At 64.1% G+C, this 52,734-nt stretch carries 72 protein-coding genes and 3 tRNA genes (1 of these 75 only partly in view); 50 read left to right on the top strand and 25 right to left on the bottom strand.

The window, feature by feature from the left end; genetic code table 11:
• Positions 1-19: 19 nt before the first annotated feature.
• The 3 genes from EX20_RS31740 to EX20_RS06695 all read right to left on the bottom strand — a co-directional run bounded on the left by EX20_RS31740 (position 20) and on the right by EX20_RS06695 (position 2,662).
• Positions 20-777 (bottom strand): IS5 family transposase gene (locus EX20_RS31740; protein WP_139164717.1). Its coding sequence is split into 2 segments (ribosomal slippage): positions 20-462 and positions 462-777, totalling 759 coding nucleotides; the frame shifts between segments, so codons are not numbered across the junction.
• Positions 778-1,124: 347 nt separating this feature from the next.
• Positions 1,125-2,411 (bottom strand): tyrosine-type recombinase/integrase, encoded by a 1,287-nt coding sequence (locus EX20_RS06690; protein ID WP_034193039.1) that lies wholly within the window; start codon positions 2,409-2,411, stop codon positions 1,125-1,127.
• Positions 2,412-2,575: 164 nt separating this feature from the next.
• Positions 2,576-2,662: transfer RNA gene (locus EX20_RS06695), tRNA-Leu, on the bottom strand.
• Positions 2,663-2,911: 249 nt separating this feature from the next.
• Between EX20_RS06695 and rnr the strand changes: the two genes are divergently transcribed.
• The 6 genes from rnr (at position 2,912) to EX20_RS06725 (ending at position 10,115) form a co-directional block, all read left to right on the top strand.
• Positions 2,912-5,395 (top strand): ribonuclease R, encoded by a 2,484-nt coding sequence (rnr, locus tag EX20_RS06700; RefSeq protein ID WP_011884656.1) that lies wholly within the window; start codon positions 2,912-2,914, stop codon positions 5,393-5,395.
• 149 nt (positions 5,396-5,544) lie between these two features.
• Complete coding sequence (rlmB, locus tag EX20_RS06705; RefSeq protein WP_011884657.1) at positions 5,545-6,288, top strand: 23S rRNA (guanosine(2251)-2'-O)-methyltransferase RlmB; 744 nt, start codon at positions 5,545-5,547, stop codon at positions 6,286-6,288.
• Between the two features lie 131 nt (positions 6,289-6,419).
• Positions 6,420-7,250, top strand: coding sequence for an N-acetylmuramoyl-L-alanine amidase (locus EX20_RS06710; RefSeq protein ID WP_046427142.1), 831 nt, complete (start codon positions 6,420-6,422; stop codon positions 7,248-7,250).
• An 89-nt stretch (positions 7,251-7,339) separates the two neighbouring features.
• Complete coding sequence (rpiA, locus tag EX20_RS06715; protein WP_011884660.1) at positions 7,340-8,032, top strand: ribose-5-phosphate isomerase RpiA; 693 nt, start codon at positions 7,340-7,342, stop codon at positions 8,030-8,032.
• A 282-nt stretch (positions 8,033-8,314) separates the two neighbouring features.
• A complete protein-coding gene (locus tag EX20_RS06720; RefSeq protein WP_011884662.1) occupies positions 8,315-9,031 on the top strand; it encodes a FadR/GntR family transcriptional regulator in 717 nt (238 codons plus the stop codon).
• Positions 9,032-9,128: 97 nt separating this feature from the next.
• Entirely contained in the window at positions 9,129-10,115 is a 987-nt protein-coding gene (locus EX20_RS06725) for a Gfo/Idh/MocA family protein (RefSeq protein ID WP_034193173.1), read from the top strand.
• A gap of 46 nt (positions 10,116-10,161) precedes the next feature.
• Here EX20_RS06725 and EX20_RS06730 read toward each other — a convergent pair whose 3' ends face one another.
• The 7 genes from EX20_RS06730 to EX20_RS06760 all read right to left on the bottom strand — a co-directional run bounded on the left by EX20_RS06730 (position 10,162) and on the right by EX20_RS06760 (position 15,470).
• Positions 10,162-10,854: an amino acid ABC transporter permease gene (locus EX20_RS06730; RefSeq protein WP_034193040.1), complete on the bottom strand. Its 693-nt coding sequence runs from the start codon at positions 10,852-10,854 to the stop codon at positions 10,162-10,164.
• 122 nt (positions 10,855-10,976) lie between these two features.
• The gene (locus EX20_RS06735; protein WP_011884668.1) at positions 10,977-11,771 is read right to left on the bottom strand and encodes a cystine ABC transporter substrate-binding protein; all 795 of its coding nucleotides are present in this window, start codon (positions 11,769-11,771) and stop codon (positions 10,977-10,979) included.
• A 99-nt stretch (positions 11,772-11,870) separates the two neighbouring features.
• Entirely contained in the window at positions 11,871-12,908 is a 1,038-nt protein-coding gene (locus EX20_RS06740) for a quinone-dependent dihydroorotate dehydrogenase (protein ID WP_034193041.1), read from the bottom strand.
• Positions 12,909-13,047: 139 nt separating this feature from the next.
• Positions 13,048-13,878 carry an arginyltransferase gene (locus EX20_RS06745; protein WP_011884672.1) on the bottom strand — a complete coding sequence of 277 codons (831 nt, stop codon included), beginning with the start codon at positions 13,876-13,878 and terminating at the stop codon, positions 13,048-13,050.
• A gap of 33 nt (positions 13,879-13,911) precedes the next feature.
• Positions 13,912-14,676 (bottom strand): leucyl/phenylalanyl-tRNA--protein transferase, encoded by a 765-nt coding sequence (aat, locus tag EX20_RS06750; RefSeq protein WP_034193042.1) that lies wholly within the window; start codon positions 14,674-14,676, stop codon positions 13,912-13,914.
• A gap of 11 nt (positions 14,677-14,687) precedes the next feature.
• Positions 14,688-15,233 carry an NUDIX hydrolase gene (locus tag EX20_RS06755; RefSeq protein WP_011884676.1) on the bottom strand — a complete coding sequence of 182 codons (546 nt, stop codon included), beginning with the start codon at positions 15,231-15,233 and terminating at the stop codon, positions 14,688-14,690.
• 160 nt (positions 15,234-15,393) lie between these two features.
• A tRNA-Met gene (locus EX20_RS06760) sits at positions 15,394-15,470 on the bottom strand.
• 213 nt (positions 15,471-15,683) lie between these two features.
• On the opposite strand from EX20_RS06760, the gene EX20_RS06765 reads away from it, so the two are divergent.
• The 3 genes from EX20_RS06765 to EX20_RS06775 are packed head-to-tail and all read left to right on the top strand — an operon-like array spanning position 15,684 to position 17,715.
• Positions 15,684-16,181 carry a heme-degrading domain-containing protein gene (locus EX20_RS06765; RefSeq protein ID WP_011884678.1) on the top strand — a complete coding sequence of 166 codons (498 nt, stop codon included), beginning with the start codon at positions 15,684-15,686 and terminating at the stop codon, positions 16,179-16,181.
• Positions 16,182-16,190: 9 nt separating this feature from the next.
• Entirely contained in the window at positions 16,191-16,523 is a 333-nt protein-coding gene (locus EX20_RS06770) for a DMT family transporter (RefSeq protein ID WP_371464602.1), read from the top strand.
• A gap of 31 nt (positions 16,524-16,554) precedes the next feature.
• Positions 16,555-17,715, top strand: coding sequence for an enoyl-CoA hydratase/isomerase family protein (locus tag EX20_RS06775; protein ID WP_034193043.1), 1,161 nt, complete (start codon positions 16,555-16,557; stop codon positions 17,713-17,715).
• 119 nt (positions 17,716-17,834) lie between these two features.
• Here the strand turns inward: EX20_RS06775 and EX20_RS06780 are convergent, their stop codons facing one another.
• Positions 17,835-18,263: a hypothetical protein gene (locus EX20_RS06780; protein ID WP_014722967.1), complete on the bottom strand. Its 429-nt coding sequence runs from the start codon at positions 18,261-18,263 to the stop codon at positions 17,835-17,837.
• 341 nt (positions 18,264-18,604) lie between these two features.
• Here EX20_RS06780 and ssuD point away from each other — a divergent pair, with 341 nt between their 5' ends.
• The 8 genes from ssuD to EX20_RS06820 all read left to right on the top strand — a co-directional run bounded on the left by ssuD (position 18,605) and on the right by EX20_RS06820 (position 23,730).
• The gene (ssuD, locus tag EX20_RS06785) at positions 18,605-19,762 is read left to right on the top strand and encodes an FMNH2-dependent alkanesulfonate monooxygenase (protein ID WP_034193044.1); all 1,158 of its coding nucleotides are present in this window, start codon (positions 18,605-18,607) and stop codon (positions 19,760-19,762) included.
• A 16-nt stretch (positions 19,763-19,778) separates the two neighbouring features.
• On the top strand, positions 19,779-20,588 hold the full coding sequence (ssuC, locus tag EX20_RS06790; protein WP_034193045.1) for an aliphatic sulfonate ABC transporter permease SsuC: 810 nt from the start codon (positions 19,779-19,781) through the stop codon (positions 20,586-20,588).
• Positions 20,585-21,550 carry an ATP-binding cassette domain-containing protein gene (locus tag EX20_RS06795; protein WP_034193046.1) on the top strand — a complete coding sequence of 322 codons (966 nt, stop codon included), beginning with the start codon at positions 20,585-20,587 and terminating at the stop codon, positions 21,548-21,550. The genes ssuC and EX20_RS06795 overlap by 4 nt, the downstream gene beginning before the upstream one ends.
• A gap of 55 nt (positions 21,551-21,605) precedes the next feature.
• Entirely contained in the window at positions 21,606-21,821 is a 216-nt protein-coding gene (locus tag EX20_RS06800) for a TOBE domain-containing protein (protein WP_006400187.1), read from the top strand.
• Positions 21,822-21,964: 143 nt separating this feature from the next.
• Positions 21,965-22,162: a hypothetical protein gene (locus tag EX20_RS06805; RefSeq protein WP_011884695.1), complete on the top strand. Its 198-nt coding sequence runs from the start codon at positions 21,965-21,967 to the stop codon at positions 22,160-22,162.
• Positions 22,163-22,217: 55 nt separating this feature from the next.
• Positions 22,218-22,472 (top strand): hypothetical protein, encoded by a 255-nt coding sequence (locus EX20_RS06810; RefSeq protein WP_034193047.1) that lies wholly within the window; start codon positions 22,218-22,220, stop codon positions 22,470-22,472.
• 136 nt (positions 22,473-22,608) lie between these two features.
• Positions 22,609-23,595, top strand: a complete 987-nt coding sequence (gene dusA / locus EX20_RS06815; protein WP_034193048.1) for a tRNA dihydrouridine(20/20a) synthase DusA — start codon at positions 22,609-22,611, stop codon at positions 23,593-23,595.
• 59 nt (positions 23,596-23,654) lie between these two features.
• Positions 23,655-23,730 (top strand) — tRNA-His (locus EX20_RS06820).
• Positions 23,731-23,856: 126 nt separating this feature from the next.
• On the opposite strand, the gene EX20_RS06825 is transcribed toward EX20_RS06820, so the two are convergent.
• The 14 genes from EX20_RS06825 to EX20_RS31745 all read right to left on the bottom strand — a co-directional run bounded on the left by EX20_RS06825 (position 23,857) and on the right by EX20_RS31745 (position 33,327).
• Positions 23,857-24,978, bottom strand: a complete 1,122-nt coding sequence (locus EX20_RS06825) for a site-specific integrase (protein ID WP_034193049.1) — start codon at positions 24,976-24,978, stop codon at positions 23,857-23,859.
• A complete protein-coding gene (locus EX20_RS06830; RefSeq protein ID WP_051974399.1) occupies positions 24,975-25,223 on the bottom strand; it encodes a DUF4224 domain-containing protein in 249 nt (82 codons plus the stop codon). Before EX20_RS06830 ends, EX20_RS06825 begins: the two co-directional genes overlap by 4 nt.
• Positions 25,220-25,855 (bottom strand): hypothetical protein, encoded by a 636-nt coding sequence (locus EX20_RS06835; protein ID WP_034193050.1) that lies wholly within the window; start codon positions 25,853-25,855, stop codon positions 25,220-25,222. Before EX20_RS06835 ends, EX20_RS06830 begins: the two co-directional genes overlap by 4 nt.
• The gene (locus EX20_RS06840; RefSeq protein ID WP_034193051.1) at positions 25,852-26,184 is read right to left on the bottom strand and encodes a hypothetical protein; all 333 of its coding nucleotides are present in this window, start codon (positions 26,182-26,184) and stop codon (positions 25,852-25,854) included. Before EX20_RS06840 ends, EX20_RS06835 begins: the two co-directional genes overlap by 4 nt.
• Positions 26,181-26,432, bottom strand: a complete 252-nt coding sequence (locus EX20_RS06845; RefSeq protein WP_034193052.1) for a hypothetical protein — start codon at positions 26,430-26,432, stop codon at positions 26,181-26,183. The genes EX20_RS06840 and EX20_RS06845 overlap by 4 nt, the downstream gene beginning before the upstream one ends.
• Positions 26,433-26,643: 211 nt before the next feature.
• Positions 26,644-26,880 (bottom strand): hypothetical protein, encoded by a 237-nt coding sequence (locus EX20_RS30385; protein WP_197063145.1) that lies wholly within the window; start codon positions 26,878-26,880, stop codon positions 26,644-26,646.
• The gene (locus EX20_RS29850) at positions 26,877-27,296 is read right to left on the bottom strand and encodes a hypothetical protein (protein WP_051974400.1); all 420 of its coding nucleotides are present in this window, start codon (positions 27,294-27,296) and stop codon (positions 26,877-26,879) included. Before EX20_RS29850 ends, EX20_RS30385 begins: the two co-directional genes overlap by 4 nt.
• Positions 27,286-28,698 carry a LysM peptidoglycan-binding domain-containing protein gene (locus tag EX20_RS32770; protein WP_231572245.1) on the bottom strand — a complete coding sequence of 471 codons (1,413 nt, stop codon included), beginning with the start codon at positions 28,696-28,698 and terminating at the stop codon, positions 27,286-27,288. The genes EX20_RS29850 and EX20_RS32770 overlap by 11 nt, the downstream gene beginning before the upstream one ends.
• Positions 28,699-28,708: 10 nt before the next feature.
• On the bottom strand, positions 28,709-29,464 hold the full coding sequence (locus EX20_RS06860; protein WP_034193054.1) for a hypothetical protein: 756 nt from the start codon (positions 29,462-29,464) through the stop codon (positions 28,709-28,711).
• Positions 29,461-29,808, bottom strand: a complete 348-nt coding sequence (locus EX20_RS06865; RefSeq protein ID WP_072465447.1) for a hypothetical protein — start codon at positions 29,806-29,808, stop codon at positions 29,461-29,463. The genes EX20_RS06860 and EX20_RS06865 overlap by 4 nt, the downstream gene beginning before the upstream one ends.
• A gap of 51 nt (positions 29,809-29,859) precedes the next feature.
• Entirely contained in the window at positions 29,860-30,657 is a 798-nt protein-coding gene (locus EX20_RS32470; RefSeq protein WP_072465448.1) for a hypothetical protein, read from the bottom strand.
• Between the two features lie 803 nt (positions 30,658-31,460).
• On the bottom strand, positions 31,461-31,721 hold the full coding sequence (acpP, locus tag EX20_RS06885) for an acyl carrier protein (RefSeq protein ID WP_034193056.1): 261 nt from the start codon (positions 31,719-31,721) through the stop codon (positions 31,461-31,463).
• Between the two features lie 209 nt (positions 31,722-31,930).
• Complete coding sequence (locus tag EX20_RS06890) at positions 31,931-32,617, bottom strand: hypothetical protein (RefSeq protein WP_131929088.1); 687 nt, start codon at positions 32,615-32,617, stop codon at positions 31,931-31,933.
• Positions 32,618-32,652: 35 nt separating this feature from the next.
• Positions 32,653-33,327: a LexA family protein gene (locus tag EX20_RS31745; protein ID WP_165927446.1), complete on the bottom strand. Its 675-nt coding sequence runs from the start codon at positions 33,325-33,327 to the stop codon at positions 32,653-32,655.
• Positions 33,328-33,434: 107 nt separating this feature from the next.
• On the opposite strand from EX20_RS31745, the gene EX20_RS30415 reads away from it, so the two are divergent.
• From EX20_RS30415 to EX20_RS29860, 33 genes are all read left to right on the top strand, one after another.
• On the top strand, positions 33,435-33,731 hold the full coding sequence (locus EX20_RS30415; protein WP_072465449.1) for a transcriptional regulator: 297 nt from the start codon (positions 33,435-33,437) through the stop codon (positions 33,729-33,731).
• Between the two features lie 180 nt (positions 33,732-33,911).
• Complete coding sequence (locus tag EX20_RS31750) at positions 33,912-34,181, top strand: hypothetical protein (protein ID WP_131929090.1); 270 nt, start codon at positions 33,912-33,914, stop codon at positions 34,179-34,181.
• Positions 34,182-34,407: 226 nt separating this feature from the next.
• On the top strand, positions 34,408-34,638 hold the full coding sequence (locus EX20_RS06910; protein ID WP_034193060.1) for a hypothetical protein: 231 nt from the start codon (positions 34,408-34,410) through the stop codon (positions 34,636-34,638).
• A 1-nt stretch (position 34,639) separates the two neighbouring features.
• Positions 34,640-34,807, top strand: a complete 168-nt coding sequence (locus tag EX20_RS31755) for a hypothetical protein (protein WP_156126942.1) — start codon at positions 34,640-34,642, stop codon at positions 34,805-34,807.
• A 131-nt stretch (positions 34,808-34,938) separates the two neighbouring features.
• Positions 34,939-35,385 (top strand): phage regulatory CII family protein, encoded by a 447-nt coding sequence (locus tag EX20_RS06915; RefSeq protein WP_034193061.1) that lies wholly within the window; start codon positions 34,939-34,941, stop codon positions 35,383-35,385.
• Positions 35,386-36,081, top strand: a complete 696-nt coding sequence (locus tag EX20_RS06920) for a phage antirepressor KilAC domain-containing protein (protein ID WP_034193062.1) — start codon at positions 35,386-35,388, stop codon at positions 36,079-36,081.
• Entirely contained in the window at positions 36,078-36,254 is a 177-nt protein-coding gene (locus EX20_RS31760) for a hypothetical protein (protein ID WP_155623503.1), read from the top strand. The genes EX20_RS06920 and EX20_RS31760 overlap by 4 nt, the downstream gene beginning before the upstream one ends.
• A gap of 10 nt (positions 36,255-36,264) precedes the next feature.
• The gene (locus tag EX20_RS06925; protein WP_034193063.1) at positions 36,265-37,086 is read left to right on the top strand and encodes a ParB/RepB/Spo0J family partition protein; all 822 of its coding nucleotides are present in this window, start codon (positions 36,265-36,267) and stop codon (positions 37,084-37,086) included.
• Between the two features lie 11 nt (positions 37,087-37,097).
• Positions 37,098-38,090: a helix-turn-helix domain-containing protein gene (locus EX20_RS06930; RefSeq protein WP_034193180.1), complete on the top strand. Its 993-nt coding sequence runs from the start codon at positions 37,098-37,100 to the stop codon at positions 38,088-38,090.
• Positions 38,087-38,662 carry a PDDEXK family nuclease gene (locus EX20_RS06935; protein ID WP_034193064.1) on the top strand — a complete coding sequence of 192 codons (576 nt, stop codon included), beginning with the start codon at positions 38,087-38,089 and terminating at the stop codon, positions 38,660-38,662. The genes EX20_RS06930 and EX20_RS06935 overlap by 4 nt, the downstream gene beginning before the upstream one ends.
• Positions 38,662-39,009 (top strand): winged helix-turn-helix domain-containing protein, encoded by a 348-nt coding sequence (locus EX20_RS06940; RefSeq protein ID WP_034193065.1) that lies wholly within the window; start codon positions 38,662-38,664, stop codon positions 39,007-39,009. The genes EX20_RS06935 and EX20_RS06940 overlap by 1 nt, the downstream gene beginning before the upstream one ends.
• A complete protein-coding gene (locus EX20_RS06945) occupies positions 39,006-39,362 on the top strand; it encodes a DUF4406 domain-containing protein (RefSeq protein WP_034193066.1) in 357 nt (118 codons plus the stop codon). Before EX20_RS06940 ends, EX20_RS06945 begins: the two co-directional genes overlap by 4 nt.
• A complete protein-coding gene (locus EX20_RS06950; protein ID WP_034193067.1) occupies positions 39,359-39,613 on the top strand; it encodes a hypothetical protein in 255 nt (84 codons plus the stop codon). The genes EX20_RS06945 and EX20_RS06950 overlap by 4 nt, the downstream gene beginning before the upstream one ends.
• Positions 39,610-40,083 carry a nuclease domain-containing protein gene (locus tag EX20_RS06955; RefSeq protein WP_034193068.1) on the top strand — a complete coding sequence of 158 codons (474 nt, stop codon included), beginning with the start codon at positions 39,610-39,612 and terminating at the stop codon, positions 40,081-40,083. Before EX20_RS06950 ends, EX20_RS06955 begins: the two co-directional genes overlap by 4 nt.
• A complete protein-coding gene (locus EX20_RS31765) occupies positions 40,068-40,382 on the top strand; it encodes a hypothetical protein (protein ID WP_131929091.1) in 315 nt (104 codons plus the stop codon). The genes EX20_RS06955 and EX20_RS31765 overlap by 16 nt, the downstream gene beginning before the upstream one ends.
• On the top strand, positions 40,379-40,624 hold the full coding sequence (locus tag EX20_RS06965) for a hypothetical protein (RefSeq protein WP_034193070.1): 246 nt from the start codon (positions 40,379-40,381) through the stop codon (positions 40,622-40,624). Before EX20_RS31765 ends, EX20_RS06965 begins: the two co-directional genes overlap by 4 nt.
• A gap of 54 nt (positions 40,625-40,678) precedes the next feature.
• Positions 40,679-41,257 (top strand): hypothetical protein, encoded by a 579-nt coding sequence (locus EX20_RS29855; RefSeq protein ID WP_051974401.1) that lies wholly within the window; start codon positions 40,679-40,681, stop codon positions 41,255-41,257.
• 106 nt (positions 41,258-41,363) lie between these two features.
• Positions 41,364-41,711, top strand: a complete 348-nt coding sequence (locus EX20_RS06975) for an Acb2/Tad1 domain-containing protein (protein ID WP_034193071.1) — start codon at positions 41,364-41,366, stop codon at positions 41,709-41,711.
• A gap of 18 nt (positions 41,712-41,729) precedes the next feature.
• Complete coding sequence (locus EX20_RS06980) at positions 41,730-42,053, top strand: HNH endonuclease (protein WP_034193072.1); 324 nt, start codon at positions 41,730-41,732, stop codon at positions 42,051-42,053.
• A 113-nt stretch (positions 42,054-42,166) separates the two neighbouring features.
• Complete coding sequence (locus EX20_RS06985) at positions 42,167-42,649, top strand: terminase small subunit (protein ID WP_034193073.1); 483 nt, start codon at positions 42,167-42,169, stop codon at positions 42,647-42,649.
• 3 nt (positions 42,650-42,652) lie between these two features.
• The gene (locus tag EX20_RS06990; RefSeq protein ID WP_034193074.1) at positions 42,653-44,308 is read left to right on the top strand and encodes a terminase large subunit; all 1,656 of its coding nucleotides are present in this window, start codon (positions 42,653-42,655) and stop codon (positions 44,306-44,308) included.
• A complete protein-coding gene (locus tag EX20_RS06995) occupies positions 44,305-45,663 on the top strand; it encodes a phage portal protein (protein ID WP_051974402.1) in 1,359 nt (452 codons plus the stop codon). Before EX20_RS06990 ends, EX20_RS06995 begins: the two co-directional genes overlap by 4 nt.
• On the top strand, positions 45,660-46,403 hold the full coding sequence (locus EX20_RS07000) for a head maturation protease, ClpP-related (protein WP_034193075.1): 744 nt from the start codon (positions 45,660-45,662) through the stop codon (positions 46,401-46,403). Before EX20_RS06995 ends, EX20_RS07000 begins: the two co-directional genes overlap by 4 nt.
• Before the next feature lie 94 nt (positions 46,404-46,497).
• A complete protein-coding gene (locus tag EX20_RS07005) occupies positions 46,498-47,754 on the top strand; it encodes a phage major capsid protein (protein ID WP_034193076.1) in 1,257 nt (418 codons plus the stop codon).
• Between the two features lie 63 nt (positions 47,755-47,817).
• Positions 47,818-48,096 (top strand): hypothetical protein, encoded by a 279-nt coding sequence (locus EX20_RS07010; RefSeq protein ID WP_034193077.1) that lies wholly within the window; start codon positions 47,818-47,820, stop codon positions 48,094-48,096.
• Between the two features lie 3 nt (positions 48,097-48,099).
• Positions 48,100-48,774, top strand: coding sequence for a head-tail connector protein (locus EX20_RS07015; RefSeq protein ID WP_034193078.1), 675 nt, complete (start codon positions 48,100-48,102; stop codon positions 48,772-48,774).
• Complete coding sequence (locus tag EX20_RS07020; protein WP_034193079.1) at positions 48,774-49,103, top strand: phage head closure protein; 330 nt, start codon at positions 48,774-48,776, stop codon at positions 49,101-49,103. The genes EX20_RS07015 and EX20_RS07020 overlap by 1 nt, the downstream gene beginning before the upstream one ends.
• Positions 49,096-49,497: a DUF3168 domain-containing protein gene (locus EX20_RS07025; RefSeq protein ID WP_051974404.1), complete on the top strand. Its 402-nt coding sequence runs from the start codon at positions 49,096-49,098 to the stop codon at positions 49,495-49,497. The genes EX20_RS07020 and EX20_RS07025 overlap by 8 nt, the downstream gene beginning before the upstream one ends.
• A 45-nt stretch (positions 49,498-49,542) precedes the next feature.
• Positions 49,543-50,181 (top strand): phage tail tube protein, encoded by a 639-nt coding sequence (locus EX20_RS07030; RefSeq protein WP_034193184.1) that lies wholly within the window; start codon positions 49,543-49,545, stop codon positions 50,179-50,181.
• A 39-nt stretch (positions 50,182-50,220) separates the two neighbouring features.
• Positions 50,221-50,643, top strand: coding sequence for a hypothetical protein (locus tag EX20_RS07035; RefSeq protein ID WP_034193080.1), 423 nt, complete (start codon positions 50,221-50,223; stop codon positions 50,641-50,643).
• A 17-nt stretch (positions 50,644-50,660) separates the two neighbouring features.
• The gene (locus EX20_RS07040; protein WP_422646242.1) at positions 50,661-50,936 is read left to right on the top strand and encodes a phage tail assembly protein T; all 276 of its coding nucleotides are present in this window, start codon (positions 50,661-50,663) and stop codon (positions 50,934-50,936) included.
• Entirely contained in the window at positions 50,929-51,369 is a 441-nt protein-coding gene (locus EX20_RS07045) for an HK97-gp10 family putative phage morphogenesis protein (RefSeq protein WP_081059535.1), read from the top strand. Before EX20_RS07040 ends, EX20_RS07045 begins: the two co-directional genes overlap by 8 nt.
• Positions 51,362-52,734, top strand: the start of a protein-coding gene (locus tag EX20_RS29860; RefSeq protein WP_072465451.1) for a phage tail tape measure protein. It continues 1,468 nt past the right edge of the window; the window shows 1,373 of its 2,841 coding nt (coding positions 1-1,373); it begins with the start codon at positions 51,362-51,364; its stop codon lies off the right edge, out of view. The genes EX20_RS07045 and EX20_RS29860 overlap by 8 nt, the downstream gene beginning before the upstream one ends.

Genomic DNA, 52,734 nt, shown 5'->3' on the forward strand with positions numbered 1-52,734 from the left:
ACGCTAGGGCCTGTTCACACTATCTGAGCCCATCTACGATGAGCGCGAAATTGATGAAGGCGAGGAACATCGTGTCCAGTTTTTCGAACCGGGAAAAGATGCGACGGAAGCCTTTGAGGCGGCGAAACAGGCGCTCAACTTCATTCCTGCGTTTATACATTTCCCGATCATATTCCCATGGCTCAAGGCGATTGCTTTTGGGCGGTACGACGGGAATGAAACCCAGGTCGAGCGCGAGTTGCCTTGTTTCGTCACCCTCATACGCCTTATCCATTATGAGGTGCAGTGGCCGATTGGTCGGTCCCAAGCTTTGCAGCAGGGCGCGCCCTTCCGGCGCGTCGCCTGCCTGGCCGGGCGACAGCGCGAACGTTATGGCTGTTCGAGCATCCGCGGCAACCATATGAATCTTGGTAGTCCATCCGCCACGGGATTTTCCAATCGACTGTGGTCCGTTTTTTTTAATGCGCCGGTACCATCAGGATGAACCTTTACCACCGTACTATCCAGCGAGACCGCTTCAACCCTGACGCGAACGATCTGCTCACGCTGCAATTCCGTAAAGACCCGATCCAGCACGCCACTTCTGGACCAGCGGTTCATTCGGGTGTAGATCGTGTGCCAGCGACCGAATCGCTTGGGCAGTCCGCGCCATTTGCAGCCGTGCTCGGCGACGTAGAGGATTGCATTCAGTACCTGCAGATTCGTCAGGCTGACATTACCGCGCTGTCGTGGCAGGCAATGCTCGATACGCTGATATTGGGCTTCGGTGATTTCCATCACCGAAGTATACGGTCAAACAAAATTAGTGTGAACAGGCCCTAGGTAAGGCCGACCCGGATTATCCTTTTTTGCTCGACGGACGTTCGGACGGCGAGTTTTTGGTACTGACTAGACGGCATCCGACATTGCGCCACGTTGTCGACCAAGCTCGCTACGGCGTATTTCAACTGGCCGTAGAACATGCACTTCTGTATGGCGACTTCGACACGCCAGACTGATGCATCGGACAACGAGAACGTCAGGGGAGGCAACGATTCGTTTCCGCGTGTTTCCCTTGTAATCGACAGTAGCGGCGGGCTCAGCAAGGTTGAGCGACACCAATCGGGTACGCGGCGACCGATGCTTCAGGCGGTTATTTCGTCAGTTTCGTTGCGTTGCTGCGGAGCCGGTGCCAAGTGAGGATGCCGTGCATTGACCCGGCGGGCGAAGCTTGCCTGCTGGACAGGAGACATCCCGATTCCCAACGCGTCGAGATAATCCGCATACCACTGCATCATCGCGCGACGTTGCCGAAGATATTTTGCGTGGTTATAGTCGCCTGCGATGCCGGCCTCAAGATGCGACAACTGCGTCTCGACGTGGTCTTTTTGCCAGCCGTGATCGCGAAGGAGGGTACTCGCCGTATGGCGGGTGCCGTGGCCGACCATACGGCCCTTGTAGCCGATTTTCGAGAATACGAGATTGATCGTGTTTTCGCTGATGACCTCGTTTTTCGTTCCGATGCCAGGAAAAAGATAACGGTGGCGCCCGGTCAGCTTCCTGAGTTCGCGCAGCGCGCTGACGAGTTGTGACGGCAGCGGCGCGACATACAGACGCCGCATCTTCATCTTTTGGGCCGATATCGTCCACAGGGCGCTGTCCAGGTCTACCTCGGTCCATTCGGCGTAGCGCACCATGCCGGGCCGGCTGGCCGTCCAGATCGTCATCCGTGCAGCGGTATAGGCGATAAGCCGACTCGTTGATTTATCTAGCGCTCGGAGGAAGTCGGGCAGTTCGGGTTCGAGAAGGTGAGGGTACGGTTTGGACTTTGGGGCCGCTTTGGCGATGGTCCTGAGTTCGGAGGCCGGATTGAATTCACAGCGTCCTTCTGCGATGGCCTGGCTGAAGATCTCGCGTAGCCAACCGCGGGCTTTCTTCGACACGTTCAGGGCATCCCGTTTCTCGAAGCGCTCCTGGACGCGGGCGCAGTCTGCGCGGGTGATGTCCTGGAGCATCATCGACCCGATCTCGGGCAGGATGTCCTTGTCAAGGTACGTGCGCATCTTGTCAAGCGTTGAGCTGGCCCGACCAGCAACCTCTTTGCGCTTGTACCATCGCTCGGCGGCCGAACGGAAAAGCTTCTCCTCAGTTTCTTTCGAGAGTTTTCTGGCGGTGCGCCGATGGTGGCCGGGGTCCGTGCCGTGAGCGAGTTGCGTCCGGGCTGTAGACGTAAGTTCACGGGCGTCCTGAAGGGAAAGCGCGGGGTAGGTGCCGAACGAGATGCGCCGCTGTTTCCCGGCGAAGCTATACCGGAAGTGCCAGCATTTGGGGCCGTCGGTGGGCACAAAGAGGAACAGGCCGCGGCCGTCCTTCATGGTGTAGTCACGGCTGGCGGGCTTAGCCAGTTGGACCTGTCGGGCAGTCAGAAGCATGGTAGTACATCCAGTCAGCTCGAACTTTCGATGTACTGTCCAGTGTACTACTTCGACACACGCTTCAGCTAAACAACGATGGACCCTAAAAAACACAAAACCCCGCTGCGATAAGGCTTTGCGGGGTTCTGCTGGACTGCTTTGTACGACTCTAAACAGCTTTATGGTGCCCAGGAGAGGACTCGAACCTCCACGATGTTGCCACCGCTAGGACCTGAACCTAGTGCGTCTACCAATTCCGCCACCTGGGCACGTTTTGCAGTAGCTGCTTGCTGCAAAGAAGCGAAATTATAGCGCCCCAATTATTCGTGTCAACACTTTTTTGCGATGCACCGTGAACGGCGCGCGGCGGCGCATGCATGCGGCATTCGGGTCATTTCGCGACACGGGCGGGTGATAGAATGACTCGCCGCCGTCACTATAGAACTGTCTGACGGACACTTCTATGTTGATGCCGTGCACCATCAGTCAACGCAACGAGAACAACCATCGACAAGCCCTTGAGCAAATACCCGTACCCCATTCCGAGCCGTGAAGAAATTCTGGGCGTGCTGCGCACGAGCGACGCGCCGCTGGCCGCCAACGACATCGCCGAGGCGCTGTCGATCAAGCGCCAGGAGCGCGAGGGGTTCTTCCGGCGTGTCGCCGCGATGGAACGCGACGGCCAGATCCGCCTCGACAAGCGCGGGCACTATCAGCTCACCCACCCATCGAACTTCGTCGCCGGCCGCGTGCAGGGGCATCGCGACGGCTACGGCTTCGTGATCCGCGACGACGGTCAGGACGACCTGTTCCTGCCCAACGGCGAAATGCAGAAGGTGATGCACAACGATCGCGTGCTCGCGCGCATCGTCGGCTACGATCGCCGTGGCCGCCCGGAAGGTCACGTCGTCGAAGTGACCGAGCGCGCGAACAAGCGCGTGATCGGCCGGCTGCTCAACGAGAACGGCGCGCTGATCGTCGCACCGGAAGACAAGCGCATCGGTCACGACATCCTGATCACGCAGAACGTGAAGAAGGCGAAGGTCGGGCAGGTGGTCGTCGTCGAGCTGACCGACTTCCCGAGCCGCCATTCGCAGCCGCTCGGCCGCGTCGTCGAAGTGCTCGGCGACATCGACGATCCGGGGATGGAAATCGAGATCGCGGTGCGCAAGTACGGCGTGCCGCACGAATTCAGCCAGCCGGCGCTCGACGAAGCCGCCGCGCTGCCCGACAAGGTACGGCCGGCCGATCTGCGCTTCCGCGTCGATTTGCGCGACGTGCCGCTCGTGACGATCGACGGCGAGGACGCGCGCGACTTCGACGATGCCGTCTACTGCGAGCCCACCAAGGTCGGCCGCGGCGACGGCTTCCGGCTGATCGTCGCGATTGCCGACGTTTCGCACTACGTGCAGCCCGGCAACGGCCTCGACGCCGACGCGCTGGAGCGCAGCACGTCGGTGTACTTCCCGCGCCGCGTGATTCCGATGCTGCCGGAGAAGCTGTCGAACGGCCTGTGCTCGCTGAATCCGCAGGTCGACCGCTGCGTGCTCGCGTGCGACATGGTGATCACCGCGCGCGGCGAGATCAAGGCGTACCAGTTCTATCCGGCCGTCATCCACTCGGCCGCGCGGCTCACGTACACCGAAGTCGCTGCCGTGCTGTCGAACACGAAGGGGCCGGAAGCCGCGCGCCGCGCGGATCTCCTGCCGCACCTGCAGGATCTGTACGGCGTGTACAAGGCGCTGTTCGCCGCGCGTCAGAAGCGCGGCGCGATCGACTTCGACACGACCGAGACGTACATCGTCTGCAATTCGCAGGGCAAGATCGAGCAGATCGTGCCGCGCCAGCGCAACGACGCGCACAAACTGATCGAGGAATGCATGCTGGCCGCGAACGTCTGCGCGGCCGATTTCCTGAAGCGCAACAAGCATGCGGGCCTGTACCGCGTCCATGCGGGCCCGACGCCCGAGAAGCTCGAGAACCTGCGCGCGTTCCTGCGCGGCATGGGCCTGACGCTCGGCGGCGGCGAGAAGCCGCACGCGAGCGACTATGCGGCGCTGATGGCGCAGATCCGCGACCGGCCCGACGCGCAGATGCTGCAGCCGATGCTGCTGCGCTCGATGCAGCAGGCCGTGTACAGCCCGGACAACATCGGCCACTTCGGTCTCGCCTATGAGGCGTACGCGCACTTCACGAGCCCGATTCGCCGCTATCCCGATCTGCTCACGCACCGCGCGATCTACGCGATCCTGTCGGGCAAGAAGTACACGCCGAAGGCGCCGGAAGGCTTCGAGCTAAACACCGCGCTGTCGCCCCGCGCGCGCGCGATGCAGCAGGCCGACGACGAAACGCGCGGCCGCTCGCGCCCGAACACGGCGATCTGGGAAGAGCTCGGTCTGCACTGCTCGGCGAACGAGCGGCGCGCCGACGAAGCGTCGCGCGACGTCGAAGCGTGGCTCAAGTGCTACTTCATGCGCGACAAGCTCGGCGAGGAGTACGGCGGGATGGTGAACGGCGTCACGTCGTTCGGCATCTTCGTGCAGCTCGACACGCTGTTCATCGAAGGGCTCGTGCACGTCACGGAGCTCGGCTCGGACTATTTCCAGTACGACGAGATCAAGAACGAACTGCGCGGCGAGCGCACGGGCATCCGCTATCGCTTGTCGGATCGCGTGCGCGTGCAGGTGAGCCGCGTCGATCTCGACGCGCGCAAGATCGACTTCCGCCTCGTGCGCGACACGCCGGTGAAGGCGCCGCGTCCGGCGCCGCAGGCGCCCGCTGCGGGCGGCAATGGCAACGCCAATGCCAACGGCAGCGATCGCGGCGGCCCGCGCTTGCGCATGCTGCCGGCCGCGGACGAAGCCGCGCCGCGCCGCAAGCAGGCGGCGAGCGCGCCGACTGCCGCGGTGAAGGAGGCACGTGCCGCGCGCGCCGCGAAGAAGAAGGGCGGTGCGGCGGCGAAGACGCCCGCCAAGAAGGCGCACCCGCGCAAGAAGTATTGAGCGTACGGGGCGGCGCCGGCGCCGCCCTCGCCGTATCGACAGACGCCGCGTTGCACCGGCCGCCGGCCGGCCACGCGGCGCTTTCCTTTTCCATGGTTGCGGCCGCGCGCGTTGCGCGGCCGCACGTTTGATCGAAGGTTGTTCCAGTCATGTCACGTCTGAAGGTTCTTTACGGTTTCCATGCGGTGACCGCACGTATGCGGCACGATGCGTCGACGGTTGCGGAGGTGTTGTACGACCAGACGCGCCGCGATCGCCGCATGCAGGAGTTCCTGCACGCCGCGAAGGAAGCGGGCGTGCGGCTGATCGCGGCCGACGAAACGCGTCTGTGGGGGCTCGCGCATACCGAGCGCCATCAAGGCGTCGTCGCGCGCGTCGAGGACGTTCCGCTCGCGCAGAACCTGTCCGAGCTGCTCGACGGCATCCAGGGCCCGGCGCTGCTGCTGGTGCTCGACGGCGTCACCGATCCGCACAACCTCGGCGCGTGCCTGCGCGTCGCCGACGCGGCGGGCGCCCATGCGGTGATCGCGCCGCGTGACCGCGCCGTCGGCCTGAACGCGACGGCCGCGAAGGTCGCGAGCGGCGCGGCCGACACCGTGCCGTACATCACCGTCACCAACCTCGCCCGCGCGCTGCGCGAGCTGAAGGACGCGGGCGTGTGGATCATCGGCACCGCCGACGAAGCGTCGGGCACGCTGTACGACACGAAGCTCGACGGCCCCGTGGCGATCGTGATGGGCGCGGAAGGCGAAGGCATGCGCCGGCTCACGCGCGACACGTGCGACGACGTGATGAGCATCCCGATGGCCGGCAGCGTCGAAAGCCTGAACGTGTCGGTCGCGAGCGGCGTATGCCTGTACGAAGCGGTACGGCAGCGGCGCGTGAAGGGCTGACGCGCCCGGCGTTGCGTATGGGCAAGCCGCTTCACCCGAACCACGCGTGCCGCGATCGCGCGCGGCGCGTGCTCGACGCACTGCGAACCAGGTTCCTGTTGCGCATCGGTGCGTCGTGCGCGATCGCCGGCATGCTGGCCGGCTGCGCGTCGCCTTCGTTGGTCGAGCGCGGCAGCTACTACGCGGACACGAGCCTGCACGCGCGCGGCGCCGATTCGCGCATCCGCTTCCTCGTGATGCATTACACCGAAAGCGACGAAGTGCGAGCGTTGCGCACGCTGACGGGCGACTCGGTCAGCGTGCACTATGTGGTGCCGCCGCAACCGCGCATCGAACGCGGTGAGCCCGTCGTGTACCAGCTCGTTCCGGAATCGAAACGCGCGTGGCATGCGGGCGTCAGCGCATGGCAGGGCACGACCGAGCTCAATGCGGTGTCGATCGGCATCGAGAACGTGAACCGCGGGCCGCTCGATCCGCAGCACCGCAGCTGGCAACCGTACACGCCGGAGCAGGTCGATGCGCTGATCCGGCTCTCGAAGGACATCGTCGCGCGCTACGGCATCCCGCCGACGCGCGTGGTCGGCCACAGCGACATCGCGCCGCAGCGCAAGATCGATCCGGGCCCGCTCTTTCCGTGGCATGCGCTCGCGCAGGCCGGCGTCGGCGCGTGGCCCGACGATGCGACCGTCGCCGCGCGGCTCGGTACGCGCGATCCGCATGCGCTCGTCGACGTGCGCGAGCTGCAGTTGAAGCTCGCGCGCTACGGTTACGACGTCCCGACCGATGGCGTGCTCGATGAGCGCTCGCGGCGCGTGTTCGCGGCGTTTCAGATGCACTTCCGGCCGTCCGACTACGACGGCAATCCGGATGCGGGCACCGACGCGATCGCGCAGGCGCTGCTCGACAAGTATTTCCCCGGCACGCCGGCTGGCGGCGACGCGACGGCACCCGGCGCACCTTGATCGCCGGCACCTCCCGCGCCGAAAAAGCGTGGGCCGTGGTCCGAGTCCGGTAAACTGGCGCCTTTTCGCCATCCCGCAGCATTTCCACCATGACTCAAGACGAACTCAAACGCCTGGTCGGCCAGGCGGCCGCCGATTATGTGATCCAGAACGTGCCCGAAGGCGCGGTGATCGGCGTCGGCACCGGCTCGACCGCCAACTGCTTCATCGATGCGCTCGCGGCCGTCAAGTCGCGCTATCGCGGCGCCGTATCGAGCTCCGTCGCGACGACCGAGCGGCTCAAATCGCACGGCATCAAGGTGTTCGATCTGAACGAGATCGACGCGCTGCAGGTGTACGTCGACGGCGCCGACGAGATCGACGCGAGCGGCGCGATGATCAAGGGCGGCGGCGGTGCGCTGACGCGCGAGAAGATCGTCGCGTCGGTGGCCGATACGTTCGTCTGCATCGCCGACGGCAGCAAGCGCGTGCCGGTGCTCGGCGCCTTCCCGCTGCCGATCGAAGTCGTGCCGATGGCGCGCACGGCGATCGGCCGGCGCGTCGCCGCGCTCGGCGGGGTGCCGGTGCTGCGCGTGACGAAGGACGGCGCGCCGTACATCACCGACAACGGCAACGAGATCATCGACGTCAAAGGGCTGCAGATCGCGGAGCCGCGCGCATTCGAGGCGAAGGTCAACGCGTGGCCGGGCGTCGTGACGGTCGGCCTGTTTGCCGAGCGCGGCGCGAATCTGTGCCTGCTCGGCACGGAAAACGGCGTTGAAACGATTATTTACCCCGCTTAATCGTTTCTGAATGAGAAGCAGTCCGTAGTTGCATCACGAGTCGTAACGGACTGCATGTTTAAATATTGTTCAATGGCCCGCCCGGCAAGCGCAGAGCGCTTCCCGGGCTTTTTTTGAGGCCTTATAAATCACTCCATATAAAAGAGGGATAACCCTGTCAGGTGTTTACCAGATAGCGAAATATCTCCGAACTCATCAACTTATAGATCATAAGAACAGTCGTAACCAGGGCCGGCGGAACTGCGGAGCAGTTATTCGCAAATAGACGCACGGGGAGGTGTCATGGAGCAGGGCAAAGACCGGTCACTGGTCGCTAAAGTGATGGATGGACTTGTCGCGGGTATCGTCGAGGACAAGTACGGCGGCATTTTGCCGCCGCAGGATGTGTTGTCGAAAGAGTTCGACGTCAGCCGCACGGTCATGCGCGAAGCATTGTCGATGTTGCTGGCGCGCGACATGCTCGACGTGCGTCCCAAAGTCGGCACGCGGGTTCGGCCGATGCGCGATTGGCGGATGATCGATGAAGACGTCGTGAGCTGGCGGTTTCGTGCGAAGCCCGACCCGCAGTTCATGCGCGACGTGATCGAATTCCGCATGCTGATCGAGCCGCGCGCCACCGCCCAGGCGGCCGTGCGCGCGACGGCGGTCGACATCGCCGGGATTCGCGAGGCATTCGAGGCGTTCAAGGTGCTGCAGCCGGGCGACCCGAACTACGACACCGCGGACGAGCTGCTGCATACGCGCATCGTCCAGGCGAGCGGCAACCAGTTCTTCCAGCAGATGGCGGCGATCGTGCGAGGCGCGGTGCGGCTCGTGAATCCGCGCGTCGTGCAGAAGGAAGGTGCGCACGACATCGCGGTGAAGGCCCATGCGCGCGTCGTCGACGCGATCGAACGACGCGATCCGCGCGAGGCCGAGGCCGCCTCGCTCGCGCTGATCGACTTCAGCGCCGACGAGATCTCGCGCGACTTCTCCGTCGACGTGCCGGTGCGGGCGTGACGCTGCACGGGTCGTTCATCGGCGAGCCGGTGCGCGTATCATGACGGCCGGCCGGCTGTGCGCCGGCCACCGTCATACGACCGCCACGGAAGATCCGATGAACGACTTGAACGACCGCCCGGTGCGCTTCGGCATCGTCGGCGCAGGCAGCATCGCCCACCGTTTCGCGCAAAGCCTCTCGCACGTGCCCGGCGCCGTACTCAGCGGTGTGTGGGCGCGCCGCGCCGACGCCGCCATCGCGTTCTGCAACAGCTGCGGCGGCACGCCGGCCGCGAGCCTCGATGCACTGCTGGCAAGCGATATCGACGCCGTCTACATCGCGACACTCCACGACAGCCATGCGCAGTACGCGCAGGCCGCGCTCGCGGCCGGCAAGGCCGTGCTGTGCGAAAAACCCGCGACGCTGAACGCAGCGCAGCTCGATGCCGTGCTCGACGCGGCACGCGTGGCGGGGCGGCTTTTCATGGAGGCGATGAAGCCGCCGTTCTTTCCGTTGTACCGACGATTGCGCGCGCATCTCGATGACGACCCGATCGGCGAGATCCGGCTCGTGCGCGCGGGCTGCGCGTCATCGACGGTGCCGGCCGAGCATTCCGTCTATCGGCTCGACCGCGCAGGCGGCGCGTTGCTGGACATCGGCATCTACGAAGCGTTTCTCGCGGTCGACTGGCTCGGCGCGGTGCACGACGTGCAGACGCTCGGCCGCGTCGGTGCGACCGGTGTCGACGTATTCGCGAGCCTGAACAGCCGCCACGCGAACGGTGGCATCGCGCAGCTCTTTTGCGGGCTGGACGTGATGGGGCGCGGCGACGCGTTGCTGGCGGCGGCCGGCGGGCACGTGACGATTCACGAGAAGTGGTGGAACCCGGCGCGCGCGACGATCCGCTACGCGGACGGCCGTACCGTCGAACTCGATGCGCCGGTCGAAGGCGGCGGCCTCAATTACGAAACCGCGCATTTCTGCGAATTGCTGCGCGCGGGCGCGCTCGAGAGCCCGATCATGACGCACGACCATTCGCGGCAGATGATCGCGATGACCGATGCGGCACGCGCGGCGCTCGGCGTGCGCTATTCGGGCGAGTAGGGAGAGAGCAGGCTGGCCGCGCCGGCCGCGAAGCGCAGCGCGGCGTTCAGTGCCGGCCGGGCAGCGACAGGCGCTTCTCGTACCAGCGCTGGACCCATTCGAGGATCTGGCACAGCACCCAGTACACGGCCGCGGCGGCCAGATACAACGGCAGCGGCTGATAGGTCGCCGCGATCACTTCCTGCGCGCTGCGCAGGAGTTCGGTGACGGTGATCACCGACACGAGCGACGTGTCCTTGATCAGGCTGATCAGGCTGTTCGACAGGCTCGGCACCGCGATGCGCAGCGCCTGCGGACCGATCACGTAGCGCAGCGTCTGCGACCACGACAGCCCGAGGCTGTAGGCGGCCAGCCACTGGCCGCGCGCGATCCCGTTGATGGCGCCGCGCATGCTTTCCGACATGTACGCCGCGACGTTCGCCGACAGCGCGATGACGCCGGCCGGCGTCGGATCGAGCGAGATGCCGAGGCTCGGCAGCCCGTAATAGATGACGAAGATCTGCACGAGCAGCGGCGTGCCGCGCATCAGGCTCACGTAGCCGCGAGCGAGCCATGCGAGCGCGTTGACCCAGATCCGTTCGAAGCCTTCGAGCGCTTCGCTTTGCCGGATGCCCATCATCGCGAGCACGACCGCGCCGAACAGGCCGAACACCATCGACAGCACGGCGAACTTGACGGTCAGCACGGCGCCCTGGGCGAGCACCGGCAGCGATTGGACGAGCAGGGACGTTGTCGACATGGATGGCGAATCGAGTGCGTGCGCGAAAGCGCAATCATAAACCGGACGAATAAAACAAAGGGCGGCATCGTTTCGGATGCCGCCCATTCCAGCCCGCCGTCAGGCGGGAAACAGAGGCGTGCTTACTTGACGGGCTTCGTCACGTCGATGCCGAACCACTTGTCCGAGATCTTCGTGAACGTGCCGTCGGCTTCGAGTTGCGTCATCGCGTCGTCGATCGCCTTCTGGAACTTCGGGTTGCCCTTCTTGAACGGGATGCCCGACGGGTTCGCCGAGCCGACGTTCGCGCCCGGGCGCAGCGGCAGCTGCGAGTTCTTCGTCAGATACGCGAGCATCAGACGGTCGTTCAGCGCCGCGTCGAGACGGCCGGCCGCCAGGTCGCGCAGATACTCGGGCGCGCCCGGGTACGTCTTCACGTCGATGCCGGGCACCGACTTCGCCATGTCCATGTAGTTCGTGCCGAGCGCGACGCCGAGCTTCTTGCCCTTCAGATCCTCGAGCGACTTGAACTGGCGCGTGTCGTCCTTGCGCTGGATCAGCTGCGCGGACGAGTACGTATATGCCGGCGAGAAGTCGAGCGTTTCCTTGCGCTTGTCGGTGATGCCGACCTGGTTGGCGATCACGTCGAACTTGCCGGCCTGCAGGCCCGCGATGATCCCGCTCCATTCGGTCGTCACGAACTCGGCCTTCACGCCGAGCTTCGCGGCGACGGCCTTCGCGATGTCGACGTCGAAGCCGACGAGCTCGCCCTGCGGGCTCTTCGAGTTGAACGGGGGGAACGTGCCTTCGAGGCCGACGCGCAGCGTGCCGCGTTGCTTGACCTCGTCGAGGAGGTCGGCCGCGTGCGCGGTGGCAGCAGCGAACGACGTGCCGACCAGGCCGGCGACCAGCAGCTTCTTCAGCAGCGAAATTTTCATCGTGTGAGCTTCCTTGCCCCAGCGGGCGTGATTCGGACAGTGACGCCGATCATAGCAAGAATGCAATCGGCTACTAAATATCGTTTGATTATGGCTATATTACGCGGCGCGCTCGGCGGCGATTGCCTTCACGCATTCGGCGACGAGCGCCGGGCCGCGATAGATGAAGCCGGTATACAGCTGGACCAGCGACGCGCCGGCGGCGAGCTTCGTGCGGGCGTCGTCGCCGGAGAAGATGCCGCCGACGCCGATGATCGGCACCGCGCTGCCGAGTTCGGCGTGCAGCTTGCGGATCACTTCGTTCGAGGCGTCGAAGACCGGCCGGCCCGACAGCCCGCCGGCTTCGTCCGCGTGCGGCAGCCCTTGCACGGCTGCGCGCGACAGCGTCGTGTTGGTGGCGATGACCGCTTCGATCTTGTGGCGCAGCAGCGTGTCGGCGATTTCCTTGACCTGCTCGTCGTCGAGATCGGGGGCGATCTTCAGCGCGAGCGGCACCAGCTTGCCGTGCAGGTCGGCCAGCCGCTGCTGCTTGTCCTTCAGTGCGGCGAGCAGCGCGTCGAGCTCGCCGGCGCCTTGCAGCTGGCGCAGGTTCTTCGTGTTTGGCGACGAGATGTTGATCGTCACGTAGCTCGCGAACGGATACACGCGTTCGAGGCAGTACAGGTAGTCGTCGGCCGCGCGCTCGATCGGCGTGTCGGCGTTCTTGCCGATGTTCAGACCCAGCACGCCGCGATAGCGGGCCGCCTGGACGTTCTTCACGAACTGGTCGACGCCGTGGTTGTTGAAGCCCATCCGGTTGATCAGCGCGTCGGCCTGCGGCAGCCGGAACATGCGCGGGCGCGGATTGCCCGGCTGCGGCCGCGGCGTGACCGTGCCGACCTCGATGAAGCCGAAGCCGAGCGCGGCGAGGCCGTCGATGGCCGCGCCGTCCTTGTCGAGGCCCGCCGCGAGGCCGACCGGGTTGCGGAACGTGAGCCCCATCACGGTGCGCGGCGCATCGGGCACACGGGCCGACAGCGCGCACGCGAGGCCCGTGCGGCCAGCCGCGCCGAGCGCGCGCAGCGTGAGGTGATGAGCGTCTTCCGCATCCATCTTGAACAGGGATGCGCGGGCCAGCGGGTAGAGGGAACTGAACACGGGAATTGGGCGGACGGCCGAAATGGATGACAACCCGCTATTTTACCGGGAGTTGCGCGGCAAGGGCGCGCTTCGCTTCGTAGGCGTCTCCGTTGCGCGGGCGAAGGGGAGAGTGAAGGCGCGCGAGCGCGCGCCGTCCTCAGCCCGCGCCGGAATGCCCGCCCGGCAGCGGCGCGCGGGCGAGCGCGGCGTCGACCGGCGGCAGGTCGACGCGGGCCGGATCGAGCGTCTTCCAGCGTCCGTCGAGCAAGCCTTCGAGCGGATGGAAGTTCGCCTTGTACGCCATCTTCGGGCTTTCGCGGATCCAGTAGCCGAGATACACGTACGGCAGCCCGAGGCTTCGCGCCTGCTCGATCTGCCACAGGATGTTGTAGGTGCCGTAGCTCGTGTGCGCGTCGTCCGGCTCGAAGAACGTGTAGACCGACGACAGCCCGTCGCCGAGGATGTCGATCATGCTGACCATGCGCAGCTTGCCGGGCTCGCCGCCCGACGCGTCGAGGTCGCGGAATTCGACGAGCCGCGAGTTGATCCGGCTTTGCAGCAGGAACTGCTCGTACTGGTCGCGGCTGTCGCGGTCCATGCCGCCGCCCGCATGACGCGCCGACTGGTAGCGCATGTAGAGCGCGTAGTGCTCTTCGTCGTAGTGCAGCGGCGAGACCGTCGCCACCAGCGCGCGATGCCGCTTCCACATCCGGCGCTGCGTGCGCGACGGCGTGAACGCGCGCACCGGTACGCGCACCGGCACGCACGCGCGACAGCCGTCGCAGTACGGCCGATAGGTGAACACGCCCGAGCGGCGAAAGCCGGCCTTCACGAGTTCGGTATAGATGTCGGAGTTGATCAGGTGGCTCGGCGTCGCGACTTGCGAGCGCGCGATGCGACCGTCCAGATAGCTGCACGGATAAGGCGCCGTTGCATAGAATTGCAACGCCGAAAGCGGTGAAAGCGGCAGCTCAGTCGGGTGAGTCATGGGCAGCTCTCGATGCAGGGAAGGAGTGCCGCGCTAGCGCTCGATCCCACGAGGGGCCGCCGCTCCGGCGGGGCCCGTCAGCGCGGCGAGCGCGCGCTTGTCGAACTGCCACGGAATCGGCGGTTCGGCCGCCGCGCGGCGCACGTGAGCGACAAAGGCCTTGCGTGCGATCTCGCGGCCGCCGAGCGACGCTAGATGCGACGTATTCTGCTGGCAGTCTATCATTTCCAGCCCCTGGTCGCGAAGGTGCGCGACCAGCGTCGCCAGCGCGATTTTCGATGCGTCGGTGGCATCCGCGTACATCGATTCGCCGAAGAACATCCGTCCGAACGCGACGCCGTAGAGGCCGCCCACCCGCCGGCCGTCGTGCCACGTCTCGATGCTGTGCGCGTTGCCCGAGCGGTGGAGCGACGTGTACGCGTCGATGATCTCCGCGGTGATCCACGTGCCGCGTTGGCCGCGGCGCGGCGCCTGCGCGCAGGCGCGCATCACGCCGGCAAAATCGTGATCGACGCGCACTTCCCATGCGGCGTCGCGCAGCACGCGCTTGAGCGTCTTGCGCAGCGACGGCGACACCTTGAATTCCGCCGGCGCGAGAATCATCCGCGGATCGGGGCTCCACCACAGCACCGGCTGGCCGTCCGAGTACCACGGGAAGATGCCGCGCAGGTAAGCGTCGATCAGCCGCGACGGCAGCAGGTCGGCGCTCGCGGCGAGCAGCCCCGGCGCGCCGGTCGCGGGCCCGAGCGCGCGTTCGACGGGCGGAAACGGATCGTCCGGGTCGAGCCAGGGGACCATGGGGCGCGGGCTCAGCCGGTGCGCAGCGAGCGGAAGATATCGCCGGTATGCACACCGTAGTCGCCGGCGGCGCGATCGGCGAAGAAGAAGCGCAGCGTCTGGCTGACGGTCGGGAACGCGATCTCGTCCCACGGGATGTCGGCTTCGTCGAACAGCTTCACTTCGAGGCTTTCCTCGCCGGCCTCGTAGTCGGGATCGATGAGCCGCGCCAGATAGAACAGGTGGACCTGATGCACGTGCGGCACGTTGAGCAGCGTGAACAGGTTCTGTATCTCGACGCGCGCGCCGGCTTCCTCGAGCGTTTCGCGTGCGGCGGCCTCGGCCGTCGTCTCGCCCATTTCCATGAAGCCCGCGGGCAGCGTCCAGAACCCGTAGCGCGGTTCGATCGCGCGGCGGCACAGCAGCACCTGATCGCCCCAGACCGGCACCGTGCCGACCACGTTGCGCGGATTCTGGTAATGGATCGTGCCGCAGTGATCGCAAACGAAGCGCTCGCGGTTGTCACCCTGAGGAATGCGCGCGATGACTTCGTGGCCGCAGACGGAGCAGAATTTCATGTCGAGTGGAAGGGACGAGGTGATGCGAGTGTATCACCGGGGCCGCGCATTCTCGAACGCCGGCGCGTGCGCGCGGCGCGCGACGAACGATGCAAGCAACCGGACGCGGAAAAACAAAAAGCCCGGCGCAGAGCCGGGCTTTTTTCATGAATCGGGACGTTGGTTGCGGGGGTAGGATTTGAACCTACGACCTTCGGGTTATGAGCCCGACGAGCTGCCAGACTGCTCCACCCCGCGTCCGTCGAAGAATTGAATTATATGGACTTCCACAAATGCATGCAAGCACTTTCTGACAATCGTGCCGCACGTCGCGTCGCCGGCCATGCAGGGCCGAGGTTCGGGCGCGTGCGCTAGAATCGCTCGGTTTGCTCGTGTCATTCATGCCGCAGCGCGGCCGTGCGCATCTCGCATCGTCGCCGTTGCAACCCTCACTACTGCCTCGACGGATTCATGGACATCGCTCACGATCTGCAATCGATCGGCGCGCAGGAACAGGCGCTCGTGTTTCCCCAATTCGACCCCGCGCGCGCATGGGCGCTCGGCAACCGCATGCATGCGCTCGCGACGGCACGCGGCCATGCGATCGCGATCGACATCGCGACGTTCGGCCAGCCGCTGTTCTTTGCGGCGCTTGCGGGCGCGACGCCCGACAACGCGGACTGGGTGCGCCGCAAGCGCAACGTGGTCGCGCATTTTCGCCGCAGCTCGTATGCGATCGGCCTGCGCATGCAGCAGGCCGGCGCAACGCTCGCGGACAAGCACGGGCTGCCGATCTCCGAATATTCGCCGCACGGCGGCTCGTTTCCGCTGACCGTCGCCGGGGCCGGCGTGATCGGCTCGATCACCGCATCGGGGTTGCCGCAGCGCGCGGATCACGAGTTCGTCGTCGAAGCGCTGTGCGCCGAACTCGGACACGACTATGCGGTGCTGGCACTCGAAAGGAGCTGACCGATGCAACTGCCCGGTTACGCATGGCTCGCGATCGCGATCGTCGCGGAAGTGGTCGGCACATCCGCGCTGCGCGCGGCCGACGGCTTCACGCGCTTCTGGCCGTCGGCGCTGGTCGTCGCCGGCTACGGGATCGCGTTCTACTGCCTGTCGCTCACGTTGCGCACGATGCCCGTCGGCATCATCTACGCGGTGTGGTCCGGCGCCGGCATCGTGCTGATCACGCTCGTCGCGATGCTGCTGTATCGCCAGGTGCCCGACGTACCGGCGGTGATCGGCCTCGGGCTGATCGTCTCGGGCGTCGTGGTACTGAACCTGTTCTCGAAGATGCAGGCGCACTGAGCGTGCGCCCGCGATACGCCGGATGACTCACATGACCGATTCCACTTCCCGTTCCGGGCCCGCTGGCGCGGACACGCCTCAGCCCGATGTGCGCGCGTACGTCGCGAACCGCATCGGCTATCTCGAACTGAACCGCCCGAAGGCGCTCAATGCGCTGTCGGTCGGGATGATCCGCCTGATGCAGCAGGCGCTCGACGCGTGGCGCGCCGATCCCGACGTGGTCGCCGTCGTCGTGCACAGCCCGCATCCGCGCGCATTTTGCGCGGGCGGCGACGTGCGCTTCTTCCACGACGCATGGCAACGCGGCGAGCGCGATGCGATCGACACGTTCTTCATCGACGAATACACGCTCAACCATACGATCTTCACGTATCCGAAACCGTATATCGCGCTGATGCACGGCGTCGTGATGGGCGGCGGCATGGGCATCTCGCAGGCCGCGCGCCATACCGGCGGCCTGCGGGTCGTGACCGATTCGACCAAGATGGCGATGCCCGAGACGCGCATCGGCCTGTTCCCGGACGTCGGCATGAGCTGGTTTCTCGCGCGCACGCCCGGCGCGATCGGCCGCTACCTCGCGGTGACGGGCGCGACGCTCGATGCGGCCGGCGCGTTGTACGCGCAGCTCGCCGACGTCTATCTGCCCGATGCGGCGCTGCCTGCGCTGCTCGATACGCTGCGCAGCGCGCGCCTCGACAGCGGCGCGCACGCAGTGCAATGCGTGATCGACGCGGCCGCGGCGCACCGCGTCGTGCCGACGCCCGATACGTCGGCGCTCGCCGCCGCGCGCGCCGGCATCGACCGCCATTTCGCGCAGCCCGACCTCGGCGCGATCCTCGCGTCGCTCGACGCGGCGCGCGACGGCGCGGCCGTCGACGGATGGGTCGCGCAGGCCGCCGATGCGATGCGCAGCCAGTTGTCGCCGCTGTCGATGGCCGTGTCGCTCGAGGTCGTCGAGCGCGCGCGCGATGCGACGATGGCCGATTGCCTGCGGCGCGACCTCGACCTCACGCGCTCGACGTTCGCGCACGGCGACGTGATCGAAGGCGTCAGGGCCTTGATCGTCGACAAGGACCACCAGCCGGCGTGGCGCTTCAAGTCGATCGACGCGCTCGATCGCGGGGACGTCGTCGCGATGTTCGACAGCCCGTGGCCGCCCGACACCCATCCGCTGCGCGACCTCGAGGACTGATCGCGAGCGTCACGCGATCGCTTCAAAAACAAAAGAGGCCGCGTGCAGATGCACGCGGCCTCTTTGCTTTGCGGATAGCGGTTCGGCCGCAACGCCGTCCGCGCTGCGGACGGGCGCGCTTACTCGTCGCCGGCGTCGTCCGACATGAACGCGCGCATGAACACGAGCGCGCCGAATCCCCACACCGCGTTGGTCGCGAAACCGGCTGCGAGCACGGGCATCATGTTGCCCGACGGCCAGATGCCGCGCAGCGGATCGATCGCGAACACGCGCGCCGCGGTCAACACGATGCCGCCGAATACCAGTGCGCCGATCCACGGTGCTTCGCGATCCGGCGACACGCGCAGCAGCCACGCCATCGGCACCGCACAGCACGCGCTGATCAGCGCGTTCGCGACGAATTCAGGAATACCGAGCGGCGCGAACGGTTGCGTCGAGAAGCCGGCGGCGGCGATCAGATCGGCCGTATGCAGCAGCGCGAGCGTCGCTTCGCGGAAGAACAGGGCGGCCAGGAAGCCGGACAGGAACGGCAGGATCAGTTTCTGCATCGATGAGTGCATTGCAGGCGTGCACGACGCAAGCCGGGCGCGCGAAGTTGTTCGGAGAGATCCGTCATTATAGGGGCCGGTCGACGCGATATTCGCTGCAGCGTCGTGCTAATCACGAAAGCGGAAAACCTAAGCTCAAAAAAATCGTTCCTAAGCCCTGTAGCGATCCATAGACTGATTTCCCGGAATCAGCCGGGCAGTGGCGCTCTCGCGAGCGGCACGATCAGGCCGGCGAGCCATCCCGATTTGAATGCACACCATGCATGCGCCGCGTAATCGCGATGCATGCAGGGGCGCGTTTTGTCCGAATTCCGGCACGAACAGTCAAGCAGGAGCAGCAGATGAACGTTTTCTGGTTTATTCCCACGCACGGCGACAGCCGATACCTCGGCACGACCGAAGGCGCGCGCGCAGCGGACTACGACTATTTCAAGCAGATCGCCGTCGCCGCCGATACGCTCGGCTACGAAGGCGTGCTGCTGCCCACGGGCCGTTCCTGCGAGGATGCGTGGGTCGTCGCGTCGAGCCTGATCCCCGCGACGCAGCGTCTGAAGTTCCTCGTCGCGATCCGTCCCGGCATCGCGTCGCCGGGGCTGTCGGCGCGGATGGCCGCGACGTTCGACCGGCTGTCGGGCGGCCGGCTGCTGATCAACGTCGTGACGGGCGGCGACTCCGCCGAGCTCGAAGGCGACGGCCTGTTCGCCGATCACGACACGCGCTACGAAATCACCGACGACTTCCTGAACATCTGGCGTGGGCTGCTCACCGCGTCCCACGACAACGGCGGCTTCGACTATATCGGCAAGCATCTGCAGTCGAAGGGCGGCAAGGCGCTGTATCCGCCCGTGCAACGGCCGCATCCGCCGCTGTGGTTCGGTGGCTCGTCGCCGGCCGCGCATGCGATCGCAGCCGACCACATCGACACCTATCTCACCTGGGGCGAACCACCCGAGGCCGTCGCGAAGAAGATCGCCGACATCCGCGCCCGCGCCGACGCGCGCGGCCGCAAGATCAAGTTCGGCATCCGCCTGCACGTGATCGTGCGCGAGACCGAGGACGAAGCGTGGCGCGACGCGGAGCGCCTGATCAGCCGTCTCGACGACGAGACGATCGCCCGCGCGCAGCAGGCGTTCGCGAACATGGATTCGGAAGGGCAACGCCGGATGGCTGCGCTGCACGGCGGCAAGCGCGGCGGCCGCGACACGCTCGAGGTGTATCCGAACCTGTGGGCCGGCGTCGGCCTCGTGCGCGGCGGCGCGGGAACGGCGCTCGTCGGCAATCCGCAGCAGGTCGCGGAACGCATGCGCGAATACGCGGATCTCGGCATCGAGACGTTCATCCTGTCCGGCTATCCGCATCTCGAGGAGTCGTACCGTTTCGCGGAACTCGTGTTCCCGCTGATCAAGAGCGGCGGCGCGCAGCGGGCGTCCGGTCCGCTGTCCGGGCCGTTCGGCGAGATCGTCGGCAACAACTATCTGCCGAAGGCGAGCCAGAGCTGAACGAAGGAGGCTGGCGATGACAACGAAAATCTCCGTGACCGCCGCCGTCGCCGCCCGCGCGTGGCGCGGCGTCGCGCCGTGGCTCGTGCCGCTCGCGCTGTTGGCCGGGTGGGAGATCGGCGCGCGCGCCGGCTGGCTGTCGACCCGCGTGCTGCCCGAACCGGTGGCGGTGGTGCGCGCCGCATGGTCGCTCGTGACGTCGGGCGAAATGTGGGCGAACGTCAAGGTCAGCACGTGGCGCGCGCTGTTCGGCTTCGCGATCGGCGGCGGCGTCGGCCTGGCGCTCGGCCTCGCGACCGGTCTGTCGAAGGCGGCGGAGGTCGCGCTCGATTCGACGATCCAGATGATCCGCAACATCCCGGCGCTCGCGATGATTCCGCTCGTGATCCTGTGGTTCGGCATTGACGAGAAGGCGAAGCTGTTCCTCGTCGCGCTCGGCGTGTTCTTCCCGATCTACATCAACACGTATCACGGGATCCGCTCGGTCGACGCGAACCTGATCGAGATGGCGAAGAGCTACGGCGTGCGCGGCTTCGCGCTGTATCGCGACGTGATCCTGCCCGGCGCATTGCCGTCGATCCTCGTGGGCGTGCGCTTCGCGCTCGGGCTGATGTGGGTGATGCTGATCGTCGCGGAAACGATCTCCGCGCAATCGGGCATCGGCTACATGACGATGAACGCGCGCGAATTCCTGCAAACCGATGTGGTGGTGGTCGGCATCCTGCTGTACGCGGTGCTCGGCAAGCTGGCCGACGTGCTCGCGAAATGGATCGAGCGCGTGACGCTGCGCTGGCACCCCGCTTATCAACCCGGAGCAAAGGCATGAATGCGACGACTTCGGCGGCGGCCTACGGCGCGCTCGCCGGCGCAGACCTCGAGGCCGAGCTGGCACACGCGCGCGTGACCGACGATGACGCGCGCGACGCGGCGCTCGCCGAGCGGGACGGCCGCGCATCGGTGGTCCCGCTCGCGCCGCGCCGCGCGGGCAATCCGTCACGGGACGATGCGGTGACGCTGTCGGGCGTCAGCAAGCGGTTCGGTGCGCGCACCGTGCTCGATGACGTCGAACTCGGCATCGCGCGCGGCAGCTTCGTGGCGATCGTCGGTCGCAGCGGCTGCGGGAAATCGACGCTGCTGCGTCTCGTCGCGGGGCTCGACGCGCCGAGCAGCGGCACGCTCGCGACGCACGGCGACGGCGGCGGCGCGCTCGACACGCGGATCATGTACCAGGACGCGCGCCTGCTGCCGTGGAAGACCGTGCTGCAGAACGTGATGCTTGGCCTCGGCCGCGGCCGAGAGGCGCGCGAGCGGGCGCGTGCGGTGCTCGACGAAGTCGGACTGCTGGAGCGCGCGAACGACTGGCCGGCCCAGCTGTCGGGCGGCCAGCGGCAACGCGTCGCGCTGGCCCGTGCGCTCGTGCACCGGCCGCAGTTGCTGCTGCTCGACGAGCCGCTCGGCGCGCTCGACGCGCTCACCCGCATCGAAATGCATGCGCTGATCGAGCGCTTGTGGCGCGAGCACCGGTTCACCGCGCTGCTCGTCACGCACGACGTGCAGGAAGCCGTCGCGCTCGGCGACCGGATCCTGCTGATCGAGCAGGGGCGCGTCGCGCTCGATCAGCCCGTGCCGCTCGAGCGGCCGCGTGCGCGCGCCTCGGCGGCGTTCGCGGCGCTCGAGGACCGCGTGCTGCAACGCGTGCTCGCCGGCGGGCCGGGCGGCGCCGATCCGCATGCGGCACGCGACGACGATTACGTACGACCGGCCGCGCAGATTCGCTGGGCCGTTTAAACGCGGGCGGCTGCGGCCGCCCGTCCCTGGACTTTTCATTCGGAGCGATTACCCGATGAGCATCACTGCAATCAACGTACGTAACCAGTTCAAAGGCAAGGTGAAGGAGATCATCCGCGGGCCGGTGGTGTCGGAAGTCGACGTCGAGACGCCGTTCGGCATCGTCACGTCGGTGATCACCACGCGCTCGGTCGACGAACTCGAACTGAAGGTCGGCGCGGAAGTCGTTGCGCTCGTCAAGTCGACCGAGGTGTCGATCGCGCGCCTCTGAGCCGGTTTGCCGTGCCGGCGCGCGGGTGGGGCGGTTGCCCGTCCGCGCGGCGGCGGGCGGCGGGTTCAGCCCGCGTTTGCCTCGGTATTCGCCGTCCGGACGAAGTGCTAGGATGGAGCGACACCGATGCCGGAGGCCAACGCATGACCCCCATCCTTTCTCCCGAAGCCATCGAGGCGCTGAAGTGGATCGACCAGTTCGGCGACAGCCGGCCGGTGCCCGCCGCGTTCGACGACGTGGTGTATGCGTTGCTGAACGAAGGGCTGATCTACCAGGCGGCAGCCGGGCGCGTCGATCTGACCGCCGACGGCCGATCCGTTTTGTCCAACGAATACGATTGAGCGCGCGTCGCCGGCCGCCGCGGCGGCCAGGCGCCGTGGCGCGACGGAGCCAGCGATGGAACCGACGGGCAGCGATCTCGGCGATTTCAGCGAGCCGTACCGAGGCTATGAGATCGAGGTGAAGACCGAGCAGGTGTGGGACGGCGAGCACGCGCACTACCGCGTGCTGCAGGACGCCGTCGTGCGGATCGACTGGCGGCTCGTGAAAGTCGACGGGATGCTGCTGACCGAACGACGCGTGATCGAGCGCGTGCTCGACGAGGCGCGGCGCGCGGTGGACATCGAACTTGGCGGCGGCGCGGCCGCGTAGCCTCGTTACGGTGGCCGGCGCGGCCGTGCGGCCCGCGTTGCGGTAAAATCACGGGTTGCCTTTCGCGCTGCTTGCTGCCCCGAATTCCATGTCCGCACCGTCTATGCTTCCTCCCCGCCGCGTTTCCGTGGCGCCCATGCTCGACTGGACCGATCGTCATTGCCGCTCGTTCCATCGCACGCTGACGCGCGACACGTGGCTGTATACGGAAATGATCACGACGGGCGCGCTGCTGTTCGGCGACGCGCAGCGGCATCTCGCGTTCACGCCGAACGAATCGCCGGTCGCCCTGCAACTCGGCGGCAGCGAAGCGGACGATCTCGCCCGCGCCGCGAAGCTCGGCGAGCAGTGGGGCTACGACGAGATCAACCTGAATTGCGGGTGCCCGTCCGAGCGCGTGCAGCGCGGCGCATTCGGTGCGTGCCTGATGAACGAGCCGCAACTCGTCGCCGACTGCGTGAAGGCGATGCGCGACGCGGTGTCGGTGCCCGTGACGGTCAAGCACCGGATCGGGGTCGACGCAGTGGAGGACTATGCATTTGTGCGCGACTTCGTCGGCACGGTTGCGCAGGCAGGCTGCGACACGTTCATCGTGCATGCCCGCAATGCGATCCTGAAAGGGCTGTCGCCGAAGGAGAACCGCGAGATCCCGCCGCTCAAGTACGACTATGCGTATCGGCTGAAGCGCGATTTCCCGGCGCTGGAGATCGTGATCAACGGCGGGATCAAGACGCTCGACGAGGTGGCGGAGCATCTCGAGCACGTTGACGGCGTGATGCTCGGCCGCGAGGCGTATCACAACCCGTACGTGCTCGCGGGCGTCGATGCGCGCTTTTACGGATCGACTGCGCCGGCGCCGACGCGCGAAGAGGCCGAGGCGAAGCTGATCGAATATTGCGCGGCGGAGTTGAAGCGCGGCACCTATCTCGGCGCGATCGTCCGGCACGCGCTCGGGCTGTATCGCGGTGTCGCGGGCGCACGTGGCTGGCGGCGCGTGCTGTCGGACAACAAGAAGCTCGCGCGCGGCGATCTGAGCGTGTTCGACGAGGCGCGCACGCATCTGAACGACGCTATCGAAAATTTTGAAAAAAATGCTTTGCAAGATGGAAAAGTGTTCGTATAATCTTGTTCTTCGCTGCTGAACACGAAACGAAACAGCGAAGACGCAAAGCAGTATCAGTGGTGGCTGTAGCTCAGTTGGTAGAGTCCAGGATTGTGATTCCTGTTGTCGTGGGTTCGAGTCCCATCAGCCACCCCAACAAATTCAAAGACTTGCAGCGCGATTAATCGATCGAGTTACAAGTTTTGGAAGATGAGATTCCAAATTTTGGAAGATCTTCCGAAAAGAAAACCCGCCATTGAGCGGGTTTTTTTATTTCCGGCGTCAGCGCGTCGCGCGCACTTTTCTTTGTCGCCGGCGGTCGTATGTCTTTCTCACCATGCGTTCATCCGCATGGCCGGTCGCGTCGATGATCCGGTCGTCACCTTCCTCCTGCCGGTCCGTGACGGCCGCCGGACGCATGTCGCGCAGCGCGAATCGTTCGAACTCCACGCCGCGCGCCTGCGCTTCCTTCTCGCAATAGCCCATCAGCCGCGACCAGTTCGTGTTCCAGCCGCTGCGGGTGTACACCTGGCCGGCCGTGTTGCCGAAGACATGGACACTCGACGTGCGCTGCAGCGCGAGCGCTTCGTCGATCACCGCCTTCAGCTCGGGCGACCACAGCACGAGCTTCACGCGCTGCTGCTCGCCGGCCTTGCGTTTGCCGATCGGCACCTCGACGCCTTCGGGCCGGATACTCTGGCGGTGCAGCTCGCGCATCTCGGTTGGTCGGCTGACGGTCAGGTAGGCGGCCTTCACGCATAGCGCGAGGATGAGGTACGCAGAACTCGGGTGCTGGTCACCGACGCTCCTGCGCGACCGCGCGACTTCCACGGCCAGATCGATCTCGTCCTGACGCACGTACCGCTGGCGCGGCCGCGTCGGGTTGTACTCGATGCCGCGACACGGGTTCGTTTCGAGCTCGCCGCGGCGCCGGCCGTATTCGAGGATCGCGGACAGGAGGGCGATTTCCTTGTTCGCCTTCGCCGGCGCGCCGAGCTGCGCACGTTTGTCGAGGTATCCGTACACGTGCTTCGGCTTGATCGCGGCCGGCGCCATCTTCCCGAAGACCTTGACCAGGCGCTTCGACTCGACGCGGTTCTCGTCCAGGGTGGACTGGGCCTTGCGGCGCTCGTCGGTGTGCGGCAATCCATCCTGCCATTCGAAGTACCGCGCGACGAGCGCCTCGACCGTACCGGGTTCGATCGCGTTGCCGTTGAGCGCCTCCGCGCGCTCGATCGCCTGCTTGCGGATCTCGGCGAGCGCTTCCTTGTTGTGCGCCGGCGCCGACAGGCGGAACGCCCAGCGGCCATTGGGCAGCTTGTAGCCGAAGCTGACCTTGTGCTTCCCGTAGTGGGCGTAGAGCCGGAACGGCAATCCGTCCGGTCGCTTGCGTCGTCCGATCATGCTGCGAGTGCGTCGAAATTCGGTTCTTGTTCTGCGGCCGCGCGGGAGTGGCGCGGGTGCGCGGCCGGCGGGGCCGTGCCGGTCATGCGTGCGTCGTAGTACTCGCGCGCGACGAGCGGCACGCCGGCGATGTTGACCGCGAACGGCCAGTGATTGCGCTCGAGCCAGCGCTTCATGCAGGCGTGGCTGCGCGGCTTGCAGCCGACCAGCTCTGCGAGTTCCAGCGTAGTGAGGTAGAGGCTCATGATTCGACCTTCCTGAACTCGACAACCCATACCCACGGGTTTGCATCCCAGCCGTGGCCGCGCGAGGCGTTGAGGCTGTCCCACAGCTGCCGGAACTGCGCGACGGTGCCATCGATCGGATCGATGCGGACGGCGGCGCGCCGCGGATCCTTGATGCCCTCCGCGATGGCGTCGTCCCAGCTGATGGTCTGCAGGCGCTCGGCGCGCACGCGCGTGATTTCCAGCGTGATGCGTGACGCCCAGCGCGGCATGTGCATTGAAGCCCGAGCGCGGCCGGCTGTTACCTCGTGTCCCGGCGGAGTGCCAACCCATCGCCAGTCCCGTTCCGCGCCGTCGACTTCATAGCGCACCGGCGCCCATGGCGCCCGGTATCCGGCGTCCAGGCAACGCTCGCCAACGCGTGTCGGATTATCTCCGTCGAAATCACTGGTGAGGCGGAATGCCTCGCGCACCCAGAGCCGATCGCCGGGCTCGCCGTGCGGACATCCCCGCTGGTTCGGGAAGCGGCCCAGAATCGCGTCGAGGTCATCTCGACCAGCGAATTCTTTGGCGACGCGACGCGTCTGCGTCTTCCGGCCTTCGAGGATGGCGCGCACCATCGGGCCGCTGAATAGGATCGGGCGTTCCTTCATTTTCCCCTCGTGGTCATAGCGAGCTCGACACGGCGGCTGATCTCTCGATCGTAGCCGGCGAGCGTGGATTGCAGGTTGGGTGCGAGGCGCGGGCCGGCGGCCGGTGTGTCGAGTGGCGCGCGCGGCACTGCGGCCGGCGTCACCTCGTACGCCGTGTCGCCCTGCGCATGCCGATCGATGCGGATGCGGCCGGCGTAGAACAGGGTGTCGAGGAAGCACTGCACGACAGCGGGCGATGACCGGAGCTTGATTGCGATCTCGCGCGCGGTGTGCGTGCCGGTGCGCAGGACTTCGAGCACGGCAGTGCCGTTGATGCGGCGGTTGGTCATGATTCCTCTCCCGCGCGCACCCATCCTTTTCCTGTCGCCCTGATCTTGCCGGCTTTGCGCAGGGCCTGGAGGCGACGATCGACGATGCGCCAGCCGACAACCTCCCCGCGGGTGCGCGGCGTCGCATCGTCTTTGGCAATCCGCTCGCTTTCGATTCGGACTGGGCCGGCGTTGATGGAGACGAATCTCTTCGGCACATGGCCGATTGACGCGAAAATCATCGCGTCGAGTTTTTCGTATTTGGTCATTTCCGTTCTCCCCCACTAGCAGGAGTGCCGTAGACGCTTCCAGGTTGCCCTGGCTCGTTGCTGCCAGTACAGGCGTGACGATGGTCAGTTGCGTGCGGGCAGCGCTTGTTACCGCAGACTAAGCAAAGGATCATTTCGCAGCACTCGCGCGGGAACAGGTCGATCATGTCGCCGCGCTCGCAGATGCAAGCAAGGCAGTTGCAATGGTCGCTCACGATCCCTCCTTATCACTAGCAGGGGCGCGGCGCCAAATCTCGTAGCCGCCATGCTTATCGTTGAAGCGTCCTTTGCTTGCCCACGTCTTCCGGCCGCGCTGGTTCGTCATCGGGTCGATGTTGCAGATCAGAACGGATTTGATTTCGCCCTTGTGGATTTCCATAACCTCGACATGACGATTGAACCGAGGATCGACCTCGCGCCAGATTTGGCCTACTTTCAGTTCGCTCAAGATCCTTCTCCCTGTCGTTGCGCGAGGGCGGCGTCGATCGCTTCGTCCAGCGCATCGCCTCGTAGCCCTTCGCCTTCATTCGCGGATTCATCCAGAGCACTCCAATACACAACGTCAATGCGGTCTGGCTCTACCGACTCCGGACGCGAACGCAAATACCGATACCGTTCCGCATCCCGCTTATCCGCCGCGGCGGCCGTCACCTCGGCGCGCGGCTCCGACTGGCCCGGATGGGCGTTGAACATCTCCGGCGCTCCCGGGTAAGTGGTGAGGAGTGATCGTACGCGTGCCAATAGATCGTCGCGCCATGCCTTCTCTTTCGCTCTGAATTCGCGGGAGCACGCGTAGTCGGATACGTCGTCGAAAAGATCTTGAAGAAGCGCGCGCGAGATCATCAGCACGTTGTCATTCGGCATGGTTGACTCCTTGGAGAAGGGCCATGAGCGCCTCGCGTGTTGCGAGGTTCGATGTGGCCCGTGCGGCCCATTTGATCGCCTTGCGCTGCTCGTCCGTCAGCCCGACCCGAGCGTCTGCCTGCGCGGGTGGGCGGGATAGGATGGCGATTGCCTGCTCGATGGCTGAGCGCGCCACAATGGTTTTGCAGAATGCCGCGTCACCACTCAGCAGCAGCTTCAACCGTTCGATCAACGCCCCTTCCGCCCCCGTCGCGCTGGCAGATGCGGCGCGGGCACGAACCATTTCGCCATAGGCGTTTGCGTATCCCTGCATCTGGTGCGCAGTGAAGACTGCTTCGCCGTCGGCCGTCGTGATGACCGTCTCGGGCAGCAGTGGGAGCAGCGGCCATTCGAACGCCGCCCGCTGCGCCGCCGACCATACTTCGTGCGCTAGTGCGTCAGCACCTTCAGCCCCCGTCTCGGTGGCAGATGCGGCGCGCTCCGCCTCGAAGTTCTTTGTGTCTTCGTCGATCCATTCCAACTCGGACTGGATATTGGTGAGCATTTCTTCGCCAAGATTGGCGTTTCGACGCACTGCGTCTTCGTCATACAGCCCGCGACCTTGGTACGATTCTTCGAACTTCGGGTAGGTGTACCGTTTGATCTCCTCGATCCGCGCGCGCTTGACAAGCATCCACTCCTCCCCGAACGCCGCCCGCTCGTCCGCCGGCGAGGGTGCGGGTTCGCCAGCCCATACCGGGAACGTGCCAGCCTTGAGGCGATAGACGCCCTTGAAGTCCGGGCGCATGCGTTCGGCCGGGCCGAGGTCGCACCAATGCGTGCCGCCTTCGTAGCGGTATTCGATCGGCGCTGCTGCGGGTTGCGAAGGCGCAAGAACAATCCGATGCTCGCAATCGCTCTCGGACATTGAAGTCGGGAATTCCCTATTGTTCGAGGGAGATGGGGATTCGATAATGTCGCCGGTGGGGCAATTCGCTTGTATCCACCGGCCTCTTGCCTCGCTCCCTCCCTCTGGAGCGAGGCTTTTTTCTGGCTGCTCGACAGGGGATGCGGCGGCCGGATGCGGCGGCAGATTCAGGACCGTGCCGACCGGGAAATACTCGTGCGGTAGCATGCGAGCGAATTCCGGATTGCATGCGAGGATGTGCCGCCACTCCATTTCGTTGCCGCACTGGCGCAACGCGATGCCCATGACGGACTCGGCGGGTTGCGTGGTGTACGTGCGCGGCTGCTGCGCTGTTGTTTCGCTCGCCTGTTCGGTAGCGGGGCTCCCACGTCGGCAAAGGTTCTCGCTCGGCGTGCCGTTAACTATTTCGGACAGCGCTCGTGCCTCGGATGCTGATCTTTTTTCTTGCCCGCTCTCCATTTGGTTGAGCGGGCCTTTTTCGTTGTCGGTGGTCATGGTGTGGTCCTCAGGTGGTTAGCTCAAGATCGGCCTGGATGCCTGCGTGTTCGCGCACCCAGAACGTCGGCGACTGATGGGATTCGATCCGCTCACGCAACACGAGCGCGCGAGCCTCTTTCGTCGGGGGTGTGTATGTGCCGCGCCACTTGCTGTCGATGCCGACGTTCTGGCCGATGTTCGTGCTGTCAGCGCTCGCGAACGGGAAGCGCGTGAAGACGTCGGGATTGAGCATGCGCAGGCCGTGGATTTTGCAGATCGGCCGACCGTGTTTGTCGCACAGCACGTCCATTGCTTCGGCCATGCGCCGATACCAGGCAGACGTGCCGACGGTGGCGTATTCACCTGAGCTGCCGAGGCATACCCGCGGCCACGCAAAAGCCAGCCGCTCTAGGCGCTCCAGGCTCTCGTGCAGATGCCATACCGGCGCACCAACCCACGGCGCGGTTTCGCGCCACGGCCACTCGGAGTGCAATGCGTCATTCGCCTGCTCGTCCCCATCGATCACGTCCGGGATCACCGCGAAGTCGAACGACGGGTAACGGTTCAGTTCTCCAACCCATGCGTAATACGGCTTCCAATCTGAAACCGGGGAACCACTCCGCCATGCCGAGAATGCACCGTTGTCGACCGCAAACGTCTGAGCGACATCGAGTGCGAGTCCGAGTTGTTCGGGATGCTGGAACGAAACGAACGCATGCCCTCCAGACAGAGCGCGGGCTGCGGCCGTCGCAGGCGTAATCGGCGTGCCGTGGTAATGGATCATCGCGACGCCGCCCTGATAGCGTGGATTGCTTCGACGCCCTTTTCATAGACGGTCTTGCCGATCTGCACACGCTCCGTCAGGCGGCCGCATGGCTCGGGTTCGAATCCACGACGCGTTTCGATGTCGACACCGTGATGGTGCGCCTTCAAGATTTGCCGGCCACCGAAGCGCTTGAACAAATCGTCTGCGATCGCCTCGTGATAGCCGCTCTCATGCATGGCCGTCGCCGTCGTGATGTGCTCGACGTGGATCATTTCGTCCGTGTCTATCTCGAGGAGATACGAGATCAGCTGTCGATTGTTCGGGCAACGGCTCACGAAGTGCGTGCGGTAGATGTTGCTCATCGCATCCTCTAAATCAGTAGATCAAGCCTCAATGGCAGGAAATCGGCTACGTCAGGCGGCATGGCGGCGTTCTTCTGCCGTTCGGCGTGCGCCTGGGAACTGAGGCTCGATCTGGTATTCGGGCCGGGCGATGACGTTCGCGATGAGCGCCTTCCAGTTGGCGCGCGTGTTGAGTAATGCGGGGCCGTCCGGGCCGTCGAGGCAGTCTGCGGGCGTCGTCATGACGGTGAGCGGGTCGATCACATCGACGGGCACGGCGATGTTTGCGCAGCCGCTGTTGTAGTAGCCCAGCTTTGCGCGAATCGCCTCGCCTCGGTATTTGCCGGCTCGTGTGGTCCGGTAGCAGTAGCCGGTATCGTCGGGGCACCACAGAGTGATGAAGCGGTGGTGCCGCATCGTGTGGTGCACGCTGATGACGTAGTAGTCGCGCGATGCATCGCTCGGCCGCGGCGGCGGTGCCATGATCGGCAAAGCGAACGCGGCTTCGCGCACAGCCGCCGCCGCCTCGCGCTCGTAACCCCATACGTTGCCGTCCGCGTCTCCACCCAAATATGGCGGTGCGATCACGCCGCGGGGCAATGGCCAGCCGGTCGTGATGTAGTCGCGCATGCGCTCGACCAGGCTGCGCAGCGTGCCGCCGTGCGTGAAGCCGCGCCAGCGTCCGCGGGTGTCGTGCGTGTAGACACGCTTCTGCGTGTAATCGTCGACAAACCATACGCGGCCGCGTGCATCCAATTCGAGCTTCGCGTAACGGTCGCCGTCAGCGTGATAGAAGAAGCGCCGGCCGTGTGATGCGATCGCACGGATAAGGTTGTTTGCGTGTTCGACGCGTTCGATTTTCGTGCTCATCGCATCCTCAAATCAGAAAAAAGCGGGCGCCATACAGGCCGCCCACCAAAGCTCGTCGCGCTATCCGAGGGCCGAAATGCTTGCGCGACGCCTGAAGGAGTGGTTAGGCCGCGAGGCCGTCGTAGTTCCTGTCCGCGAAATCCGCATCACCGGGGTGGCGACTGGTGCCGTCCGCCCTGTGCCAACAAAACAGTGAGCCGCGCCGATGCGGAAACCAGTATCCAGAGCAGTCGCAACGGCACCTCGTCGTATCGCGTCGGTTCATCCAGCGATCTGCGCGCCAGGTGCGGCGTCCGCATACTGCGCAGGCTGGGACGCGGTAATACTGATCAATCGGACGCCTGAGGCAGCGGCGCGTATTGCAGTGGCGGCATCGGACGTGGCAGCGGGCCATGAACAATCCTTTAAGGAGTCCTGATCCTACGGATCGGAATATGAAAGGTGAGAACTTTCGGGATTAAACGCAGTGACGCACCTTGCAGCGCGCGACTTTTTCCTCGTGCTCCGACACCACCGATCCATATGCGAGGAAGATTGCTATGGCGATTGCCGCGCCGATCCAGATTTTCACGAGCGCCATGAGGTCACCGTTTCGCGTCGAGATAGCCAAGGGAGTAGGAGAGGCTCTGCGACCGCGGCGGTCGGCCGCGCATCGCGTCGATCCAGCCACGCCCATACTGCGCAATCCGATGTTGCTCCATCATTTCAGCGCCTCCAGTGATCGCGATAAGCCTGGCGAATCGAATGAACGTGAACGGCGATCGCCGTCACCGACAGGGCAAATGCTGCACAGATGAGCTCGCTCATGCCGGCACCTTTCCAGCATTGGCGGCGCAATAGTCGATGACCGACTGAACCGTGGTGAGCTGGAGCATTTTGCTGTCAGGGATCTCGAAGCCGAATTCGTCTTCGAGCGTCATGGTCATCTCGACGATGTCGAGGGAGTCGGCGCCCAGGTCGGTCTGGAGCGAAGCGCCGTTGTCGACCGCGGGATCGCTAATGCAGAGCTGCTCGCGGATGATCGTCTTGACTCGGTGCTCGGTGGTTGCTTGGGCGTCGCTCACTTCATTCTCCTAGTTGGTGGTCACAGCCCTCATGGGTACGCATCGCCTTCCGCTGGGGCGGTGGCGCAGCGAGGGGTGCTGCGTTGGAGTGAAGTATAGAAAAACTAGACAATCAAGGTCAAGAAAAACTTGATGCCCGATAGGATGGCGGGTGGGCGTGGGCGCAAAAAAGCCCGCTCAAGGCGGGCTTAGATGTGCGGGCGAGAGGGTTAGAACAGATTCGGCTTGGACGGATCGGCCTTCACCAGCCTGATGCTGATGTGGTTCGATGTTATGGCTTTAATGTGCGGCATATCCAGTCGCGGCGGGCACGAGTCCAGCGTGAGTTCTGAGGCGCTGCTGGTGATTCGCTCGGTATCCGATACGCGCTGATCCCAGTCGGCTGCGACGGTCCCCCATGTGACCTTGAAGGCCGCGCCATTCCCGTAAACGCATTGCTCTTCATGCTGATCATTATTCGGCTTGCCGGGCCCAAACTTGTCCACCAACTGAGACTTGGCTTGCGCGAATGAAGTATCGTCGAGCTTTATTAAGAATCCGGTGAGAGCGCCGCCCACGAATGTGAATGACGCCTCCCTCGGCTCACGGTCAAATGGAGTCGCTATCACAGCCGTATAGAGCGATTCGCCCGTGTTGCGATTCGGCGCGCTTGATTCGTGCGGCACGAAAGGCCCAACCAGGTAGACGCCATCGGCCGCCTTGAGCTTCTCCAGCGATTCTTGCGTCATGCCGATCTTGATGGCCCCGAATCCAGATGGTCCAGTTGGCGTAGCGACCGGTGCCGGCTTTGCGATATTGGTTGGCTGGTGGGCCTTTTTGTTTTTGTATTGAGCCTGCGCGTGTGCGTTTCCGATGGCAAAAGCCGCAGCAATAGCCATCAAGATGGACCTCTTCACTTTCCACCCCTCGGTGATTGATAATTTTTCAATTGCTACACATCAAATCCTGCGTGACGCACCACTCCTGCGAAGTGATCCCCATCGCCAAGCTTTGTATATCGCTCCGGCCAGTCTGGATTGATTGCCTCGAGGTAGAGGTCGCCGTCGATAAGTGAAAGCTTCTTGAACGTCGCCTTTCCGTCTCGCAGCGCGACAACAAACTTACCCGGCAGCACCTCAGCGCTCGGGCTTACGAATAGCTTTATGCCGTCTGGAAATGATGGGGATACGCCGGCTGGCGCAGTCATCGAGGGACCCCGCACTGCTACAACGAAGCCGCAGGGGCCGAGGTCGATATGGCATTGATGCCAGGCGGTACTCTCATCCGGCACGAAGTTCTCACACAGCTCAGTCCACATCCCTGCTTGCACCCACGATATTTCGGGGTACAGCCTTGGCTTAAGGTCTGGCCCCATTACAAAATTATCCCCTGCGGTCGGGATATTGTAAGTGGATTCTGAGGAACCTTTCGTTTCACGCGACGTGTCGTGCGGCAGCGTTGCGCCGGTTATTTCCGCGATCTGCTGAAGCTGGGCATAGCTTGGCTCGTGCCGGCCGTTCTCCCATGCCGATACGTTTCCTTTCGTTACCCCGAGCCGCTCGCCTAGCTGCTCTTGGGTGAGCTTTGCGCCACTTCTGGACGCGCGGATCCAATCTTTCAGTTCCATGCGGGGAGCGTATAGGAAATCTACACGGCTTTGGTCTATGTATTCTTTACTTTCAGGTCTAGCAAATCTATACTTGCTCGAACAATTATTCATGGCCTTCTGACCCAATGTGCAAACACCCGATCGAGACTGCGGCATCCATCGCAGGTAGTTACGAGGCGCTGGCGCGGCAACTCGGCGTAACGAAGGGCGCAGTCCATCAATGGAAGCTGCCGGGGAGAAAGGTGCCAATCGAACATTGTGCGCGCGTCGAAGCTATTACAGGCGGCGCCGTCACACGCCAGATGCTTCGCCCCGATGACTGGGCCGTAATTTGGCCTGAACTCACCGACCCATCGAGCACTGACGCATCCGACGACACCCAACCGCCAGTAGGTATGCCGGACAAGAAAGAAGGAGCCTGACATGAAGACCCTGTATGCCCGTTTCGTCTTGTGGCTGATCCGGCCGGCCTTGGATTCTGCCGCGCTCGCTGGAGCGCGGCAGGGTGGGGTCATCTGGCGAATTTCTACTCCAAAAGGCCCAGATGCAGTTGACGCGTCACCCCCGGCAGGGACGCCGGACGAGAAGGAGGCTCTCCCATCATGAAGCGCTTCCTTTCATGGTTTCGACGCCGGCTGCTGGTTCGCTTGACCGTTCAGCGTGGATTAGTTTTGCGCCCCGGCGACACGGTCGTGATTGGCGTTGATCCCGACTGGCTTGCTCGCTTCGACTTCGAGGAGCTTCAAGCGCGACTCGAGGAGCGACACGCGGGCGTGAAGTTCCTTTATGTCGCGGACTTGGGTCGGATCTTCCTGCTTGGTGGCTCGGGCTGTGAAGAATGCGGCAACGATCGAAAGAGCGGTCGTGAATAAGGCTTTGATAGCCCAATGCTCGACTCGCCGAAGCGAGCTGAGCGCATCGCGAAGCGGTGCGAGTAGGGCGTGCTGAGTGCAAATCGGTTGGCCGTAGTTGTCCTGTACGTATCGGTCGCGCCAAAGCGGTTTCATGGGGTTTCAGTTCGAAGGTTGATTCGCGGCGTGGAAACCTGATTCTGCCACGGGCGAGAGACCCCACCATTTCACTGAAAAAGGAGTGCAGATGCACCTTCCGCACCATCAAAAAATGCTCCAGCGAGCAGTCGTCGACGGCAACCTCGATCAGGTGATCGAGCGGATCGCCGCCGAGAATCCGAAGGCTTTTCACGTTGATCTCGGAACGCCTGGCGCTGACGAGACGCTCTCGACGCGCACGTTCTATGACCAGCCGGCCCGGCGGACGCCGATGAAGGGCTTCATCAAGCATTACGTGCCGACGGCAGAGGCTGCGTGACATGGCGCTCACCGCGGCTGAGCAGAAGCAGATTCGCGAGGCCCTGTGTGCGATAGCGGTTCGCGGGTCTCGGTTTCCGGACGAACTGCAGCAGGCTCGCCAGAACCTGACGCAGCAGTTTGAGGCACTGAAAGCGGCTGCAACGCCGCAAGCAGCAGCAGAGAAGTGACGGCGGGCGCCGCGATGGCGCGAGCAGCACCCGCCGGGTTGCACGGTCGTTTCATTTTTCTCTCCCTGAACATCTTTGACTGCACTTTAGTAGTCCTCATCACGAATTAACACGTTTTATTGGAGCTATTAGTGAACATCCTAGATGCGGCACATTCGGTTGCGCTCGACTACCCCGGCGGCTGCGAATCGCTCGCACCGCGTCTCGGGATGTCGGCTCAGGTTCTGCGCAACAAAGTCAACACGAACAACGAGACGCACCACCTGACGCTCAAGAACGCCGTTGACATGACGGAGAAGACGGACGACGACCGGATTCTCGAAACGTGGGCGCGCGAGCGCGGTTACGCGCTGGTCAAGATCCCGTCGCCGGAAAACTGCTCGGACGGCGAGATCGTCGAGCTGATGGCGAAAACCTGGGAGACGAACGGCGAGATCGGCAAGGAGATCATCCGCACGTTCGAGGACAACCGCGTCGAGCGGCACGAAGTGGTTCGCATCCAAGAGCGCACGTGGAAGCACTTCCAGGTGCTGCTCGGCCTCGTCAGCCGTATCGAAGGCATGGCGGAGGACCAGTAAATGGGCGCGATCCTGCAAGCCGCGGTGCTGACGATGTCGAGCCGGGAGATTGCGGATCTCGTGGAATCCCGCCACGACAGCGTAATGCGCACCATCGAGCGACTGGCCGACCGGGGTGTCGTGACACTTCCGCCGTTGGTGGAAGTGTCCAACCCGGGCCTCGGGCCCAAGACGATCAGGGAGTATCAGGTCGGCAAGCGCGACAGCTACGTAATCGTCGCGCAGTTGTCGCCGGAATTCACCGCGCGCCTGGTCGATCGCTGGCAGGAGCTCGAGCTGTATGCAGCAAACGCGTCGCCGGCCGTGCCGCAGACGTTCGCGGATGCTCTACGCCTGGCCGCGGATCAGCAAGAGCGGATTGACGCGCAGCGCCGGCAGATCGAGCAGCAGAAGCCGGCCGTCGAGTTCGCGCATGCGGTCCGCAACACGACGGACGCAATCAGCATCGGCGATATGGCGCGCGTTCTCGGCATCGGCCAGAACCGGCTTTTCCGCCAACTGCGCGCCGACCACCTCCTGATGGCCGACAACCGGCCGTATCAGCACTACATCGACCGCGGTTACTTCCGCATGGTCGAGAGCGTCTGGATAGACGCCGAGAAAGAGTCGCATCCCACCTTCAAGACGCTGGTCACGGGCCGCGGGCAGGTCTACCTGCAGCGCCGCTACGGCCAGCAACCGGAGCAAGCAGCATGAATACCGAACAGAACCGTCAGGCGCAGGTTGTCGACGAGCGTATGGCGCCGGCGCAGGCCGAAGAGATGAAGCGCATCGTGCGCGACGCCAGCCATCACCCGATGTTCCCGCGCATGTGCCTGTCGTGCGGGGCTCGTGAAACTCTCGACGGCTCTGTGCCGTGCGGCCACTGAGGAGCCTCGCATGGCAAAGAACTCCATCGACGCCTACGGTGCGAAAGGGAAGGGCAATGTGCTCGACTTTGATCCGGGCACGCTGGTGCTCGTGACCGATCCGGCGCACCCGCTCTTCGACGAGCGCGTCCACTGGCCGGTCGACGAGAACATGGTTCGCAACATCATGTTTCAGGGCGTGATTCAGCCGATCGAGGTGACGAAAGACCCGGAAACTGGCGAGGTACAGGTCGTCACCGGGCGGCAGCGCGTGAAGGCAGCCCGAGAAGCGAATCGGCGACTGGTCGATCGCGGGGAACCGCCCATTACAGTGCCGGGGATTGTCCGACGCATCCCGCGCGGCGATCGCGCGTCGGTGTTGTCGGCTGCTATCGCCAGCGAGAACGCAATTCGTCAGCAGGAGACGCCGCTCTCCACGGCCGCGAAGATGGCGCGCCAGCTGCGGATGCGCAGCGAGGCTGACGTGGCGGTCCTGTTCGGCTGCAACGTCCAGACCGTGCGGGCGACGGTTGCACTTCTCGACTGCTGCGAGGCGGTACAGAAAGCCGTGGATGCAGGCCAGATCAACGTCACGCATGCCCGAAAGCTCGCCAAGCTGGAACCCAGCGAGCAGCGTGAGAAGGTCGCGGAACTCGTCGAAGCAGGTGAGGGCAAGACGGGCCATGCACGCTCCCGTGCGCAGCGTGCTGTCGTCGAGGGCGATTCAGCTCCACGCATGCGCTCGCGCAAGCAAGTCGAGACTGCGCTGGCGGCAGCGACCGGCGACGTGGCTGCTGCGCTGCGGTGGGTGCTTGGCCTCGACGCGCAAGTCCCCGGAGGGGCCGCAGAGTGAGCGTCAAGGTGATGAACGCCGTATTCGAGCGCTACCCAGATGGCGGCGGCGAAATGATTCTCGCGCTTGCGCTCGCCGATCACGCGCATGACGACGGCTCGCATATCTATCCGAGCGTGGAGACGCTGGCCAAGAAGACGCGCCAGTCGCCACGGGCTGTTCAGTACCAACTCCGGCGCATGCAGCAGACCGGCTGGCTCATTCTTGTCGGTCAGGCAAAGGGGGGCCGCGGCAACTGCCGCGAGTATCGGATCAGCCAAGAATGGATAAACGGCGCAGAACTTGCACCCATTTCGGCGGGTTCAAAGGGCGCAAAAACTGCACCGAATGGAAAGGGTGCAAACGACGACACAAAGGGCGCAACTGACGACGTAAAGGGTGCAAAACACAGCGCTAAAGGGTGCAAAGCTTTTGCACCCGAATCATCAGGAACCACCAAAGAACCGTCAGAGAACCATCAACCCGCGCGGCGTGCGCCGCGAGTTGCGTTGCATGCCGAACTTCTGAACCTCGAACTTCCGGACTGGCTCCCGTTCGAGGCATGGGACGCATGGTGCGAGCACCGCGAGGCGAAGACGACCGGCAAGAGCGGAATCCCTTGGACGCGTCCGGCGGCCCGCGTGTCGCTGAAGAAGCTCGAGCAGATCCACGGTCGGGGCATGAGCGTTGTCGACGCGATCGACGAGTCTGTGCTCCGCGGCTGGACGGGGATCTGGGAGGCGAAGGCTGCCGACGCTGCGGGCGCGGCTGGCGGTGCCGCTGACGGATGGTGGGGAACCGAGGCTGGCTGGCGCGACCAGGGCAAACGGCTGGGCATCGATGTAGCGCGGTTCCAGTACTTCGAGCAGTTCAAGGCGAAGGTCTGCAAGACGCTCGGCCCTGGGCCGTGGATGGAGCATCTGCTCGCCGCGGTCAGCCGCGAGAGCGAAGAGCGCGGCGAGCACCTGTACGCGTACCTCAACGATATTCCGCGCGACCAGATCGCGCAGCGTGAGGCTGCATGACGAAGCGAACACCCTGGCCGATGCGCATCGACGCCGGCACGACGACGGTCGGCACGGCGCGCGTACGCGACGACTCCCGTCGGGCAATGGCGACGGCGCAGCGCGAGATCTTCGACGCGACTGGCAATCGGCCACCGGTCGATGCGGGGTTCGACGACATCAGCGAGGGCGTCGATGCATCGCCGGTGATGACGCCGTCCTACCGATCGAAGAAGGCGGCAGACAACCCGAAGGCACGCATGCAGGCGCTCGGACGGCTCAAGGCCGGCGCGATGAACCAGACCGAGAAGCGCTATGCGGATCACCTCGAAAGCCGCAAGCGCACTGGCGAGGTCGCGTGGTTCCGGTTCGAGGGCATCAAGTTCCGCCTGGCCGACAACACGTTCTACACGCCCGACTTCGCCGTGATGCTCGCCGACGGCCAGCTCGAGGCGCACGAGGTCAAGGGGCATTGGCAAGACGACGCGCGGGCGAAGATCAAGATCGCGGCCGACCAGTATCCGGTGCGATTCATCGCCGTGATGGCAAAACCGAAGAAGGCCGGCGGCGGCTGGCAAGTGGAGGAATTCTGATGGCCGAGGGAAAGATGGGCTTCACGTCGCGCCGCATCTGCGAATGTCTTCGCGACAATCCGGAGATCTCCATGGCGACGATCGCGAACAAGCTCGATGCGAACATCGAGACGATCAAGAAGCCGGTGAGGAGGCTCGTCGAGCTGGGATACGTCAAGCAGGGCGCCCGGCGGAAGGATGGCTTCACCTATCGCCTTACCGGCAAGCCCTTTCCGTCATCTGCCGACTGGAAGGTAACGCCGGCTTATGCGGCGACGCTTCAACGTCGGGCGGCATTCGACGATGCATTCAGCGTCGTGATTCCTGCGATGCGAGCAATGGTCGACGTCGGCAGGGTTGCGGCATGAGGCTCTATCTCGCCGGCCCGATGAGCGGGTATCCGGAGCTGAACTTCCCGGCATTCAATGCCGAGGCATCCCGCCTGCGCGGCCTGGGCTTCCGAATCGTGAACCCGGCTGAGATCAATGCGAATTCGGGTGCCGACTGGCTCTCATGCATGCGAGCTGACATCAAGCAACTGGTCGACTGCGACGGTATCGCGCTGCTGCCGGGCTGGGAGCGATCCCGTGGAGCGAACGTCGGGCACGTGGTGGCGCGCGGTCTCGGCCTGCGTGTGTACCACGCGCATCACCTGGTCGGCCTCGCGGGCGAATTTCCAGTGTTGAGCTCGGACGCGATCGAGCGGATGGAGGCGGCATGAACTGCAACCCGGGTGATCTGGCTATCGTGACCCGCGGCGCGCGCACGGCGATCGAGAAGAAAGTGCTCGGCCGCATCGTGCGCGTTACGACCGCCGACGAGCAGGCGGTCTGGACGATAGAGGGGCCAATCTGGCTTTGGCATGCGGGCCGCTCGTACAAGATCACGGGTATTTGCGACGAGTGCTTGACGCCGCTGCGCGGCGAGCCGGAGATCGAGCACGAGCAGCGGTGCGACGAGGTGACAGCTTGAAGCGATCTGCACCGCTGCAGCGCAAGACGCCGCTGAAGTCGACCGGCTTTAAGCGCAAGACGAATTCGCCGTTCAGTAGCCTGGCGTCGCGCGCGACGCTCGAGCGCCGGACCGCGATCAAGAGCCGGATCAAGAAGCCCACCGTCGCCGAGGGCGCGAAGTATCTGGCCGCCTGTCGCGGCGAGCCGTGCTATCTCCGCGTGCCGGGCGTCTGCCGGCTCAATCCGCTCGACGAGACGGTTGTGCCGTGCCATTCAAATCAAGGGCGCCACGGCAAGGCTGGCAACTTGAAGGCGAAAAACGAATTCACGGTTCCGGGCTGCATGCGGTGCCACGCATGGATCGATCAGAACCGCGTCGGCACGCCGAGGCAGGTCAAGTTCGACGTGTGGGATCTGGCATTTGAAGAATGGGTGCAGGTGCGCGCCCGGAAGATGGGAATTGAGGAGGAAGCGTGCGACTTGTCGTGAAGATGGCTCTACCGGCCGTGCGCCACTGGCGCCACTACCGCGCGAATTGGGCGACGTTTGAATGCCGTGCGGTTCGCTTGCGCGGCCCGGTTCGTCAGGGGATTCCATCGAAGCCAGTGCCGGCATGGATCTACGCAGATGTGATCGTGCCGGACAAGTACCGAGATCAGGCGGCGCCGCATGCATGGAATCCGGACGGCACATATCCGGTTGAGGTGCCGGTGAACTGGAATGCAAAGACCCTCGCGCCGTTTCTCGCGAGCGGCGACCTTGAATGGAATGTGGAGGAAAACGCGTGACCGCATTTGCATACATCGACATCGCCGACGTGCCGACTCATCTGCGTGAAACGAGCGCGCAACGCATCGACAGCCTAACGGGCGCGACACTCATCGCGTTCGAAGGCTGCCCGCTCATCGGCCAGAGTGAGCCGGAAAAGCCGCAGCAGATCGAGTTTCCATTCCCGCGACTGCAGGCGATCAGATGGCAGTTGGTCGAGTGGCTGTCGTATTACGGGATCAACTTCACGGTCGTGTTCTGACGTCCCGCAGGCAAAAACGAAATATCGAAATTGATGAAAACACAAGGAGCCAGCATGCAAGCGGTCAAACACGAAGGCATATTCAAGAGCCCGCAAGAGGCGATCGTTTTCGCATGCAACTACAGTGACCAGCAATACGCGTTGTCGCCGATGGCGAAGATCCTGCAACGCGGTGCGTACGGAAGCGGGCGCGGGCTGATCGGCCTCGACGGCGCCGGCCAGGCGGGCATGGTGTTCGCCGAACTGCACCGACTCGACTACTGGCAGTTCGTCGCGCTTGTGTCGAGCAAGATCAAGCGAAGCGAGCAATGCAATTGTGGGTTCGCATGCTGCCGCGGCTGGAAGATCACGAAGCAATTTGACGAGGCGGTTAGCCAACTTGCAGATCACGTCGGCGAGGCATTGACGCCTGTTCCGCCCGTGAAGGAGTTTCGGCGCGCGGTCATCAGGAAGTACTTCGGCGAGAAGGAGAACGTCAACATCGTTGCAGAGAACCTTGGGATTCCGCCGCGCACGGCCGAACGTCACGCGGCAGCGATCCGGCGTTACATCAAGGATCTCGAGAGGAACGGACTGACGAAGCTGAGCGAGCGTCTCGACGAAATTGGCATGCTCATCTCGGAAACTGCTTGACTGGCGGAAATCCCCGCCATATAGTCCGTTTTCATATACCGTACCGATGGTGCGAACACGAAGCCCGCAAGCGAAAGCAAGCGGGCTTTTTGCGTTTGGAGTTCAGATGGACAACCAGCACAAGCACATCAAGGGCTATCGCGATCTATCGGCCGCCGAGATCGACCTGATGAACCGAATCAAGGCGAAGGGCGCCGAGCTGATCTCGTTGCAATTCGAGCCGAAAAATCTGCTCGATACGCAATGGGCGACGAAGCGCAGCGACGCGCAGCGCTCACTCGATCGGCCGGAGGGACTCGGCGTCGACATCTCGCAGGGGGCGACCGACGAGTGCCGTGAGTTTCAGCGCTTCGAGGCAGCTGAGCCGCACCGCTGGGTCGCGATCGCCAAGACCGACATTCAGACCGGAATCATGGCGTTGGTGCGTGCTGTCGCTCAGCCTGCAGGTGTTTGAGCCGCAAGCATTGAAGCAATGGGTCGAAAGCTGACGACGCTCAAGCCGCGCGTGCAGGTACTGACAGCCACGCGCGTGCCGATGCTCGAAGCGAAGGCCGGCACGACGCCGCGCATTCGCGGTAGTCGATGGGTCAAGACGCGGCAGCGCATCGCTGTCGCGCAGGAGTTCAAGTGTCGGCGCTGCGGCTGCGTGTGGTTGCCGTGGCGAGATCAGGTCGATCACGACGTGCCGCTCGAGCAAGGCGGCAGCAACGACGACGGCAACCTGCAGCTGCTCTGCGATGACTGTCACAAGGTGAAGACGGCTGAGGAGGCGCGCAGCCGTTCGGTGCGCCTGTGAATGCGATTTATTCGCATTTGCGGCGGGGGGTGTCGAAAGTCTGGCGTTGCACATCGCGGGACACCGCCCGACCTCCCACGCGGAGAAAAAATCGCCCCTGGAGGATTTTGTTAATGGCTTTAACAGGCAAAAAGAGGCTATTCGCCGATGCCGTTTTAGCCGGGAAGTCCAATAGGGACGCGGCAATCGCGGCCGGCTACAGCGCTAAGACGGCGTCGGCGGCCGGATCGCGACTTGTTAAAGACAAGGACGTCGCCGCGTACCTCGCGGAGCGCAAAACGAAGCCCGCGCCGAAGCGGAAGTCGGCACCGCTGGCGGGAGACGACCCGGTCACGCAAGCGGCGGTCGCCGCCGGGTTCGATCTGGCCGCGATCCTCACTTACAAGGATCCGAAAGACTTCCTGCTCGCGGCGATGAACGATCAGCTCACCGAGCCGAAGCTGCGGATCGACGCGGCAAAGTCCCTCATGCCGTTCATGCACCAGAAGCTCGGCGAGGGCGGCAAGAAGGTTGCGCAAGCGGAGGCCGCGAAAAAGGCGGCCAGCAAATTCGGCGCACTGACGCCCCCGAAGCTCGTCGTCAACAACAGGAAGTGATGCATGGAATGGTCAACCGCATGTCCGGACTGGGCCGAACGGCTCAAGTCGGGGAGGTCGATCATTCCCCCGCCGATCTTCCCGGAGCAGGCCGAGCAGGCGCTCGCTGTATTCAAGGAGCTGAAGATCGTCGACGCGCCGGGTAGCCCGACGTTCGGCGAATCGTCGGCGGAGTGGGTGTTTGATCTGGTCGCATCGATCTTCGGTGCCTATGACGCGGAGAGCGGCCGGCGCCTGATTACTGAGTGGTTCGTCTGCATCCCCAAGAAGAACAGCAAGTCGACGCTTGCCGCGGGGATCATGATGACGGCCATGATCCTGAATTGGCGCATGTCGGCGGAGTACGCAATCCTCGCCCCGACGATCGAGGTCGCGAACAACAGCTTCGCGCCGAGCCGGGACATGGTGAAGCATGAGGAGGAGCTCGACGATCTCTTCCAGGTGCAGACGCACATCAAGACGATCACGCACCGAACGACTGGCGCGACGTTGAAGGTGGTGGCGGCCGATTCGAACACGGTCGGCGGGAAGAAGAGCGTCGGTACGCTGGTTGATGAGGTGTGGTTGTTCGGCAAGCAGGCGAATGCCGAGAACATGCTGCGCGAAGCGATCGGCGGCCTGGCATCGCGTCCGGAAGGGTTCGTGATCTACCTCACGACGCAATCGGATGATCCGCCGGCCGGCGTGTTCCTGCAGAAGCTGCGTTATGCGCGCGACGTGCGCGACGGGAAGATTCACGATCCGTGCTTCGTGCCGGTGATCTTCGAGCATCCGCCGGACATGGTCGAGCGGAAGGAGCACCTGCTCTCCGAAAACCTTGGGATGGTCAATCCGAACCTCGGCTACTCGGTCGACCAAGCGTTTCTGGAGCGCGAATTCCGCAAGGCGAAGGAGGGCGGCGAAGAGTCGTTCCGCGGCTTCCTCGCGAAGCACGCCAACGTCGAAATCGGGCTCGCGCTCCGGTCGGACCGGTGGGCTGGCGCCGATTACTGGGAGGGGCAAGGCGTCCAGCGGCTCTCGCTCGAGGATCTGATTGCCAGGTCCGAGGTGATCGACGTCGGCATCGACGGCGGCGGCCTCGACGACTTGCTCGGTCTGGCCGTGGCCGGGCGCGAGGCCGGTACAGGAAACTGGCTCCTCTGGACGCACGCGTGGGCGCATCCATCGGTGCTCGAGCGACGCAAGGCCGAGGCCGCGCGCTTCGAGGACTTTTCGAAGGATGGCGACCTAACGCTCGTCGAGGTGATCGGCGACGACGTCGACGAGCTGGCCGGGTACGTCGCGCAGTGCGAGCGGTCCGGTCTGCTCGACAGAGTCGGCGTAGACCCTGCGGGGATTGGCGCGATCCTTGACGCACTCGTCGATGCCGATGTTCCTGAGGACAAGGTGCTCGCGATCTCGCAGGGCTGGAAACTCACTGGCGCGATCAAGACGACCGAGCGGAAGCTCGCCGAAGGCGGCCTGCTTCACGGCGGTCAGCGTCTGATGAACTGGTGCGTCGGCAACGCGCGCGTCGAGCCGCGCGGCAACGCGATCCTGATCACCAAGCAGGCCAGCGGCACCGCGAAGATCGACCCGCTAATGGCGACCTTCAACGCGGTATCCCTGATCAGTCTGAATCCGCAGTCAGCACCGAAACCTGGAATTGTGATCCTATGAGCGAAGCGGTATTCAAGGCAGCGCAGGCGAAGGCCCGGACGCCGGGTTCGTCGGTGCTCAATGCCTGGCGCGCGCAGCATGGGCCCGAGGCGACGGGGCGCATCAACAACATCAACGAGACGCGGCAGAGCCTGACCGTTCAGGAGCTGGCGAACATCATCGGCGGCGGCGCGATCAGCAACGCCGGCCCGGTCGTGAACGAGACGACCGCGATGAAGGTGTCGGCCGTCTACGCGTGCGTCGCACTGATCGCGGGCGCAATCTCGACGTTGCCGATGCCGGTCTATCAGCGCACCGCGACGGGCCGGGAGCGCGTCGAGCATCCGTATTGGTGGCTCCTGAATGAGCAGCCCGACGCGGACGTTTCCGCGGCGGTGTTCTGGGAGTACATGGTCGCGGCCCGGCTGTTCTACGGCGACTGTTTCGCAGAGATTGTGCGACCGTCGTTCCGCAGCAACCTGGTAACGGGATTCAAGGCGCACCACCCGCTGCGCGTTTTCCCGTTCCGCGACAGTCAAGGTGATCTGTATTACCGCGTGCAGCCACTTGTCGGCGCCGAGTACATCCTGCATCCGGCCGACATCATCCATATCCCGAGCCTCGGCTACGACGGGATTCGCAGCCCGAGCCCGATCACGTATGCAGCTCGCCAGTCTGTCGGGACGTCGCTCGCGGCGGCTGAGTACAGCGCGCGATTTTTCTCGAATGGCGCCCGCCCGGACTTCGCGCTGACGACCGACGGCAACATGACGGAGGAGCAAGCAAAGCTTCTCCGCGCGACATGGGGCGAGCGCCATAGCGGCGTCGCAAACTCGCACCTTCCGGCGATCCTCACTGGCGGATTGAAGGTTCAGGAACTGACCATGTCGCCGGTTGACGCTCAGATCCTCGACACCTGCAAATGGGACCTCGAGGAGATCTGCCGGGTGCTCGGTGTTCCGCCGTTCATGGTCGGATCAACCGAGAAAACGACGTCGTGGGGAAGTGGCCTCGAAAACATGGGGCGCGGCTTCGTGAAATTCACGCTTTTGCGCGATTTGCGCAAGTTTGAGCAGGAATTCAACCGGAAATTGTGGCCGACTCGGCAAAAATTCTTCGTCGAATTCGACGTTTCAGGCATGGAGCGAGGCGATCTCAAGAGTGAGAACGAAGCGCTCCGAATCGCGCTCGGTCGCGCTGGCGAACCCGGCTGGATGACTCAAAACGAGGTCCGCCACATCAAGCTTCTGCCTCCCGTGGAGGGCGGCGACACGATCAACAGCGGGGTCGCCCAAACGGCGAACGTGGCTGAACCCGCCCCGACGACCGAGACGGCACCGAAGCCGGGCGGTCAACCTGACGAAGGAGCATCATGAGCAAGCTGATCCAACTGTTGGCGAAGAATCGTCGGCAGGGACGCCCGCGCGCGTTCGCGGTGCAGGGCGATGACGTGACCATCTATATCTATGACGCCATCGTGCCCGATGACGATACGGCAGAGTGGTGGGGTGGCGTCTCGGCGCAGTCGCTCGTTCCGCAGATCCGCGCGATCAACGGCGGCACGATCCATTTGCGGATCAACTCGCCGGGCGGTGACGTGTTCGCGGCGCAGACGATCTGTGCGGCAATCCGCGACACCGGCGCCAAGGTGATCGCGCACATCGATGGTTACGCCGCGAGTGCGGCAACCATCATCGCATCGGCCGCCGACGAGGTCGAGATGTCGGACGGCGCGATGTACATGATTCACTGCGGATGGACGATCGCCATCGGCAACTCGGCCGACATGACGGCCGTGGCGGCGCTGCTGGACAAGACGGACGGCGTCATCGCCAGTCAGTATGCGAAGCGCTCGGGCAAGAGCGCTGACGACATGAAGACGCTGATGCAAGCCGAAACGTGGTTCACGGCCGAAGAGGCGGTCGAGATAGGCCTGGCCGACCGAATCACCGAAAGCGCCGAGAAGGTTCAGGCGTCCTGGGATCTGAGCGCGTATGCGAACGCGCCGAAGCCGGAAGCGCGGCAGCAGTCCGAGAACATCGACGCAATTACCGCAGAGCATCGACAGCGTCAGCAACAGCGCCTCCGCATGCTGAACTGCATCAACCATCAGTGACGCGCCTCGCGCAACTGAGATCAGCCGCCCTCGGGCGGTTTTTTTTCGTCCCCACGACCTGCGCGAGCGGTCAACCCTGAACGGAGAGAGTCACATGAAGCTGCAACAGCTGCGCGAATTGCGCAACCAGAAGGCGAAGGAAGCCAACGAGCTGAACAACAAGTACCCGGCCGACCAGCGCATGCCGGCGGCCGACTCCGAGCGCATGGATGCGATCCTGGCTGAAATCGAGGCGATCGACGGCGACATCGCGCGCGAGAACCGCCGCGTGCAGCTGGCCGCCGACGACCCGGCCGCGATCGAAGCAGCGGCGCGCAACGCGGCGACGCGGAATCCGGCGCAGCATGGCGACGAATCGAAGGCGCTCCGCGCGTTCCTCGCCGGCGGCATCGTCAACATGGCGGATGAAGATCGCGCGCGCATGCTTGCGCGCCAGACGCCCGACATTCGGAACGCGATGTCGACCACGACCACCACGGAAGGCGGTTTCACGGTCGCGACCGAGTATCAGCGCTCGCTGGAAATCGCGATGAAGGCATACGGCGGCATGCGACAGGTTTCGCACGCGATTCGCACCGCCACCGGCGCGACGATGAACTTCCCGACCACGGATCCGACCGCTGAAGTCGGCGAGATCGTCGGCCAGAACTCGCCGGTGAGCACGCAGGATACGTCGTTCAACAACATTTCGCTCGACGTGTTCAAGTACAGTTCGAAGAAGATCGCGTTGCCGTTCGAGCTGGTGCAGGACAGCTTCATCGACATCGAGGCGTACATTCAGTCGCTGCTCGCGATGCGCCTCGGCCGTATCCAGAACTCGCATTTCACGAATGGCACGGGCACGGGCCAGCCGCGCGGCCTCGTCACGGCGGTCAGCTCGGGTAAGGTCGGCGCGACCGGCCAGACGCTGAGCGTTGTCTATGACGATCTCGTCGACCTCGAGCATTCGATCGATCCAGCATACCGCAACCAGCCCGGCGTCGGCTACATGATGCACGACTCGTCGGTGAAGGTCGTTCGCAAGATCAAGGACGGCCAGAATCGGCCGATCTTCGTGCCGGGCTACGAAGCGGACGCGATGATCAACGGCGGCGCGCCGGACCGCCTGATGGGGCGCCCGATCTACATCAACCAGGATGTGCCGGTGATGGCGGCGAACGCGAAGTCGATCCTGTTCGGCCAGTACAGCAAGTACGTCATCCGCGACGTGATGGATCTCACGATCTTCCGCATGACCGACTCGGCCTTCACGCTGAACGGTCAGATCGGCTTCGTCGGCTTTCTCCGGACCGGCGGCAACCTGATCGACGCCGGCGGCGCCGTCAAGGCATACGCCAACTCGGCGACGTAAGCGCTGCTGCTCAGAGCGAGGCGGACTTCGGTTCGCCGCTTCTTCTTCCTCCCGGAGTAAATCATGGCAAAGACGCAAACCGCGCGTGCGCGCGCGCTTTCGGACAACGAGAGCCTCGGCTTCAAATGCGAGCAGCTCGTCGAGGGCCCGGAGAAGGTCATCCAGGCACTCACGGACGCCGGCGCGGTCGACAACCATCCCGACGCGGTCGAATACGCCACGAAGCAGGGCGCAAAAGTGGTCGCTCTCGCCGATCCGGATGCGGCGGCGGAACTCGCGGCATCGGTGATCGAGAACAAGCAGGCCGAAGCGGACGGCGCGGCCCAGGATCCGGCGGCGTAAGGCATGGGGATCAGGCTCACACAGGCGCCCGCGGAGGAGCCGGTCACGCTGGAGGAGGCGAAGCTGCACCTCCGCGTGATCGACTCGTCCGAAGATGCGCTGATCTCGCTGCTTATCAGCGCTGCGCGCGTGCACGCGGAGAATGTCTGCCGGCGCGTGTTCGTCACGCAGAAGTGGGATCTGTTCCTCGACGCGTTTCCGTTCTACACGTACTACGGAGTGATCCCCGGATACGTGCCGGTCGACCAGCTGCCGGCTGCATGGATGACGATGCGGAACTACGCGGTCCGCTTTCGCGGCAGCAAGATCGACATCCCGTTCCCGCGGCTGCAGTCGGTCGATGTGGTGAAGTACATCGATGCGTTCGGCAACCAGCAGACGATGGACCCATCGCTGTACGTCGTCGATAACATTAGCGAGCCGGGTGTCCTGACTCCGGCGACCGGGCGGTATTGGCCCGACACGCTCAACACGACGAACGCGGTGCAGATCAGCTTCACGGCCGGCTACGGCGACGCATCGGCTGTCCCCGCGGGGATCAAGTCGTGGATCCTGATCCGCCTCGCGACCCTGTACGAGAACCGCGAGGAGGTCGCGATTCTCAATCGTGGCCAGGTGCATGACCTGCCGTATGTCGATCAGATTCTCGATCCGTACCGTATCTGGGGGTACGCCTGATGCGTTCGGGGGATTTCAACCGGCGCATCACGATCCAGGTCAAGCAGGCCGGTCAGGACGACCTGGGGCAGCCGTTGACGAGCTGGGTCGACGTGGCGGCCGGCGTCCCTGCGTACCTGCTCGCCTCGACCGGCAGGGAATACGTCAACTCCGGCGAGGAAATCAGCAAGGCGCAGGTGAGCATGCGGATTCGCTGGCGTACCGACGTCACCGCGGCGATGCGCGTGCTGTACGACGGCGGCATCTTCAACATCGAGGCTGTGCTTCCGGATTACGCCGGACGGCGATATGTCGACCTGGCGTGCAGCGTAGGGGCGAACCATGGGTGATCCATCGGGCGCAATCGTAGCGAATCCGCTGTCGGCCGAGCTGATCGTCGTCGGCGCACTGAAGTCTCTCGTCGCGAATGGCGATGGGACGCACCGCTGCTTTCCGGATGTCGCGCCAGAAGGAACGGCGCGACCGTACATCACGTACATGGCGGCCGGCGGTCAGTCGGCGAACTACCTCGACGACACCGTCGCGCTGCAGAACTCGCGGATGCAGCTGAATGTGTGGGCTGACGATCGCGCCGGCGCAAGTCGGCTCATGCAGGCTGTGATTGCAGCGCTCACCGGCCCACCGATTAACGCCACGAGCATCGGCGCGCCAGCAAGCGTGTATGAGGCAGATACGAAGCTGCGCGGATCGCGCCTCGATTTCTCGATCTGGTTCACCCCGTAATTCCCGGCCCGCGAAAGCGGGCATTTTCTTTTGAGAGGTATGGACATGGGATCCACCGCAGTTTCGGCGCAGGGCTCGAAGATTGAAATCCAAGGTTCGGGCGTCAGTACGCCGAAGAACATCTCCGGCCTGGCGCTCGGGTTTCCGACGATCATCTCGTCGTCGGCACACGGCTTCCAGAACGGCGACATCGTCACGTTCGCCGGCCTGCTCGGCAACACGACCCTGAACGGCGTCACGGCGACCGTGAAGAACGTCACGGCCGGCACGTATGCCGTCGACGTCGATACGACGGGGGGCACCGCCTATACCAGCGGCGGCACGGCGACGCCTAATACCTGGGTCAAGGTCAAGAACGCAAAGGCGTTCAAGGGCTTCGATGGCAAGCCGGCGAAGATCGACGTGACCAACCTCGACAGCGCGATGAAGGAATCGCGCCCCGGTCTGGTGGACGGGGGGCAATTCAGCGTCGATGTCGACATCGATGTGACCGACCCCGGTCAACAGGCGTTGCGCGCCAATTTCCTCACCGGCGCAATCACGAACTTCCGCTTGACGCTACCGAATGGCAAGACGCGTACGTTTCCGGCGTACGTCGAATCGTTCCCGTGGGACGGCGGCGTCGATAAGGTCGTGACGTCGACCGCCAACCTCATCATCACCGGCCTCTGGACCGACGCGTAACGCGCGGTTGCGGCTCACTATCAGGAATTGATCTACACCATGACGACTTTCTCGAAAGACAACAAGGCGACGATCCTCGCTGCACCGCACCTCAAGACCGACCGCGTTGATGTGCCCGAATGGGGCGACGGCGTGACGGTCATCGTCGCAGAAATGACCGGCGCGGCACGCGACGCGTTCTACGCCGCGCGCGACGGTGCCGATAAGAACGCGATCAGCGAATCGCAGGCTCAGCTGCTGATGGCGACTGTCGTTGACGATGCCGGTCAGCCGGTGCTCGACGATGGCGATATTGCCGCGCTGCGCGCGCAGGGCAGCGCCGTGCTCGACCGAATCGCGGACGCCGCGATGAAGATCAACGGCATGACCGCGACGGCGGTGGAGGATGCGGCAAAAAACTCCGCAGCCGCCCCGAGCGGCGATTCTGGTTCCGCCTCGCCGGCCATCTCGGCTGCACAGTAGGCGAGCTGCAGCAGCGCATCACGAGCGCGGAATTCGTCGAATGGATGGCGTTTTTCGACATGGAGCCATGGGGCAGCCATATCGACGACCTCCGCGCCGGCACGATCGCGTCGATGGTCGCGAACGTCAACCGCGACACGGAAAAGCGGCCGGATCCGTTTGAGCCGCTTCACTTCATCACGTGGAACGATCGGCGCGCATCGGAGAAGGAGCCCGAGCCGATCCTGCTCGACGATCCCGAGGCGCAATCGCAGCTTATTCTCATGAGCATGTCCCCGGCGAAGCATGGCTGACAGTCTTTCAATCGAAAACCCGGATGGCCTGACTGCAGCAATCGACGCTCTTTCGCAGGTCGCGAGTGAGTCGGTTTTGCGGCAGGCGACCGTCGCCGGCGCGCGCGTGATCTTCGACGAGGTGAAGCTGCGCACGCCGATCGGCATCGCAACGTGGGAGAGCCGAAACGGGAAGCAGAAGCGCTATCCGGGTTTCCTCCGCGACAACATCCTGATCGCATACGACAAGGAGCGATCGGCCGACGGGCTTCGTGCCACGTACCTAGTGACGTGGAGTAAGGATGCCTTCTATGGGAGGTTCGTCGAGTACGGCACGTCGAAGATGGCCGCGAATCCTTTCTTGCGCCCCGGATATGACGCCTCGAAGGACGCCGCAGCAGAGAAGTTCAGCGAAGTGATTGACGAGAAGGTCAAGGAGTTGACGAGTGGCTAACGAAACCGTTGTCCGGTTGACCGGCGATGCGTCCGGATACGTCTCCGAGATGGAGCGTGCGCGCAAGAGCGCCGCCGATTTCATGACGAGCCAGGACACGCTTCGTCAGCGCATGACCAATACGGTCACGGCGATCGAGAATTCTCGAAAGGCCATCAAGGAGCAGGGCGACGAGGCGCTGTTGGCGTTCAACAAGTCCGCACGTTCGGCCGAAAACTGGCTGAACGCGCTCCAGAAGCAGGCCGATCAGGCCGGAAAGACGCGCGCCGAACTGATGGAGCTGCGCGCGGCCGAGCTGGGCGTATCGGATGCTGCACAGCCGTTCATCGACAAGATCAAGTCAGCCGAGGCGGCCATGAACGGCGGCGGCCATGCTGCGCACGGTTTCAACCTTGCGACAGCCGGCGCCCGGCGCGAGCTTCTCGTTCTGGCGCACGAGGCATCGCAGGGCAACTGGAAGAATTTCGGCGGCTCCCTCATGGTGCTTGGTGAGCGGACGGATGCGATGTCGATGCTGATGACCAAGAGCGTGCTCTCGGTCGGCGCGTTCATCGCCGTTATCGCGTCCGCAGCGGCCACCGTCTACCACGCACGCGAAGTCCTCGCCGATTATGGTGAGCAGATCGAGACCCTGCACCAGAAGACGGGCGTCTCGACCGACAGCATCCAGCAATGGGCCTTCGCAACGAAGTCTGTCGGTGTCGACACGAAGGAGGCGACAAAGTCCCTGGCTGGCCTCGGTGAAGCGCAAAACAAGGCGATCAACGGGAACAAGGATTCCGCAAAGGCGTTCGCTGCGATCGGAATTTCGCTTGCGGACCTCAAGAAGAACAGCCCGGACGAGCTGCTCCCGAAGATTGCCGACGCGTTCCATCAGTCGGCGGACGGGGCAGCCAAGGCCGCCGTCGCGAACGAGTTGTTCGGTGCATCCGGCGAAAGCCTGATTCCGTTGCTTGATCGCGGGCGGGCTGGCCTTGATGCGCTTCGCGCCGCTGCCGCTGAATCCGGTGCCGTGATCGGTGGCGAGACGATCGCCAAGATGGCTGCCCTGAAGGAGCAGATGGATCTGTCGAAGGCGAAGATGGATGCCTTGACGCTGAGCGCTAAGGCCCAGCTTATACCGACGATCATCAACCTCACCAATGCCATGACCGGCAACGTTGCAATGAAGCCCCTGCTCGAAGATTTCTATCGGGGCGTGGGCGTCATCATGAAAGCGGCAGCGAGTGCGATCGCTACTGTGGTCATCGGCTTCGAGCAAGTTTCCCAGGTGATCGCGACGACCGTTAAGGTCGTAGGCGCAGCAACGACCGGTCAGTTCAAGAGGGCGGCTGATGAGGCGGACGTTGGGTATTACCTCCTGAA

Origin of the sequence: Burkholderia sp. WP42 (genome assembly GCF_000745665.1) — a bacterium.
GTDB lineage: Bacteria > Pseudomonadota > Gammaproteobacteria > Burkholderiales > Burkholderiaceae > Burkholderia > Burkholderia vietnamiensis.

Excerpts from the sequence above, each read along its gene's own strand:
- EX20_RS06690 (WP_034193039.1), bottom strand. The coding sequence starts at position 2,411 with ATGCTTCTGACTGCCCGACAGGTCCAACTGGCTAAGCCCGCCAGCCGT.
- rlmB (WP_011884657.1), top strand. The coding sequence starts at position 5,545 with ATGTCACGTCTGAAGGTTCTTTACGGTTTCCATGCGGTGACCGCACGT.
- EX20_RS06710 (WP_046427142.1), top strand. The coding sequence starts at position 6,420 with ATGCTGGCCGGCTGCGCGTCGCCTTCGTTGGTCGAGCGCGGCAGCTAC.
- rpiA (WP_011884660.1), top strand. The coding sequence starts at position 7,340 with ATGACTCAAGACGAACTCAAACGCCTGGTCGGCCAGGCGGCCGCCGAT.
- EX20_RS06720 (WP_011884662.1), top strand. The coding sequence starts at position 8,315 with ATGGAGCAGGGCAAAGACCGGTCACTGGTCGCTAAAGTGATGGATGGA.
- EX20_RS06725 (WP_034193173.1), top strand. The coding sequence starts at position 9,129 with ATGAACGACTTGAACGACCGCCCGGTGCGCTTCGGCATCGTCGGCGCA.
- EX20_RS06730 (WP_034193040.1), bottom strand. The coding sequence starts at position 10,854 with ATGTCGACAACGTCCCTGCTCGTCCAATCGCTGCCGGTGCTCGCCCAG.
- EX20_RS06735 (WP_011884668.1), bottom strand. The coding sequence starts at position 11,771 with ATGAAAATTTCGCTGCTGAAGAAGCTGCTGGTCGCCGGCCTGGTCGGC.
- EX20_RS06745 (WP_011884672.1), bottom strand. The coding sequence starts at position 13,878 with ATGACTCACCCGACTGAGCTGCCGCTTTCACCGCTTTCGGCGTTGCAA.
- aat (WP_034193042.1), bottom strand. The coding sequence starts at position 14,676 with ATGGTCCCCTGGCTCGACCCGGACGATCCGTTTCCGCCCGTCGAACGC.
- EX20_RS06755 (WP_011884676.1), bottom strand. The coding sequence starts at position 15,233 with ATGAAATTCTGCTCCGTCTGCGGCCACGAAGTCATCGCGCGCATTCCT.
- EX20_RS06765 (WP_011884678.1), top strand. The coding sequence starts at position 15,684 with ATGGACATCGCTCACGATCTGCAATCGATCGGCGCGCAGGAACAGGCG.
- EX20_RS06775 (WP_034193043.1), top strand. The coding sequence starts at position 16,555 with ATGACCGATTCCACTTCCCGTTCCGGGCCCGCTGGCGCGGACACGCCT.
- EX20_RS06780 (WP_014722967.1), bottom strand. The coding sequence starts at position 18,263 with ATGCAGAAACTGATCCTGCCGTTCCTGTCCGGCTTCCTGGCCGCCCTG.
- ssuD (WP_034193044.1), top strand. The coding sequence starts at position 18,605 with ATGAACGTTTTCTGGTTTATTCCCACGCACGGCGACAGCCGATACCTC.
- ssuC (WP_034193045.1), top strand. The coding sequence starts at position 19,779 with ATGACAACGAAAATCTCCGTGACCGCCGCCGTCGCCGCCCGCGCGTGG.
- EX20_RS06795 (WP_034193046.1), top strand. The coding sequence starts at position 20,585 with ATGAATGCGACGACTTCGGCGGCGGCCTACGGCGCGCTCGCCGGCGCA.
- EX20_RS06800 (WP_006400187.1), top strand. The coding sequence starts at position 21,606 with ATGAGCATCACTGCAATCAACGTACGTAACCAGTTCAAAGGCAAGGTG.
- EX20_RS06805 (WP_011884695.1), top strand. The coding sequence starts at position 21,965 with ATGACCCCCATCCTTTCTCCCGAAGCCATCGAGGCGCTGAAGTGGATC.
- EX20_RS06810 (WP_034193047.1), top strand. The coding sequence starts at position 22,218 with ATGGAACCGACGGGCAGCGATCTCGGCGATTTCAGCGAGCCGTACCGA.
- dusA (WP_034193048.1), top strand. The coding sequence starts at position 22,609 with ATGCTCGACTGGACCGATCGTCATTGCCGCTCGTTCCATCGCACGCTG.
- EX20_RS06825 (WP_034193049.1), bottom strand. The coding sequence starts at position 24,978 with ATGATCGGACGACGCAAGCGACCGGACGGATTGCCGTTCCGGCTCTAC.
- EX20_RS06830 (WP_051974399.1), bottom strand. The coding sequence starts at position 25,223 with ATGAGCCTCTACCTCACTACGCTGGAACTCGCAGAGCTGGTCGGCTGC.
- EX20_RS06835 (WP_034193050.1), bottom strand. The coding sequence starts at position 25,855 with ATGAAGGAACGCCCGATCCTATTCAGCGGCCCGATGGTGCGCGCCATC.
- EX20_RS06840 (WP_034193051.1), bottom strand. The coding sequence starts at position 26,184 with ATGACCAACCGCCGCATCAACGGCACTGCCGTGCTCGAAGTCCTGCGC.
- EX20_RS06845 (WP_034193052.1), bottom strand. The coding sequence starts at position 26,432 with ATGACCAAATACGAAAAACTCGACGCGATGATTTTCGCGTCAATCGGC.
- EX20_RS29850 (WP_051974400.1), bottom strand. The coding sequence starts at position 27,296 with ATGCCGAATGACAACGTGCTGATGATCTCGCGCGCGCTTCTTCAAGAT.
- EX20_RS32770 (WP_231572245.1), bottom strand. The coding sequence starts at position 28,698 with ATGACCACCGACAACGAAAAAGGCCCGCTCAACCAAATGGAGAGCGGG.
- EX20_RS06860 (WP_034193054.1), bottom strand. The coding sequence starts at position 29,464 with ATGATCCATTACCACGGCACGCCGATTACGCCTGCGACGGCCGCAGCC.
- EX20_RS06865 (WP_072465447.1), bottom strand. The coding sequence starts at position 29,808 with ATGAGCAACATCTACCGCACGCACTTCGTGAGCCGTTGCCCGAACAAT.
- EX20_RS32470 (WP_072465448.1), bottom strand. The coding sequence starts at position 30,657 with ATGAGCACGAAAATCGAACGCGTCGAACACGCAAACAACCTTATCCGT.
- EX20_RS31745 (WP_165927446.1), bottom strand. The coding sequence starts at position 33,327 with ATGGAACTGAAAGATTGGATCCGCGCGTCCAGAAGTGGCGCAAAGCTC.
- EX20_RS30415 (WP_072465449.1), top strand. The coding sequence starts at position 33,435 with ATGTGCAAACACCCGATCGAGACTGCGGCATCCATCGCAGGTAGTTAC.
- EX20_RS31750 (WP_131929090.1), top strand. The coding sequence starts at position 33,912 with ATGAAGCGCTTCCTTTCATGGTTTCGACGCCGGCTGCTGGTTCGCTTG.
- EX20_RS06910 (WP_034193060.1), top strand. The coding sequence starts at position 34,408 with ATGCACCTTCCGCACCATCAAAAAATGCTCCAGCGAGCAGTCGTCGAC.
- EX20_RS31755 (WP_156126942.1), top strand. The coding sequence starts at position 34,640 with ATGGCGCTCACCGCGGCTGAGCAGAAGCAGATTCGCGAGGCCCTGTGT.
- EX20_RS06920 (WP_034193062.1), top strand. The coding sequence starts at position 35,386 with ATGGGCGCGATCCTGCAAGCCGCGGTGCTGACGATGTCGAGCCGGGAG.
- EX20_RS31760 (WP_155623503.1), top strand. The coding sequence starts at position 36,078 with ATGAATACCGAACAGAACCGTCAGGCGCAGGTTGTCGACGAGCGTATG.
- EX20_RS06925 (WP_034193063.1), top strand. The coding sequence starts at position 36,265 with ATGGCAAAGAACTCCATCGACGCCTACGGTGCGAAAGGGAAGGGCAAT.
- EX20_RS06930 (WP_034193180.1), top strand. The coding sequence starts at position 37,098 with ATGAACGCCGTATTCGAGCGCTACCCAGATGGCGGCGGCGAAATGATT.
- EX20_RS06935 (WP_034193064.1), top strand. The coding sequence starts at position 38,087 with ATGACGAAGCGAACACCCTGGCCGATGCGCATCGACGCCGGCACGACG.
- EX20_RS06940 (WP_034193065.1), top strand. The coding sequence starts at position 38,662 with ATGGCCGAGGGAAAGATGGGCTTCACGTCGCGCCGCATCTGCGAATGT.
- EX20_RS06945 (WP_034193066.1), top strand. The coding sequence starts at position 39,006 with ATGAGGCTCTATCTCGCCGGCCCGATGAGCGGGTATCCGGAGCTGAAC.
- EX20_RS06950 (WP_034193067.1), top strand. The coding sequence starts at position 39,359 with ATGAACTGCAACCCGGGTGATCTGGCTATCGTGACCCGCGGCGCGCGC.
- EX20_RS29855 (WP_051974401.1), top strand. The coding sequence starts at position 40,679 with ATGCAAGCGGTCAAACACGAAGGCATATTCAAGAGCCCGCAAGAGGCG.
- EX20_RS06975 (WP_034193071.1), top strand. The coding sequence starts at position 41,364 with ATGGACAACCAGCACAAGCACATCAAGGGCTATCGCGATCTATCGGCC.
- EX20_RS06980 (WP_034193072.1), top strand. The coding sequence starts at position 41,730 with ATGGGTCGAAAGCTGACGACGCTCAAGCCGCGCGTGCAGGTACTGACA.
- EX20_RS06985 (WP_034193073.1), top strand. The coding sequence starts at position 42,167 with ATGGCTTTAACAGGCAAAAAGAGGCTATTCGCCGATGCCGTTTTAGCC.
- EX20_RS06990 (WP_034193074.1), top strand. The coding sequence starts at position 42,653 with ATGGAATGGTCAACCGCATGTCCGGACTGGGCCGAACGGCTCAAGTCG.
- EX20_RS06995 (WP_051974402.1), top strand. The coding sequence starts at position 44,305 with ATGAGCGAAGCGGTATTCAAGGCAGCGCAGGCGAAGGCCCGGACGCCG.
- EX20_RS07000 (WP_034193075.1), top strand. The coding sequence starts at position 45,660 with ATGAGCAAGCTGATCCAACTGTTGGCGAAGAATCGTCGGCAGGGACGC.
- EX20_RS07005 (WP_034193076.1), top strand. The coding sequence starts at position 46,498 with ATGAAGCTGCAACAGCTGCGCGAATTGCGCAACCAGAAGGCGAAGGAA.
- EX20_RS07010 (WP_034193077.1), top strand. The coding sequence starts at position 47,818 with ATGGCAAAGACGCAAACCGCGCGTGCGCGCGCGCTTTCGGACAACGAG.
- EX20_RS07015 (WP_034193078.1), top strand. The coding sequence starts at position 48,100 with ATGGGGATCAGGCTCACACAGGCGCCCGCGGAGGAGCCGGTCACGCTG.
- EX20_RS07020 (WP_034193079.1), top strand. The coding sequence starts at position 48,774 with ATGCGTTCGGGGGATTTCAACCGGCGCATCACGATCCAGGTCAAGCAG.
- EX20_RS07025 (WP_051974404.1), top strand. The coding sequence starts at position 49,096 with ATGGGTGATCCATCGGGCGCAATCGTAGCGAATCCGCTGTCGGCCGAG.
- EX20_RS07030 (WP_034193184.1), top strand. The coding sequence starts at position 49,543 with ATGGGATCCACCGCAGTTTCGGCGCAGGGCTCGAAGATTGAAATCCAA.
- EX20_RS07035 (WP_034193080.1), top strand. The coding sequence starts at position 50,221 with ATGACGACTTTCTCGAAAGACAACAAGGCGACGATCCTCGCTGCACCG.
- EX20_RS07045 (WP_081059535.1), top strand. The coding sequence starts at position 50,929 with ATGGCTGACAGTCTTTCAATCGAAAACCCGGATGGCCTGACTGCAGCA.